The sequence below is a fragment of the Clostridium sp. L2-50 genome (genome assembly GCF_000154245.1).
Classification (GTDB): domain Bacteria; phylum Bacillota; class Clostridia; order Lachnospirales; family Lachnospiraceae; genus Coprococcus.
This window is the reverse complement of sequence record NZ_DS480313.1, coordinates 3,519-61,189: the sequence shown is the minus strand read 5'-3', so window position 1 is coordinate 61,189 and position 57,671 is coordinate 3,519. Positions and strand designations below refer to the sequence as shown.

Genomic DNA, 57,671 nt, shown 5'->3' with positions numbered 1-57,671 from the left:
CGAGTAAGATCCCCTTATCTCCGTGATCCTTGATCTCTTTTCTGTTTGAGCAATATTTGATGTCTTCATCATACATTTCTGCAATTGACATGGTAGTTGCTACTGAAAGCGGAATTCCCTTGTATGCAGGTCCAAACAATACATCAAAATCAAGACCAAACGCACTGTTGATTGCTTCCGCATAGAACTCACCCAGTCTCTTTAACTGTGCCCCTGTTCTGTAAAATCCGGTATTTACAAAGAAAGGTGTTTTTCTTCCACTCTTTGTTGTAAAATCTCCAAATTTTAATACATTACAATCGATCATAAATTCAATGAATTCCTGTTTGTACTGTTCCATTTTTCTTTCATTCCTCCTTGATTTCAGACCATTTATGTACCCTTTAGTTAGGCATTTCGAACTCATTCTAGCACAAATGGTTTCGAAACACAAATGGTTAATTTTTTCTGTTCCATTTTGTATCTAATTGTTGTACAATAGCCAAAGGTCTATATTTTTCGACATACCTTTAGAACAATTCCGTCCTATATTACCATATTTACGAAAAAATATATACATTAGAAAGGAAATTTTATCAATATGAAGAAAAAAACAGCACTTTTTCTCTGTCTGATCCTGCTTATTTCCACTATCGGAACAGGATGCAGCAGCAAAAAAGACGCCATCCGATTCGGCGCGGCGGATATCGGCGGTATCTATTATACCTTTGCAAATGCTTATGCCGGTCTGGTCAACAACGATGCCCCTGATTACAGCATTGAAGCAAAGAAGACTGCCGGATCTGCGGCAAATCTACGACTGCTTGCCGACGGTTACATTGATCTCTGTATTGCACAAAATGATATGATTGACGACGCAGTAAATGGAACAGGCACATTTGCGGGGAAATCGATCAGTGGATATTCCGCTATCGCCTCTCTGTATCCGGAAGCCTGCCAGATCATTGTAAAAAAAGATTCAAACATCAAGTCTCTCGATGACCTGACCGGAAAAACCATAAGCATCGGAGCATCCGATTCCGGTACGGAACGAAATGCAAAACAGATCCTTGAGGTTGCCGGTCTGAATAACGATCTGGTCAAAACCACAAACCTTGACTATATCGATGCTGCCGAAAGCCTGGTTTCCGGTGAAATTGATGCTTTCTTTGTTACAGCAGGCATTCAGACCACGGTCATTGAAGAGCTGACAAGAACCTGTGATATCCGTTTGATCGGACTTAACGCCAGTTGTAAAAATAAGCTATTGTCTGCTTATTCGTATTACTCCGATTTTACCATTCCCGCAAATACCTATTCCGGTCAGACCGAGGATGTATCAACGGTCTGTGTGCAGGCTGTCATGCTTGCAGATAACGACTTATCGAAGGATACTGTAGAAGATCTTACGAGGCTGCTGTTTGAACATGCAAATGATCTGCAATATTCACTTTCGATCGATATGCAGTTAAATGAACAGGCAGCAACAAAGGGCATCACGATCCCATTTCACAAAGGGGCTGCTGCTTACTACAAAGAAAAAGGGATTACCGTTGATGTACGATAATTTCTGAACATAAGAAAGGGTAATTATGAAAATTCAATTAGATATGTATCAGACACTTGCGATTGCCGTCCTTGTGTTGATGCTTGGAACATTTTTGAAAAAAAGAATCTTCTTTCTGGAAAAATTCTGTATACCTTCTCCTGTTATAGGCGGACTCTTATTTGCAATTTTCACCTGCATCTGTTACAGTACGGGATTGGCAGAATTTTCCTTTGATGATACCCTACGGGAAGTCTGTATGGTATTCTTCTTTACCTCTGTAGGTTTTCAGGCAAATCTGAAGGTCTTAAAGAGCGGTGGCAAATCACTGGCGGTCTTTCTGGGACTTGTTATTGCTCTGATCGTACTTCAAAACCTACTCGCTGTCGGCATGTCCAGGATCCTTGGACTTGACCCTCTGATCGGTATGTGTACCGGATCAATCCCAATGGTCGGCGGACACGGAACCGCAGGTGCCTTCGGTCCGGTTCTGGAAGACTTTGACATATCCGGTGCAACCACAATCTGTACTGCAGCTGCAACCTTTGGTTTGATCGCCGGAAGTCTGATCGGCGGTCCACTCGGAAAACGATTGATTGAGAAGAAGAATCTGTTAGAAACGGTTGTGCCTGAAGATGACAGCCTTTTGATCGAAGAAGAAAAGAAACATGAACGTCATACAAATATGTATGCAGCCGCTGTTTTTCAATTGATCCTTGCAATAGGACTCGGAACGATATTCTCATGGTTACTGACAAAAACCGGGTTAACTTTTCCAATCTACATCGGTGCTATGATCGCAGCCGCACTGATTCGAAATATCGGTGAATATTCCGGTAAGTTCACGATTCATATGGGTGAGATCAACGACCTTGGCGGTATTGCTCTCTCCCTGTTCCTCGGTATTGCAATGATTACATTAAAACTATGGCAGCTTGCATCTCTCGCTCTTCCATTATTTATCCTGCTGACCAGTCAGGTTATTCTGATCTGTCTGTTCACATACTTTGTTGAATTCAACATCATGGGACGTGACTACGATGCTGCTGTTCTGGTTGCCGGAACCTGTGGTTTTGGAATGGGGGCAACACCAAATGCCATGGCAAATATGCAGGCGATCTGTGATAAATATTCGCCATCCGTAAAAGCCTATCTCCTGATTCCGCTTGTTGGCAGTTTATTTGCAGACTTTATCAACAGCCTTGTTATTACATTCTTCATTAACCTGTTATAAAAGGAGGATATTCTCATGTTCGGACATAGAAAAGATAAGAAAAAAGATTATAATCTGACTTACGACAATCTCGCAATTCCTGAAATTCATACGCAGTCAGACTCGGATTCGAATGACGCTGACGCTTCGAATCCTGTACATACAAAATCTTTCGAGGAGGAAGCGAACATCTCCTATGATGTGGCCATCCCGGAAGTTCATATCAGGAAGAAAAAATAAAAAACTCCCTACAGACAGCATATATATTTTATGTAGCAGACCTATCTGAACGTCGGTTCTTAACGAATCACTGTAAAGTGATGAGTTTAGCACCGCTACGTGATAACTGAGACCTTACCGAGGCTTAGCCGGGGTTAGTTCGAAGTTATACAGAGTAAGATAGAACGAAAGTGTTCTGCGAAATAAAGATATATATGTCGTCTACAGGGAGTCTTTTATTTATTCTTCTCTTTTCATATAGACCTGCTCGAAGGATTCGATATTCACAGGCTTGCTGTACAGATAGCCCTGAATATGGTTGCATCCCATTTCCTTCAGGTATTCTGCCTGTTTCTTGGTCTCTACTCCTTCCGCAATACATTCCACTCCAAGATCTGTGCACATCTCAACCAGATGTCTTAAAATCGTTCTGCTAGCTATATTCTTGTCTATATTATAAACCATACTCCGATCCAGCTTGATCACATCAAACTTCATAGAAGAAAGAATCGATACATTGGAATATTTTGTTCCAAAGTCATCCATGGCAATCCTGAAGCCTGCAGTATGCAGTTTATTTGCAATTCTGGTAACCATCTCATGTTCCATCTCACCAACAGACTCTGTAATCTCGATCTCGATCATATCCTTTGGGACTCCATAAGATTCAACAATCGCATTGATACGCTCCGGCATATCTTCTTCCAACAGAGATATTCTGGAAAAATTACAGGAGATCGGGATCAGATTATACCCTTCTTTTTTCCAACGTATAAGCATTTTACATACATTTTCAAGCACAAAAAGATCCATATACTTTATATTTCTGCTTTTTTCCAGACGATCGATCACATTTGCGAGGTTATCCGGTTTGGCATATCTCACCAGTGCTTCCGCACCATAACAATGATCATTCGAATAGTCCACCTTCGGCTGTAAATACACAAAGAACATTCCGTCTTCAATGTCTTTTTTTACAAGCTCTCTCGTTAATGTACTCCATTTATAAGAATGTTCATCCTTCTGATCGTACCACTTCTGTTTCTCCATATAGAGCATATCATACGCATGGTTTTCCATCCGCTTGATATCTTTCTCATAATCATCCCATACATATCCGATACATGCCGTAAAATCGCCAATCTTAATCTGACCTTTCAATGCACGAACCTGATCCAGAAAATCACACTGTGAAATATTCTCACAAATTACAGCAAAATCATCATCTCCAATCCGATAAATACAGGATTTCGGAAATACCTTATCTAACAGTCGGTAATAATCGATCATCAGATTATCAACAAAGAACTGTCCAAATTCATCATATATGTTACGCACTTCATTGATATCAATAATCACTATACCCACTGATTCCAGATTCTGTCTGCGGTTTATGTAATCCATATAGCAGATACGATTATATGCTCCCGTTATACGATCATGCGTTACTTCATAATTTCGTTCTTCTGCAAGTGCCCGGCTGACAATATCATTTCCAATATACAAGGATAAAAGATTCATAAGCTTCAGGTCGCCACTGTGAAGCTGCGGATTAAAGATAATGATCCTTCCAATAATCTCAGACTTATTGTCTTTGATCGGGACAGAATACATTGACCATATCCTGTTTTCCAAAAAAAACGAATACAGATCCGAAGTTTTGTATGGGTAGTCCGGAATATGATTAATGATCAGTGCACCTTTTTTGCTCGATATACTCTGCAGTTCCCTCCGGACAGTTTCTTTATAAAAGATCTCCAGTTTTTTCCCAAACGAATTACTATTTGCTGATTTCCATTCATGATATTCACATAACTTATTGGAATCACATTCCACCAGGCAAGCATGTTTTGCGCCATAGTATTCTCCAAGTGTTTCTAACAGTTTGCTGTAATTTAAGGAATGCTCTCCTCCTGTAGAAATCTGTGTAATACTGGATACCAACGCATCCTCAATATCATAACGGTTAGAAAGAACCTGTGTTACTTTATCGGCATCAGAAATATCAACAGCCATCTCCATACGACACTTTCTTCCATGCCAGTTTACAATCCTGTCTTTTAAAACATATTCTTTTCCGTTATTGAGATTCTTATGATGCGAGATAAAACTCTTCTCCGTTGATAACAGCTTATTCGTACAGAAGCTGCACGGAAGATCCATACCCTGAAGCACCTTATAACAATGCTTGTCAATATAAGAAGTATCATCTTCAGCCAGACCGACACCAAGCTTGGCTGCCTTATTCATATATTGCAGCTTATAAGAATTCATCTCCGTTACATATACAACATCCGAGATATCATCCAACAGATAATCCTCTTCATCCGAATAACTGCTGAACTTGGAATTTAATACCGGTTTAGCTTCATCCATCTTCTCACAAAAAAGCATACAGCGGTCTTTGCCCTGCCGTTTGGAATAATATAACGCCTGATCCGCTTTATAATATAAAGAATCGAATTTCAACGACTTTGATATAGTATCAACTGCAATACCGATCGATGCCGAGTGCTCCGCCTTACATTTAATCGCACGAATTCCTTTATTAAGTGTCTTCGCAACCATGTATGCCGTATCTTCATCGACTACATCCGGAATAAACATAGAAAATTCATCTCCGCCGAGACGACCACTAAATCCACCATATGTATTTGCAACACTTTCCAGAACAACTGCTGTGTCACACAACAAATCATCCCCGGCATAATGTCCCAGTGCATCATTTACTAATTTAAAATCATCCAGATCGATCATATAGAGTGCACACAGCGTCTCATCAAATTCCGCAAGGAACCTGGATACTTTAGACACAAAGGTGCTATGATTATAAACCCCTGTAAGAGAATCTCGTTCCGCACGTAGAATCAATTCCTGACTCTGCAGCTTCTCTTCATGAATCGAATACAATTTACCTACAATCTTTTTTACCACACCATTTGTATCAGCAACGCTGACAAGCGTTGCACGATGCCAGAGATACATACCATTACCGATAAAATCGACCCTGATTTCAACGGTTTCGGTATCCTTAACAGCTGTCAATTCAGCCAATACATCTGATACCGTTTTTTTGTCTTCCGAATAGATCAACTGACACTGAGCAAGGTTTGCAGCAAAATCTTTATCATCAAAAACAGTTATGGTTCTGCCGTCCATATACTTAGATATAACCATGCTGTCATCTTCTACCGTATAGGAAAACAAGAGTTCATCACTTCCCTGCGCCACTAACTTCAGCATCTCGGTCTGTGCACTCTTTTCCAGTTCTTCTTTCTTTTTATCCGTAATATCTACACAGACAGCGCATATGGAAAAAACGCTTTTTCTTGCCGCAAGAAGCGACAGGCATACCTGCACCCAATAATATGATTCCGGATTATTTTTATTAATAAAGCGATATTCACCAATTGTCATCTTATTTGACAACAAGGTCTCCTTAATCTGTCGTTTCAGTTCTTTCCGATCTTCTTCAAATGCCAGATTGATATATTCATTTCCTTCTGTACCAAGCTGACCTTTTTTCAGGTCGAACATCTTATAAAAGCTCTCACTGATATATTCTACTGTGATCTTCTTATTTCCGATATCAAATACTCCGACACCGCCCGCCAGATTATTGAGAATAGACTCCAGCATACGGTTCTTATCCGCTAATTCCATATTTAGTTCAGAATTGATATCGGTCAGATTTTCAAGCTGCTTCGACAACTTCTTGGTATTTGTTATATCTGTAATAAGGATCTCCCCGCACATTTCTCCTTCTTCCGACTGAAATGCCCTCCCAAAACAAAATACATATATAATTTCACCATTTTTCTTTTTTAACCGATGTCCCAGATATGCTTCTCCCCGGCTCGACATCTTTGCATAGATGATCTTTGTATAATCCTCCCAATCTTCATCCAGCATAATATCCTTTACATAAAGCTGTAAGCGCTCTACATCTTCCGCGGAATAACCAAGGATCTGTTCAAATCCCTCATCTACCTTTAGAATCTTCATATCTCTGATACGTGCCTGATATCTGGAATATATAATTTCTTCAAATTGTTTTTCCATAACCAACTAACTGCCTCCCCAATACATCCTATAAAGCAGACAACCCAATATCTTTTATTTTACACACCCAATCAACTCATTTATATCATCAATCTGATTCTCGATCAGATACTTCTCAATTCCATCTGTAATCTCCACTGTTGCATATGGATTATTGAAGTTTGCTGTGCCAACTGCAATTGCCGATGCACCTGCCATGATCATTTCGAGAGCATCCTCAGTCGTAGCGATACCGCCCATGCCTATGATCGGAAGCTTGACAGCATTTGCGACCTGATACACCATCCGTACTGCGATCGGATGGATCGCGGGACCTGATACACCGGCAGTCTTATTCTTTACAGCAAATGTACGACGCTTAACATCAATCTTCATGCCTGTAAGTGTATTAATAAGTGACAGCGCATCTGCTCCGCCTGCTTCCGCAGCTCTTGCCATCTCTGTAATATCTGTAACATTCGGACTGAGCTTCATGATCACCGGCTGCTTTGCAACCTTCTTTACTGCCTGTGTTATATCATAAAGAGCTTCCGGCTTCTGACCAAATGCAATTCCTCCCTCTTTTACATTCGGGCAGGATACATTCATCTCAAGCATATCAATATCTGTATCTGCCAGCCGTTCTACGACATCTATATAATCTTCCTTTGACTTTCCGCATACATTTACGATCACTTTTGTATCATATTTTGCAAGGAACGGAAGATCCCTTTTTATAAAAGTATCAATACCCGGATTTTGAAGTCCGATGGCATTCATCATTCCGCCATATGTCTCTGCAATTCTGGGTGTCGGATTGCCCGGCCACGGAACATTTGCCACACCCTTTGTCGTAACTGCTCCCAGACGGTTCAGATCGACAAATTCCGAATACTCCATACCTGAACCAAATGTACCGGATGCAACTGTAATTGGATTCTTCCATTCTACTCCTGCGATGTTTACCGCCATATTTACTTTACTCATTACAGTTCCACCTCCTCAGCATAAAAGACAGGACCATCTGCACAGATCCTTGCATTGTGTACCTTTGAATGCTCGTCCACATTCTTTGTCTGACAGACACAGGCAAGACAGGCACCTACACCACATGCCATCTTTTCTTCCAATGAAATCTCACAACGGATATTCTGCTCTGCCGCATACTGTTTGATTCCACGAAGCATCGGAGTCGGGCCACAGGCATATATGATATCACCGGTTACCGCACATGCTTTGATCGCATCTATTACGTTTCCCTTTGTTCCATGCATTCCATCTTCGGAAGACAGATACACGGTACCATATGGTTCAAATTCTTCATTTAAGAAAAGCTCATCCCGGTATCCAAGTACGATGGACTTCTCACAGTCCAGCTCCTTTGCAAGCTGCAGCATCGGCGGAATACCGATTCCACCACCGATCAGAATTGCTTTTCCGGACTCCTTCATAAAGCCATTTCCAAGCGGACCAAGAATATCCACCATATCTCCTGCCTGTAATTTTGAGAACTCATTTGTTCCCTTTCCTGCGATACGATATACCAGACGAAGCGTACCTGCTTCTTTATCAATTCCACATAAACTGATCGGTCTTGGAAGCATACGGCTTCCATCCTTTGAATATACAGAAACAAACTGACCTGCAACCGCCTGCGATGCAATCTCTCCTGCTTTCAGGATCAGACTGTATATATCTGTTGCTATACAGGTCTGGCTCACAACCTCTGCTGTTATCTTTACTTTACCCATGTATCTATGTCCTCCCGTGATCTCTTCCATATGATCTGTACGCCTCCACTATCACCACACATCGTGTACTGCATACTGTTTTTCTGATAAATCCGATATTTATAATACGCTGTTGATATCTTCGATCATATCAACAACTGCCTGACGGGAAGCATCTGCATAATTTGCTTCGCCAAATGAAGCATATTTCTCCTGCTTGTATGCTGCAATGATTCCTCTGGATGAATTTACGATCGCACCAAGTCCGTCTTCATTGAAATAATGTACCAGATCAGCAGCCTTACCGCCCTGTGCTCCGTAGCCCGGAACAAGAATAAATGACTTCGGCATGATCTTACGAAGTACCTTACCCATCTCTGGATACGTTGCTCCTACAACAGCACCGACACTGCTGTAACCGCTCTCACCGATCGTATCTTTGCCCCATTCATTAACCATAGCGCCAACCAGCTCATATAACGGCTTGCCATCGATCAGACGATCCTGGAATTCACCGGATGAAGGATTTGATGTCTTGACCAGTACAAAGATTCCCTTCTTCTCTTCCTTACATACATCTACAAAAGGCTTGATTCCATCGGTACCAAGATATGGATTTACAGTTGCAAAATCTTCACCAAATACGGAATATGTCTTACTTCCGACCGCAACCTTTCCAAGATGTCCGACTGCATATGCTGCAGATGTTGATCCGATATCGCCTCTTTTAATATCTGCGATCACAACCAGATCCTTTGACTTACAATAATCAACCGTCTTCTGGAATACCTTTAAACCCTCGATACCAAACTGCTCATACATAGCAATCTGCGGCTTAACAGCAGGGATCAGATCATGAACTGCGTCCACAATACCCTTATTGTACTGCCAGATGGCTTCCGCTGCACCCTCTAAAGTCTCACCATATTCATCAAATGCTGTCTTCTTTATATATTCCGGCACATAGGAAAGCATCGGATCCAGTCCAACAACGATCGGTGCCTTTGTCTCTTTGATTTTTTTTACTAATTTGTCTATCATGTCTTTTCTCCCTTATATATAAAAATTTATTGTTCACAAAAATAGCTTCCAAGTATCTTAAATGTCTCTGTTTCATTTATCAACTGGAATACAAGTGCCTGGATCTCTTTCTGAAGCAGGTTGCCGTTTAACTCGATATAAAACCGATAATTCCATTCTCCTCCACGGAACGGCACCGAATGGATCTCGGTCAGATTCACGCCATAATCGGATATCATCGATAACACACTCGCCAGACTTCCGCTCTTATTCTTACAGACAAAGACGATCTTTAACCGGTTATGCTCCGGCAGAACTACCAGTTGTTTCCCGAATGTAACGACCTTCTTCCGGTGTCCCTCGTCCAATACCTCATCGCACCTGTAAATATAGAAATCATTCATGGTAAGTGCCTCATGCAGCGAATCCGACACACCATAGCTGATATCCTCAAATATACCCATTCCGGCATCTGCTTCATCCTTCCGGATCAGCTCCATGACCTGTTCATAATCACTGACTGTATTTACCAGATCTCTGGAATAGCCCTGACATATGTAAAGTTCATGCTTCAGCATGGCAAGCTTCTTTACCTTCGGTTCCTCCGTCACAAACGATACATCCAGACAATTACGAAGTTCTAATGTTCTCCCATACTGATACTTTCTGCTGACCTCCATAATACGCTTGATCAATGCCGTATATTCTTTCTTTATGCTGTCGTCTACATCCCCGGTCAGCTTCGTTATGATCGCTTCTTCCCGATCCGGCTTATATATAGCATCCTCTGATTCTGCCTTTACCCTTGCGACCTGATCTGCAAGTATCATTCGTTCCTTAAACAGCACCTTGATCTGCTTATCAACCACGTCGATCTGCTTTCTAACTTCCTCTAATGTCATTTCTCCGGCTCCTTTTGGCATAACATATATTCATTAATATATCATTTTTTCAGCATGAAGTAAACCGCTGCACACGGAAATGGTCGAAGTCCTGCGTCAGTTTTTCAAAACGGGACAAATAGCAGAGCGACAAATGCTGCAACTAACAGCACTCCCAAAAGTACTCCACAAATGATCTTCCATTTCGTATTCTTAGACAGAATCATACATATTAGAACAATCAACACTCCTGCCATATCGATCCCGACATCTATCATTTTTCCGCTCCTGCCCGGAACCAATAACTGATGCATCTCGTCCGAACATGCATATAATAACGAAATTAAGACAGCTATGCTTCTGTTATAAAATCTGCTCTGGCTCATGGATATCTTCACCGTTGCCAGATATGAAAGTAAGAACAGGATCGCATATTCTGTCATATGTGCAGCCTTTCTTATAACAAGCTCCAGAATATCCTGTAGATTCTGCATCTCCTGTGGTGAATCCTGCCGTACCTTTTCCAAGAGATCAGTTATAAACAAACTGATCTTCCCACTCTGTCCGGAGGATTCCTGTCCGGTCTTTCCTGACATATAGAATATAAATATCATCCATATGATAACCGGAATCAGATACAGGAAACGTTTTTTACTGTCTGCTGTATTGTGTTTTCTTTTTGCTGATGATGCCATGCTGTTTGCAGATCTGTCTGTATTTTTATTTGCTTTTCTATTTGTTGTTCTTGGTCCGCCTGAATTTTTATCTTTGTTTATATTTGTGGATTTTACTTTATTTGTTGAATAATTCTTCTGCATCTCTGTCCGAATCCTTTTCTGATCTGTTTATTTTACTCATTCTTTATTCTTTTACCTTACTGTTCTTTCATTTTGCCATTTCTTCTCCCGTGTTTTTCTGAAATAATTTACTCTGGTCAAATTATCCAAAAAATAATATTCAGACATCCCGCATACCTTTATAATAGCTGCTTTTTTTTCAGCAGATTTCACATTGTCGAAAACTGGCGGATTTGATAAAATTTCAAAAGAGCGTAACTTGTACTCTATTGTACTACAAAAAGAAGATTTTTGCTCACAAAAACAAAAATGGGAGGACATTACATGTTTAAAAACAATTCAAAAAGAAAGAGACTTTCAGATCTCCTTATTCCCGGCATTATATTCGCAGTCATTGGTACTGTATTTGCCTTTCAGGGGATTCGTGATTACAACAATCTGAACGGCGATCTTCTCAATCTAAATACTGCATCAGTAAGCGATCTGGCTGATGGCAAATATGTAGAGATCAATGTTGAATATGCCAATTATTCATTCTGTGAAAATGTCGAAACTACCAATTACGTATTCAAAAGAACTACAGAACAATATTATCTGATCAATGCACTTGAAAATAATGATTACTATCTCGGACTGAATGTCGCAGAATCGAAGAAAGATGATCTCGAAAAATTATCGGACTATACCTGGTATCATTCAGATACCAATCCGGGACCATTGCACTATACCGGAAAGCTATGCAAATCAAACAATGAAATCATGGGGTATATGAGAGATTTTGTCTATGATATGTATGCATCCTCTTATGACATCACCCTTACCTCTGAAGACAAAACACTATTGGATTCCTATATACAGCCATACTACATCAAGGTCATGACAAAAGAAGGATGCCGCACGTCTATTATCATAGGACTTGTATTCTTTGTCATTGGAATCCTGCTCGCCGTATTTGCTTTCATCAGACATAAAAATATGGTCTATACACCAGAAATTCCATCAGCACCTTATCCGGATGCATATGGTGATCCAAATACTCCTAATATGAATACCGGTATAAATTATACAGATTCCGGCGTACAAAATCCGGGTATGAACTATACTGGTTCCGTTGCACAGAATCCGGGTATGAATGATACATACAGCCCTTATAATGGAACAATGCAGTACGGTGATCAGGCATATGCAAATACAAATCCTGAAACATCTGAGCCAACCACTCCATTCTCAAACACAGATGGCACAAATACAGATACTGCAAGTGGCTTAGATCCTAACACCTTTAACGGCAATGGTAATTCATCTTTTAAATTAAAAGATGAATCAATATTATAAATATAATCTCTATATTTAAAAGAAAAATTCAATAGAAAATTAATATCGAACGAACTTCTAAAAGAGGTTGATTCCGTATAATAAAAAATCCGACTGTCAAAAAATTCTGACAACCGGATTTTTTATTAGAGTGTATTATATATTTACTTCATAATTATTTTGCCGTGCCATTTCTCATGCACGCTCATTCATAGAATGATTAACCGAAGTATCTCTTTAAGAGACCTTCAAATGCCTTTCCATGTCTTGCCTCATCTCTTGCCATCTCATGAACAGTGTCATGGATTGCATCCAGATTCAGTGCCTTTGCACGTTTTGCAAGATCTGTCTTACCGGCAGTTGCACCATGCTCTGCTTCTACTCTCATCTCAAGGTTCTTCTTTGTTGAATCTGTAACTACTTCACCAAGAAGCTCTGCAAACTTAGCTGCATGCTCTGCTTCTTCATAAGCTGCTTTCTCCCAGTAATTACCAATCTCAGGATAGCCTTCTCTGAATGCTACACGAGCCATTGCAAGGTACATACCAACTTCTGAACATTCGCCCTGGAAGTTTGCTCTTAAATCTTCCATAATATCTTCCGGTGCACCCTGTGCTACACCTACAACATGCTCAGATGCCCATGTCTTATCATCACTCTGTTTGATGAACTTCTCAGCAGGTGCCTTACATACAGGGCACTGTGCAGGAGCTTCTTCTCCTTCATATACATATCCACATACACTACATACAAACTTTGCCATAATTAAAATCTCCTTTGCTTTTTTCTATTATTTATTCTTATTGAGAAACGTTATCAATTTCTATAATTCTATTTTACACACTTTTTGATAAATGTCAATAGTTATTAGGAATGATTCTCAATTATTTTTTTAATCAACCTTTGTTCCGGCTATCCTTATTCTGTAAGATGCTGTTTATCTGTGTTCTCCAAGGAAGAACAATGCCAGTGTTCCCGGACCCGAATGTGCTCCGATCACTGGACCGACATAGGATATCGTGATCCTGTCATTGCCGAATCTCTCTTTAATAATAGAAGCAAGTTTCTCTGCATCTTCTATACAATCACCATGACTGATAAAAATATCCTGGTCTTCCGGATGTACCGCCAGCTTCTCCATCCGATTTACAAGTTCTGTGATTGCTGCTTTCCGTCCTCTGACCTTACTTACATTGATCAGATGTCCCTCGTCGTCCACATGCAGGATTGGCTTGATCGACAGCATCGTTCCAACCGTTGCTGTCACACCTGATATACGGCCTCCTCTTTTTAAAAAGAAAAGATCGTCTACTGTAAACCAATGGCATAGCTTTAACTTGATATCTTCTATATACTGTGCATTCTCCTCCAGACTTTTTCCTGCATCTTTTGCCTGACATGCTTTGTATACCAAAAGTCCCTGTCCCATAGATGCCGCAAGGGTATCAACACTGATCATCTTTCGTTCCGGATACTCCTCCATTAATTCCTGACCGGCCATATACACGGTCTGATAAGTAGAACTAAGTCCGGATGAAAAGCCCAGATATAAGATATCTTTCTTCTGATTAAATAAAGCTTCTATCGCCTCCGATGCCTGCGAGATATTCGCTGCAGAAGTCTTGATATTTGCCCCATTCCTTAATTTGCTATATACTTTCCCAATATCTGCCTGATCATTATGAAAGCTTCCCTCCCCCTCAACAATAAAATCAAGCTGTAAGATCTCCAGTTGATATTTCTTCACGATATCATCCGGCAGATCACAGGATGAATCTGTCAATATAACATAATCATTCATTTTAACATCCTCCATTACCTTTTTATGGCAAATATGGTTTTTAAAACCACATGATATATTTTACCAAATCGCTATGTAAAGTATACCACACCTTATAAACAGGTACAACAAAAAGGTGCTGACATATAATCTCTTCTGATATATATATCAACACCTTTTCATTAATTCTATATTTTAATTATCTGTATGTTACCATTAAAGACTCTGTAAGTCCTGTACTCTTCTGATACATAGTAACGAACACATCTGCATATTTCTTGTTCAATGTGATTTTCTTGGAAAAACTGGATTTATTTACATCGTAATGTTTACTCTTACCATTATATACACTTACTGATTTAATCGTCCAACCCTTTTTAGCCTTTATGTTCAGTGCCTTCTTTGATACTTTTTTTGAAATGTAGATATAATCATTTTTCGCAAATTTCGAAGTATATTTCTTGCTTCCAATCTTGATTGAACTTACAGGATTGGTATATTTCTTTACAGTAAAAGTTGTTTTAAGTTTAACACCTTTTACTGTACAGGTAATTGTTGCCTTACCGGCTTTCTTTCCGTATTCTACACGAATATATCCGTCTTTTGCCGATACCTTCATATCTTTGTTTGAACATTTTAACTTTTTGATCTGAGATGCCTTTGTACATCCCATGATACTGATAACACCGGATACCTGAGTTACACGTCCCGGCTTATAGGAAACGACTCTTTCACTATACGGGTTAATATACACAGTCTTACTGGTTGCAGCGCTTACATCCTTCATGCTTGTTGCAGGTACCGCTAATAATGTGAATACCATTGCAAGGGCTAAAAATGCAGCTAATAATCTCTTTGTTGCTTTTTTCATTTTTTTACTACCTCCATAAAATCATCTTTTATCCGGCGGCATTCTGACCTCTCATCTGTATGCCCCAAATTTAGTTTTATTTTATACTATTTCCCATTTTTTTACAATAGGAGCAACGCATTTTAATCCTAAATTAATGTACCTTATTCATCTTCTCCATACCATTTAAAGAAACGTTTTGCATACTTCTCTGCCTTGTTTCTTGAGAAGTTAAATCCACGGATCGCACCTTTTTCTTTATAGGTATCCCGAATTCCATTAAAATACCATTCCATTCTGTCATACGAGAAGCCCTTGATATCCTTATAATTATTATATTTGTTATAATAATCGTCATATTGGTAGTTATCGTACTCGTAGTAATCATCATCCTGTCCCGTCATATAGTTATCTACAATGAACTCATATACTTCTTCCGCTCCATCTGCACCAAGTGACGTCACATACCGGAAATCCACATCCTTTGGATCCTGATTTTCCAGATTATATCTGGCAACCAGATAAGCCGGTCGAAGGAATGATACGATGATATATACAGTAACGATCACAAACATCGAATAACGCACCAGTGGAAAACGGTCAGCATAGATTCTGACGATCATGCCTGCAAGCACCACAGCAAGAACAGCCAGTGCTGCAAATACCAGAATCCTCATATAAGTAAGATCATATGCTTTGATATACATTGTCATACGAAGTGCCGAAGATGCGATCATCACGTAGGTACAAGCCGACATAATAGTCAGTACGATATTAAGCACCGTACTTTTACTGAAAATTGCATGACAGATCAATACCAGTATCACATTCAGCACCGATACGAACATAAGCTGGAAGAATCCCTGTCTGGCATATTCCGCATAAGTCATATCATCCGGCAGTGACATATTATTTGTAAACAGATATAGGATCTGGATCACTGAAAACAACAGATACACCAGGGTAAGAAGCCCCATTGCCGTGATCGCAATGATAGGTTCATGTGTTCCTTCTTTTGTCTGTCTGTGATGTCTGCTTCCAAACGGTGCTGACACAATGATACCATATGTAAATAATAACGCCGCAAATGCAAATACAAGAAACCAGATTGCATCCCATGACAGGAAAATATTTCCAAGTAATGTTTCAACTGCATCTCCAAAGATCTGATCTGCACTGGAAAGCAGGCTAATCATTACGAACAGCAACGGAATCGCAACGACAACACCGATCAGAATATAGACAAATTTCGCACGTTTTCTTGCATTTTCATGTTCTCTGTTATATTGTCTGTAGTCTGAGAAAAAACGGTCAAAACAGGTAAACGGCTCTGCCATCTTCTCGATAACCGTAAGACCATATTCCACAAATCCCATGTTTTTAAGATCATCAAAATACCGGAGAAGCCCTGCACACACAAGGAATAAAATGCAAAGATGATCCAAAACTATCAAAAATGAATCATCGGTCCTGCAAACTGATACCCCAAGCAAAAGGATACCTGCATAATGCGGAATCAGCTTCGTCTGCTTTCCCAAAAGTTTCCCAAAAGATAACGATTCTCCGTCATTTACCGGCAGATTCTTCTCATGGCGCATGATACTGAAGCTCATAAACAAAACGGTCATAACCGCCATGAATACAGCACAGATACTTGCATAATTTCGATACATCAGCACACTGTAGATCATGGCATAACCAAACGCAAAACCGCCAAAAATCTCAAACCGTTCGGGCGATACCCCCGGTCTTGATCTTCTCAGCTTATAATCGTAATTTGACTGCCATCCAAAATTTGGCGGTGTGTTAAAATTCTGCTGTCCTCCAAAGTTTGGCGGCACGTTATTATAATTCTGTTGTTCACCGAAGTTTGGCGGCACGTTATTATAATTCTGCTGTCCTCCAAAGTTTGGCGGCACGTTATTATAATTCTGTTGTTCACCGAAGTTTGGCGGCACGTTATTATAATTCTGTTGTTCACCGAAGTTTGGCGGCACGTTATTATAATTTGGCTGTCCGTCATAATTCGGTGGTGTTCCATTTATATCCATATTAAGTTACCTCCCATTCCATCCTGTAACAAAAAATCCTACATCCATAGTTTCATGTTACCTGTTTTTTGTCAAGTGAATATTTCTTAACAACCGATTCTCTTTTTAATAACCAACTCTCTTCGCCAATCCTACTGTCTGAGATCTGTGTACATACCAAACAATAAAAAGATACAGATCATTAATCGATATAATAAAATATCCCCGAGTAATGAATCATATATCTTGAACGTATGTTTCATCACCCGGGGGTATATTATATTATTACGAGCATAACTCACATCTGTTATCTATACTTTTACAAATTGCAGATTTCCTTTACACTTGATACAAGAATATCCAGACCCTTTACCAACTGATCATCCGGAATCGTAAGTGCAGGCATTAATTTCACTACATCATTATCGCGACCTGCGCGTTCAATGATAAGTCCCTTCTCAAAGCATCTGTTAGCGATTGCAAGTGCCGTCTTTCCATCAGCAACCTGAATACCCCAGATAAGACCGATTCCGCGAATCTGAACCGCATCCCCCTGCAAATTATCATTAAAGTATGTTCTGACAATTTCCTCTTTACGTTTTACTTCTGCTTCTACATTATTTTCAAGCATATACTGAAGACCGTATCTGGCAGCAACCATAGAGAGCTGATTTCCACGGAAGGTTCCATTATGCTCGCCCGGTGCCCATATATCCAGTTCCGGTTTGAACATTGTAAGCGCAAATGGCATACCATATCCGCCGATTGATTTGGACATTACGACCATATCCGGTACGATTCCTGCACGTTCAAATGAGAAGAAAGTGCCGGTTCTTGCACAGCCAACCTGAATATCGTCAACGATCAGAAGGATACCATATTTATCACATAATTCTCTGACAGCCTTTAAGTATTCAACCGAGAATACCTGAACACCGCCCTCTGCCTGAACGGTCTCAATAAATAAAGCCGCCGGCTTCTCAACGCCTGAATGGTCATCTGTCAGTAACGTCTCCATATATTTGATCGTATCAAATTCAGGAAACATATATGGTGCAGGAATATGTGTAACATCGTTTAAACATACACCGCCTCCTTTTCTGCTTCCGGAATCACTGGTAAGAGCCAGAGCTCCGAGTGTCATTCCATGGAAACAACCCATAAGTGCCCATATCTGATTTGTCTTTTTAACTTTCCTTGCAAGTTTTAATGCTGCTTCAACTGCATTTGTTCCTGTTGGGCCGGGGAACATGATCTTATAATTCAAGCCTCGCTTCTGAAGAACTTCTTCCTCAAAATAACGGATAAATTCTTCCTTTGGCTCTGTCATCATATCAAGAGAATGGATAATGCCATCATTTGCAAGATAATCGATCAGCTTTCCTTTAATAAAATCATTGTTATGACCATAATTTACCGCTCCCGCTCCACAGAAGAAATCAATATAATCTGTACCATCCGTACTGGTAATGATCGATCCCTTTGCTTTTGTAAAGATTGCAGGAAAACTTCTGCAATATGATCTTACCTCTGATTCGTATGTTTCAAATACCTCTTTACCATTCATTGTCTTTGTGCCTCCTTAGCTGTTAAGACTCTTATTCGTATCTCAACTTTTCATCTTCAAATTCTGAAAGCCTCTGTCTGTACGCCTTCATAATGACTTCTTCATATGCAAGCTTTGGTTCCTTGATTCCAAGAAGTGTCATCAGATATTTAACAAATAACGGATTTAATACAAGAAACGGTCCTACCGTATAAGTACCGAAGAAATTGTTTCTCTTTAATCCTTCTGTCTGTACACCCGGATGAAGTCCATCACCACGGATCACATCATAAAAATAACTGTTTGAATTATCTCCATAGGAATGACTGAACTGTGCTTTAAATCCTACCAGTTTGATATCTTCATATTTTCCGAGGATCAATGAATTATAACGATGCATCATATCTCTCTTCGCATAAGTATCAAAGAAGCCCAGTCCGGTTATCTTACTTCCATCTTCATTCTCAATGTACATTTCCATAATTTCCATGGCATTACCCGTGAATAAAAATACTGTTCCTGCATCAATCTGTGCTGCAAGCTCTTCCTTATACGGCATTAATGCTTCTATCGCCAGCTCCTGCTGGTTCTCTGTCATGGAACCCATATATACAAAATCCGCTCCGCCATCCGCAAACGCCGGTTTGTCATGCAGTCCAGTGTAGATCACCTCTGCATCAGGAATGCATGATTTCAGATAATTAACATTCTGCAGCTCTCCGAAAAGATTGGCAAATTCACCATAAAGAACTTCGATCTTAATACCTGTTCCCATTTTTCTATGCCTCCTTTTCGTTTATATACTGCTTAACACTGTCTCTGAGTTTCATAGCCGTATCTGCTGCATATAACTCATGAAGTATATAGATACTGTCTGTATCATTTAATTCCAGAAGTTTATAAGCACCTTCTTCATCAGAAGTCTCTTTTAACTTCTCTTCAGGCACACCCGCCATCATCAGACGAAGTTTATAATCTGTCGTACGGACACCCGCAATAACAATATTTGTAATATTCGGCTGATTTAAGAATTCAAAATCGCAGTCAAAAATCCATGTCATGTTTTCGGATGAACCCCGTCTGTCAAAGATATCATCCAATAACAAGATGATCTCTTTCTTACCCGGTTCCTTTGCTACATACTCAAATACACAGGAGCATGCGATCGGATTCTGACCTTTCGCCATATGGGTAATTACATTAATGCCCTTTACAGATTCCTTTGAGTAACGAGACTCTACAATATTCAGATTGTCAAATGATTTCTGAACCTGTTCTTCTGTAAGTCCGGCTTCCCGAAGTGTCGTAATCGCTGTTAACTGGTTATACAGATTAAAGATGCTGTTGCTTACCATATGGTAATTTTCTGTCTTATCTCCATGTGCAACAGCCATAACATTTTTATCAAAATCAAGCTCTGCCTTATAATCTCCAACCGGTGATGCATAGCCACAAAATTCACACTTTGCATTTCCGATGTGGTGATATCTGACGTAGTTATATTTCAATTTGTGATGACATTTTGGACAGATTCTCATATCATTGATCAGATTAATGCTCTCTTCCCTGTCCGAAGGCAGTCTGTTAATTGAAAAATATGTTTTTTTATTTTTCTCTCCAAGGTTACAACTGATCAGATCATCTGCATTTAATATCAAATGAGATTCTTCCGGCAGACTGCTGTTTATAATATTGAATATAAATTCCGGATTAGCATTTCTGTGAATGGAATCACGGAACAGATTCGTACATACTGCAAATGTCGGCTTTATATATGGATATATCAGTTTTGAGCTTCTCTCATCGATTTCAAATACTGCGATCTTTTTCCTTGTTTTTCCTGAAAGCTTGCTTTCAGCGATCAGGGCACTTGCAACTCCGGCATTAATATTTGATCCGGCACGATTACTTAAGACATCGTAACCATTTTTTTCCAGTGCATCAATGATCATATTACATACTGTAGTCTTACCATTTGTACCTGTAACACTGATGATCGTCTCCGGCTTTTCTATTCTTCCAAGGAAATCAGGACAAAGCTTGATCGCCAGCTTTCCCGGAAAATAACTTGCGTTCATCTTCAACATTCTCTGCATGGTTCTTGCCAGCTTACTCATGAACAAAGCAAAGAAGAACCTTACATTCTTTTTATACATCTAGCTACCTCGTTTCGTATCTGTAAATTATCATTAGTATGTCCATTTAAGCCACATATAATATAACCACTTATTCAAAAATATGTCAATCAATTTGAACTATTTATTCGGTTTATTTCTCCAACACCCTCTTTTACTTAAAAATGGCATCTGCCGGATCAGGCAGATGCCAACTTGTTTTTTTCAATATCGAGGGTTTCTTTTATTCTTCCTCATTTACCTGAGAAAGCTTGGCTGCCTGATCTGCTGCGATCAGACTGTCGATAATCTCATTCAGATCACCGTTTAAGATCTGTTCCAGCTTATACAAGGTGAGTTTGATTCTGTGATCGGTTACACGGCCTTCCGGGAAGTTATAAGTACGAATCTTCTCTGAACGATCTCCGGTTCCGATCTGGCTCTTACGGTCTGCAGCTTCTGCATCATGCTGTTTCTGAAGCTCCATATCATACAGCTTGGAACGGAGCAGCGCAAATGCCTTCGCCTTATTCTGAAGCTGGGACTTCTCGGTCTGGCTGTAAATTACGATACCGGTTGGTATATGTGTCAGACGAACGGCTGAATCTGTTGTATTGACACACTGACCACCGTTACCGGATGCTCGCATGACATCGATACGGATATCATTTTCATTGATCTCTACATCAACTTCCTCTGCTTCTGGCATAACTGCAACTGTTACAGTTGAGGTATGGATTCTTCCGCCAGACTCTGTCTTCGGGATTCTCTGTACACGGTGAACTCCACTCTCATATTTCATCTTGGAATATGCACCATCACCTGTAATCATAAATACCGCTTCCTTGAAACCACCGATTCCATTCTCATTTACACTCATCAGTTCTACTTTCCATTTGAACTGATCAACGTATTTCTGATACATTCTGTAGATCTCATATGCAAATAATGCGGCTTCATCTCCGCCTGCACCTGCACGGATCTCGACGATAACATTCTTGGAATCGTTCGGATCTTTTGGAAGAAGCAGAATCTTTAATTCATTTTCCGTCTTTTCTACTGTTGCCTTTGCTTCATTTAATTCTTCCTTCGCCATTTCACGAAGCTCTTCATCATTTTCTTCTTCAAGCATAAGCAGACTGTCTTCGATCGTCTGTTTTGCATCTTTATATTCTTTGTACTTTTCTACGATAGGAGTCAGTTCACTCTGCTCCTTCATTAATTTGCGGAATTTGTTCTGATCGGATACGATATCCGGATCTGTCAACTGGTTATTTAATGTATCAAGTCTGTCTACTAAATCTTCTAATTTATCAAACATAATAATCCTCCTGCAGCACATGCTCATTTCCTGTTCATGTGTCTGTTAATATATCCAGCCTTTTTTCAGGCTTTTCTTCCAATTACAACCCTGTCATTTTCTGCGAGGTCTTTCACCACGCGTACATCTTCGAAATGCTTATCTACAAGGAGCTGCTGCACATCATGTGCCTGATGATTACCAATTTCAAATAAAATATATCCTTTTTCATTTAAATAACTCTCCGCATTCTCTATAATTGCTCTGTAAAACTTCAATCCGTCCGCATCGCCGTCCAATGCCAGCCTCGGCTCATAATCCCGAACCTCCGGCATTAATCCGTCAATCACTTTGCTCTCTATATATGGTGGGTTGGACAGGATCATATCATATCTTTTATCTATCTTATCAAATAAATCTGATTTTATAACAGTATAATCAGATACCTCTAATCGTTTCGCATTTTTTGTCGTAAGTGCGATCGCGGAATCTGAGATATCACACAGATCTATATGAATATCCTGATTCATAAGTGCTACCGACAATCCGATGCACCCGGAACCACAGCACATATCCAGCACAGACATCTTATCAGAATGTATGTCCTGAATCAAGCGGTTTGCCTGTTCCACCAGAACTTCTGTGTCAAATCTTGGAATCAGTACATCCGGTGCAGTCTCAAAATCATACCCCATAAAGCACTGTATGCCTGTTATATATTGTAACGGAATACGTTTTGACCTTTTATCGATCAACGCTTCATAGGAAGAACGGATCGTTTCGGTAACATCTTCCTGCCGGTTCATAATATATGCCATCTTATCCTGCTTTGATACAAAGAGCCATAATAACTCTGCATCGATATCTGCATCCGGCACATTATGTTCGTTCAGTTTTTCTTTTCCTGCTGTTACAAGCTGATACTGAGTCATACGTCTATTTCCCTTTACATTCACTGGCATCATTTCAACTTCTTAATCTTCGATCTCTCCACGCTTCATAGCGTCCTGATAAGCACGCCAGTCGATCACCGCTTCTACCGAACGAATTGCCACCTCACACATCTCAAGATCCGGTTCCTTCGTCGTGAGACGCTGTACCCACATACCGGGTACACTTAATATATTCGCAAGCTTTGAGTCACTTCTGCCTGCAAACATGATAAATTCATACGAGATTCCCGCAATAATCGGAACCAGAAGTACACGCGACAGCAATCGCAGCCACATAGACTTCACATTTATAAACATAAATACAATAATGCTTATGATCATAACGACTACCAAAAAACTGGTTCCACAGCGTTTATGGTATCTGGAATGTTTCTTTACATTTTCCGGAGTCAGCGGATCGCCTGCTTCAAAACAGTTGATCGTCTTATGCTCTGCACCATGATACATAAATACACGTTTGATATCCTTCATCAATGATATTAATACTACATATGCAAGAAAGATCACCAGGCGAAGCACACCTTCCGCTACCGCTATCAATGCACTGCTTTTTGTCACATGCTCAAGCAGTCCTGCAATAAATGCCGGAAGCAGCATGAATAATGCGATCGCAATGGCAAGTGATACAATAACGGTCCCGATCATCATCAGATCATCTCCTGTACTGCTTTCTTTTTTATTGTTTTTACTGTCGTTCTCACCTGAACCGCTTCCATTATTACTTTCTGTATCTGACAACCTGGAATCATCTTTATTTTCACTCTTTCCAGCCGGTTCTTCCTCTTCATAAAAATCGGCTGAATATGTCAGCGTTTTAACTCCAATTACCAGCGACTCAAAGAAATTAACCACTCCACGAAGGATCGGCAATTTCAGAATTTTATATTTTTCACCTATCGGTGTATAGCTTTCAACTTTAACTTCAATTTCCTGATCCGGCTTTCTGACTGCTACTGCGTACTGATCCTCGTATTTCATCATTACGCCTTCGATCACCGCCTGACCACCTATTCTGGCTCTTTTCAAATTCTATACCTCGTTAAATTGTTTCCTAAAACAAAAATAGGCTGAGATTAAAAGCTTTAACCTCAACCTATCATCCTTTTTATTAGTTTGACTGTGAAACACCGTACTTACGGTTGAACATATCAATTCTACCACGAGCCTTAGCTGCCTTCTGCTGGCCTGTATAGAATGAATGACACTTTGAGCAAATTTCTACATGAATTTCTTCTTTTGTAGAACCTGTAACAAATTCGTTTCCGCAGTTACATACAACCTTTGCCTGATAATAATTTGGATGTATTCCTTCTCTCATTTAATCTCACCTCTTTATTATATTATTGATATATGAGAATAGGCCATCAGCCTCACTTCTTCATAAAACACAGCTTTTGTATTCTAACACAAACCGACATAGAAATGCAAGTGTTTTTTTATTTTCTTAACAATGATTTTTTAACATAATAGATAAACTCTTTATTATTCTTGGTTCGGACGAATAATTTCAGTACATCCTCCAGCATATCCTCTGCCTTATTGCCGGATAAGATCTTATGAAGTGCATATACAACTTCCTGTTCTTCCGGTGATAATAACAGATCATCCCGTCTGGTACTGGATTTTGCAATGTCGATTGCAGGGAAGATTCTCTTTTCTGCGAGCTTCCGGTCAAGCACCAGTTCCATATTACCGGTTCCTTTGAATTCCTCGAATACAACATCATCCATCTTGCTTCCTGTCTCAACCAGCGCTGTCGCAAGGATCGTAAGACTTCCACCCTCACGCATATTACGGGCAGCACCAAAGAATTTCTTCGGCATATGTAACGCCGCAGGATCAAGACCACCGGATAAGGTTCTTCCACTTGGTGGAACTGTAAGGTTGTACGCTCTTGCAAGTCTTGTAATACTGTCTAATAAGATCACGACATCTTTCTTCTGCTCTACCAGTCGTTTTGCACGTTCGATCACCATTTCCGATACACGCTTATGATGCTCCGGCAGCTCATCAAATGTCGAATAAATAACTTCTACATTTGGTCCCTCTATGGATTCCCTGATATCCGTTACTTCCTCCGGTCTTTCATCGATCAGAAGTACAAGCAGATGGATCTCACTATATCTGGTACTGATGCATTTTGCAATCTGTTTGAGTAATGTCGTCTTACCTGTCTTTGGTGGGGAAACAATCATTCCACGCTGTCCTTTACCGATCGGTGATAACAGATCGATCATACGGATCGGAATCGGACTGTCTTCTCCATCCATATTGATGCGTTCATTTGGAAAGATTGGTGTCAGATCTTCAAATGCTTTTCTTCCTGCTATACTTGCAGGGCTTTCTCCATTTACAGAAGCCACATATAATAATGCACCAAACTTCTCTCCCTGCGTCTTTACACGGATATTTCCGGTTATGATATCTCCGGTCTTAAGTCCAAATCTACGGATCTGCGCCGGTGACACATAGATATCCTGATCTCCCGGCAGATAATTTGCACTTCTTATAAAACCATAGCCTTCCTGCATTACCTCCAGAATTCCATGTGCCATCTTGCCACTGTCAAGCTCCGGTCCGTTTGATTCCTGCTGAGAAAGCGAGTTCTCCTGTCTGTTCTCAGATTTTATCTCCGTTCTTACCTCTGTATCAAAGCCCGGATTTCTTTCTTCCATAACCGGCTTTTCATAAGTCTCTTTCTTATCCGTTATTGCAGTTTTTTCATAAGCTGTCTTCTTGTCTGCCATCACAGATTTTTCAACAGCCGTCTTTTCCGTATTAACTTCCTGCTTTGTCTGTTCAGCTACAACCTGCTTGTTCTCCTGATCAGTGTCTTTTCTTGCGTTATTCGTATTTGATATATTACTTGCACGATTCAAATTATTATTTCTGTTATTATTTCCCTGTGACCGATGATCACGTTCCTGCCTTTTACCGTTCCGATTGGTCTGTCGTCCGGCATTATTTCTGTGCTGTCTTCTACCGGCTTCTCCGGATTTCTGACTATTCTCAGATTTGTTTCTGTCTGATTTTTTTACTACATCTGCCTCTGATTTTTCCTGCTGTTCTGTCGCTTCCGCATTCTTTACCTGCACAGTTTGGTCCGGGCTTGCGGATTTATCCGTATGCTCTGTTTTCCCTTTTTTCTGTGTTTTTCCCGGCCTTCTTTTCTTTTCTGCATCGGCTTTTTGTGGTTTAGCTTCGTTTATTTCTGCTGTATGATCTGTTTCACCATTATAATTCTTCTCAAGGAATTCGATCAGGGCAGATTTGCGGAGTGCTGATACACCCTTTATCTTATGTTCCTTTACGAATTGCTTCAATTCATCTAATGATGCATTTTTAAAATCCATCTTCTACTCCTTCCGATTTTATCCATTCTATTCAATTCAAATATTATTTGGGAATATTGTTATCGTAATGAATTCTCTTCGAAACAGGCATATCAAATACTATATATGATTACCTGTGCATCCTGTCATGTCGATATCCGGATGCCATGTGATCGTTTAAATTGATAGACTTAGTATAGCATAAAAAACAATTTTGTAAATCTTTTTCTTTTACAGGAATATTACTACATTTCTTTTGTAGAATATTCTTATATAGAAATATTACTTCATTGATTTTATGCTTTTCTTGTGGTACATTTATTCTTACAAAATATACAAAGGATATTATATGAATACAGATTCTATCGTCTTATACAAATTAATTATATTATACATGCTGGATCGGGTGGATTTCACTCTGACTAATTCTCAGATTTCAGATTTTGTTCTGACAAAAGGATATACGAACTACTTCACACTTCAGGAAGCCATCAACGGGCTGATCGAGTGTGATTTTGTCTGTGTATCCATGATACGGTCATCTTCCCACTACAAGATTACAGATAAAGGGGAAGAAGCCTTAAGTATGTTCGAAAATCGTATCCCGTATGCGATCAAGCAGGACATTCTCGACTATTTTGATAATCAGAAGATCAATCTGAAAAACGAATCCGAAATCTATGCAGATTACTCTCTGAATGACTATGGCGAATATTCCGTTAAATGCATTATAAAAGATCGCAAGGAAACCCTTGTCGACCTGAAATTCAACGTACCGACAAAAACGCACGCCATAGCTATCTGCGATAACTGGCGTGCGAAAAGTGCCGAAGTATATGACTATCTCATCAATACTCTCTGGCTGTATTCTGATAATAAGGATGAAAAACAATCCTGATCATTTATATGTATTTCTGTAATACATATAAATGATTTTTTATTTCTCTGATCATATATTATTCAAATTCAGGTTCTGATTCTGCGATCCGGTCTTCGATCAACTGCAGAATCTCTTCTTTCCCCTGCTTGGTCTGTGCCGAAAACGGAATTATAATTGTTCCCTCTACAGGCTGGATCTTCTGTCTGATGATCTTTAAATTCTTCTGAATCTGGCTTCTCTTGATCTTATCAAGCTTTGTCGCAATAATTACCGGTTCGTATCCATTTTTTACGATCCAGTCATACATGATACAATCATTTTCCGATGGCTCATGTCGAATATCGATCAACAGAAAAACCAGTCTCAGTTGCTTTGAGGTATGCAGATACCGTTCTACCATCTTACCCCATTTTGCACGGATCTCTACGGATACCTGTGCATAGCCATATCCGGGAAGATCGACAAAATACAGATCATGATTAATATTATAATAATTGATCGTCTGTGTCTTACCGGGCTGTGACGATGTTCTGGCAAGTGACTTACGATTTAATAAACCGTTGATCAGTGAGGATTTCCCTACATTGGACTTACCGGCAAATGCAATCTCCGGCATCTCTGTCTCCGGAAGTGTACTTGTAATTCCACATACTGTTTCAAGTTCAGCACTCTTAATTATCATTTCTTTTCTCCTTTTGCAAGTGCGAGGTTCAGCACCTGTTCCATTGTTTTCACACAGGTAATATCCAGTCCGTCTGTGATCTCTGTACTGATATCGTTAAGATCTCTGCGGTTCATCTCAGGGATCAGCACCTTCTTAATACCGATCGTTTTTGCTGCCAAAAGCTTTTCTTTTAAACCACCGATCGGAAGTACGCTTCCTCTCAGGGTGATCTCTCCTGTCATCGCAAGATCTCCCCTTACCGGCTTATTAAATATCGCAGAATAAATGGCGGTTGCCATCGTGATTCCCGCCGAAGGGCCATCCTTTGGAACTGCTCCTTCCGGAATATGAATGTGAATATCATGCTTTTCAAAATAATCTTCACCAAGTGTCTCTGATTCCTTCATCGTACGGATATACGATAAACCTGTAACAGCCGACTCTTTCATAACATCACCTAATTTACCGGTAAGCTGTATACTGCCATTTCCGGGCATAATATTTACTTCTATATTAAGTGTTACACCACCTACAGCTGTCCATGCAAGACCTCGCACAGAGCCTACCTTATTGGTCAAATCGTAGCTGTCATCCATATACTTCTCGGTTCCGAGAAGCTGCGGTATCATGTCCTTTGTTACCTTTACAGTCTCCACCTGTTCTGTAAGGATCATTCTGCAGGCTTTTCTGCATATCTTGTCGATATTCCGCTCCAGATCACGCACACCTGCTTCTCTGGTGTAATGACGGATGATGTATTTGATCGCTGATCCATTGATCTTGAACTGCTTCTTGGTCAGTCCGTTTCTCTCGATCGCCTTATTGACCAGATACAGCTTCGCAATGTTGAACTTCTCATTTTCCGTGTATCCGCTGATCTCGATCATCTCCATACGATCGGCTAACGGTCCGGGGATCAGGGATGCATCATTTGCTGTTGCGATAAATAATACCTTGCTCAGATCGATCGGTACTTCAAAATAATGATCGTAAAATTTATTATTCTGTTCACTGTCCAGAACTTCTAACAGGGCAGATGATACATCTCCCTTGTAGTCGCTGCTCACCTTATCTACCTCATCAAGCAACACCAAAGGATTCTCTGTCTTTGTTTTTGCGATCGACTGTGCGATCCTGCCCGGCATAGCACCGATATAAGTTCTTCTGTGCCCACGGATCTCTGCTTCATCCCGAACGCCGCCAAGTGACATACGTATATATTCTTTTCCAGTCGCGGTAGCAATCGATCTTGCGATCGAAGTCTTACCGGTTCCCGGTGGTCCAACCAGACACAGAATCGGCATATTCCCTTTTTCATTTAAAATATGAACCGCCAGATAATCTATGATCCGTTCCTTGACTTCTTCCAATCCATAATGATCCCGTTCCAGAATCTTAATTGCCTCTTCGAGATTATTGTTCTCCTTTGAGGATTTACCCCATGGATAGTCGAGCAAAGTCTCGATATAATTTATAAGAATGCCTGATTCCGCAGCCATCGGTGGTAATGCACGAAGTCTGGATATCTCTTTCGTAAGCTTCTCTTTGACCTCATCCGGAGCCGTCAGTTCCTGCAAACGCTCCATGTATTCATCTGCCGCTTTTTCTGTATTATCATCCTCACCAAGCTCTTTCTTTATAACCTTCATCTGTTCCCTGAGAACATATTCTCTCTGGTGCTTATTTACACAATCCTGTAATTTCTCCTGAATCTCCTGGCGGATAGCTAAGATCTCCATCTCCTCATCCATCGTCTGAAGAATCTTCATTACACGTTCTTTTACATCGAGGGTTTCCAGTATCTCCTGCTTCTTCGTATATGGCGCAGGAATGAATTCTGTCACTCCATCGGCAAATTTTGCAAGATCATCGATCGTAAGCAGTCTTTTATATAACAGCTTATTTGTTCCCATGCCATTTGCAAATGCCTGTCTGAGCTTATCCGTGAGCATACGGCTCAATGTTTCTTCCTCTGCAGCATCCAGATGGTTTGTTTCTTCTGTATCTATATATTCAAAATCCGCATTATATGCTCCGTCTTCCTTGTAAAATGATACGATCCTGGCACGTTTTTCTGCCTCGATAAGAATTCGGACTGTTTTGTTCGGCATCTTCAGATATTGCTTGATCTTTGCTGTAACACCGATCGGATACAGATCAGGAGCTTTGGCATTCTCCTTCACTTCCTTCGCTGTAACCAACAGGATACTGCAATCACCCTTCATCGCATTAGCAACTGCTTCACAGGACTCCTTACTGATCACATCCAGATGTGAGGAAGTATCCGGCATAATAACAATATTGTTCAAAACGATCATCGGTCTGTTCCAGACGATATTATCCATACTTTTATCTCCTTTATATCAAAAAACCGGGATGTATAACATCCCGGCTCCCTGCTTAAGCTATTTCATCACTGTTTTTTACTGAACGCTTCTTCTTTATCTGCTTTTTCTCAGCCGGATTATCAGAATAAGTGATTTCTGGTTGTGCTCCATCCGTTATAACCTCTTTTGTGATCACGCACTTTGCAACTTTGTCATCCGACGGAATCTCATACATAAGATCAAGCGTTGCTTTCTCTATGATGGAACGAAGTCCTCTGGCTCCGGTCTTTCTCTCCATCGCCTCTTCTGCTATAGCGTAGAGCGCATCTTTATCAAATTCCAATTCCACGCCATCTAATTCAAATAACTTTTTATACTGCTTGCAGATCGCACTCTTTGTATCTGTCAGGATTCTTACAAGTGCATCCTTATTCAACAGATCCAGCGTAACCGTGATTGGCAGACGTCCGACAAATTCAGGTATCAATCCATATTTTACAAAGTCTTGAGGAGTTACCTGCTTTAAAAGTTCTCCGATATCCTGCTCTGTCTTATCTACAACCTCAGCATTGAAGCCGATAGCTTTCTTACCGATTCTGTTATCAATGATCTTTTCCAGACCATCAAATGCTCCACCGCATATAAATAAAATATTCGATGTATCAATCTGTATAAATTCCTGATGTGGATGTTTTCTGCCGCCCTGAGGTGGTACTGATGCAACCGTACCCTCCACGATCTTTAACAAAGCCTGCTGTACCCCTTCACCGGACACATCTCTGGTAATAGATACATTCTCACTCTTCTTCGTGATCTTATCGATCTCATCAATATAAATAATTCCATGCTCTGCACGTTCTACATCATAATCGGCCGCCTGGATCAGCTTCAGAAGAATATTTTCTACATCTTCACCAACATATCCGGCCTCTGTCAATGCAGTTGCATCGGCAATGGCAAACGGAACATTCAGGATCTTTGCAAGCGTCTGTGCCAGATATGTCTTACCGGAACCGGTTGGTCCGACCATGAGAATATTACTCTTTTGAAGCTCTACGTCAAAATCTTTATCTGCCATGATACGTTTGTAATGATTGTATACCGCAACAGATAAGACCTTCTTTGCTTCTTCCTGACCGATTACATACTGATCCAGAAATTCACGGATCTCCTTTGGTTTCAGTAAATTAATGGAATCTTCAGCACCTGTTTCTTCCAGTTCTTCATCAACGATCTCTGCGCATATCTGTACACATTCATCACAAATATAAGCGTTTGGTCCTGCTATAAGTTTTCTGACCTGATCCTGCGTCTTATTGCAGAAGGAACATCTAAGTAGTTTTCTATCTTCACTACGATTTGCCATTCCAATACCTCTTTATACTATCTTTTTGCGATCACACTGTCGATCAGACCATATGCACATGCTTCTTCTGCTGACATCCAGTTATCTCTCTCTGTATCAGCAGCAATTGTCTCATATGGTTTTCCGGTATTCTCGCTTAACATTCTATTTAATTTCTCTTTTGTCTTTAAAATATGCTTTGCAGCAATTTCAATCTCTGTAGCTTGACCCTGTGATCCGCCGGATGGCTGATGGATCATGATCTCGGCATTTGGAAGTGCAAATCTCTTACCTTTTGCACCACCTGCAAGCAGGAATGCACCCATACTTGCTGCCATTCCACAGCAGATTGTAGATACATCACATTTGATGTACTGCATTGTATCATAGATTCCAAGTCCTGCTGTTACAGAACCTCCCGGACTGTTGATATACAATGAAATATCCTTGGATGGATCTTCGGACTCCAGAAACAGGAGCTGTGCGATCACTATACTTGCTGATGTATCATTTACTTCTTCTCCCAGAAAGATAATTCTGTCTTTCAGAAGTCTTGAATAAATATCATATGAACGTTCACCGCGGCTGGTCTGTTCAATGACATAAGGTACTAAACTCATATTTACACCTCCAAAATATCGCAATCAGAAATTATGGATTAAACTTCCTTTGCGTTATCTACAACAACCTTAACTGCCTTTTTAACAGCAAGATCCTTTTTAATGCTATCCTTTTCTGCATCACCCATGAAGCCTTCGATATCTTCTACATTCATCTGATACTGTTTTGCCATAGCTTCCAGTTCTTCGTGTACTTCATCGTCTGATACCTCAATGTTTTCAGCAGCAGCAATTGCTTCCAGAACAAGACGGGATTTGATTCTCTTCTCTGCGTCCGGTTTGATTCTCTCCATTAATGCTTCCTCTGTGATATTGCAGATCTGCATATACTGCTCAAGGTTGATTCCCTGATACTGAAGATTCTGAGCGAACTCATCTTTGATTCTTTCCTGTACATCTGCAACCTGTGCATCTGCAACGTCCATCTTTGCATTCTCGATTACTTTCTCGATCAGCTTGTTTTCTTTCTCGTTCTCAGCATCCTTCTGCTTCTTCTCAGCAGCCTTACTCTTGATATCTTCTTTGTATTCATCTAATGTCTCAAAATCTGAAACTTCACTTGCAAATTCATCATCTAACTCTGGTAATTCTACAGCCTTGATCTCTTTGATCTTGCATTTGAATACTGCCGGCTTACCTGCTAAATCTTCTGCCTGATAATCTTCCGGGAATGTAACATTTACTTCTACATCCTCATCGATGTTCTTACCAACAAGCTGATCTTCGAATGTATCAATGAATGAATGAGAACCAAGAACGAGCTTGTAGTTCTCAGCCTTACCGCCTTCGAAAGGAACACCATCAACAGATCCTTCGAAGTCAAGTGTAACTTCATCATCCATCTGTGCAGCTCTGTCTGTTACAGGGTTATATCTTGAGTTCTCTTTCTGAACTTTTAAAAGCTCTGCCATAACTTCATCATCTGTTACTTCTACGTCAGCCTTTTCTACTTCGAGTCCCTTATAATCTCCAAGTTCAACTTCAGGCTTAACAGCTACTTCTGCTGTAAAGATGAAATCCTTGCCCTTTTCGATCTGAGTTACATCGATAACCGGTCTTGATACAACATCAACATCTGATGCGCTTACTTCCTTTGGATAATACTCATTAATTAATGAATTAGCTGCCTCTTCATAAAATACTGCAGGTCCATACATCTTCTCAATAAATGCCTGTGGTACATGACCCTTTCTGAAACCAGGTACATTGAATTTACCTTTCTGCTTATTGTAGGCAGTTGTCATTGCCTTACCAAACTCCTCTGCCGGTACTGTGATTGTAAGTTTTGCCATACTGTGTTCCAGATTTTCTACTGCTAAACTCATTTTTTATTTCCTCCTTAAAATTATGCAAATGATGCCTTATGCCATCATCTTTTAATAATATATAAGGCATTATTTAGCATCCATTTATCATTTCGTTTTTATTGTGGGCATAAAAATACCCGCATCAATCATCCGATTATACCATATATACCGGATATATGTCCAGTCCATTTTCTATAATAACGCAGAAAAAGGTTATTGTCTTTTCGACAATAACCCCTTCCTGCTAAGCAAAAGCTATAAGATTTCTCTTATTTTACTGCTTATCTGCCTGACATCTGTTCTTCCTGTCTCTTGATCATCTGACGAACCATCTCGCCACCGATTGATCCGCTCTGAGCAGATGTTAAGTCACCATTGTAACCATCCTTGAGGTTTACACCAATTTCCTTAGCAACCTCCATTTTGAACTTGTTCATAGCGTCCTTAGCTTCCGGAACACTCATCTTGCTTGTTCCTGTTGAATTTGAACTTGCCATAATACATTTCCTCCAATACATTTATTTAAGACTTTGTTGTCTTGATTCTATTATGTGTATTATAAGAAAAACTATTATGCCAATTTTTGTATTTTTACAGTTCACAGGCAAAATGTCAATCAAGCATCAAATTAATATGTCATCGGCTCTTCTTCGCCATTCATAACTCTTAATGCGCCCTGTGCAAGTGCAAGAAGTTCATCCTCACCAGGATATACTGTAAACGGAGCGATAAATCCGGCTCTCTTTTCCAGTTCCGCACATGTATGCTTGGAATATGCGATACCACCTGTTAAAATGATCTGATCTACTTTGCCGCAAAGTACGGTTGACATAGCACCGATATCCTTTGCTACCTGCTGATGGAATGCGTCCTGAACAAGCTTTGCATGCTCATCACCTTCCTGAACGAGCTTCTCGAGATCTCTTGCATCATTGCTGCCGATATATGCATTAAATCCGCCGTTACCGACAAGCTTCTTTGTAACTTCCTGCTGTGTATATTTTCCTGAAAAGCACATCTTAACAAGATCACCTGATGGAACTCCACCTGCTCTCTCCGGTGAAAATGCACCTTCACCATCCAATGCATTGTTAACATCAACGATACGTCCGTTTAAGTGAGCACCGACAGATACACCACCACCCATGTGTACAACTATCAGATTCAGATCTTCATATTTCTTACCATGCTCTTTTGCATATCTCTTTGCAACTGCCTTCTGGTTTAATGCATGGAATACACTTCTTCTTGGAAGCTCAGGTACACCGGATAAACGGGAGGATGGCATCAGCTCATCTACAACAACCGGGTCTACAATGTAAGATGGAATTCCCAACTCATCGCCGATCTCTCTTGCAAGGATACCACCAAGGTTGGATGCATGCTGTCCCTGCTTACCGATCTTTAAGTCCTCTAACAATTCATCACTTACAGGATATGTACCGCCCGGAATCGGCTTTAACATACCACCACGGCCTACACATACATCTAACGTCTTGATGTCAAAGTTCTTCTCTGCAAGAATGTCAAGGATAACTTTCTTTCTGAAGTCCTTCTGCTCAACGATAAGGTTAAAGCCTGCAAGTTCCTCTGTTGTATGTCTTAATGTTTCTTCAAATAATAAATTCTCGTCTTCAAATACACCTATCTTTGTAGATGTTGAACCCGGATTGATGATCAAAATTTTGTATGACATGTTCTTCCTCCAAAATTCTTATATATTTATTCCGTAACCATAACGGTCTGATTACTGCTCGTTCTTGATTGCCTCTGCAACAACTGCTGCAAGAGCGATAGAATTCATCTTTACTTCAAAGCTGTCTGATCTGGATGTCAGGATAACAGGAGCCTTTGTTCCTGTCAGGATACAACCGTTCTTACTTGCTGTTGTATGTGTCAGACACTTATATACGAGGTTTCCTGCATGGATATCCGGGAATAAGAGGATATCTGCATCACCAACGATCTTACGGTCTTCTGCTCCTTTATGCTTAGCTGCTTCCGGATCGATTGCAAGGTCAAGTGATAATGGTCCGTCAACGATACAGCCTGTTATCTCGCCATTCTCGTTCATCTTTGTAAGCTCTGCTGCATCTACAGTTACAGGCATCTTAGGATTTACAACTTCAACTGCCGCAAGCGGAGCAACCTTGGGACATGGAATACCACAAGCATGAACAACTTTTACTGTATTTTCAATAATTGCTTTTTTATCCTCAAGAGATGGATATGTCATGAATGCTACGTCTGAAAGATATAATAATCTGTCAACACCCGGAACCTCAAAAACTGCTACATGTGATAAAGGCTTACCGGTTCTTAAACCTACTTCCTTATCCAGAACGCTCTTTAAGAAGTTTTTTGTATCAATGATACCCTTCATATACATATCTGCTTTATTATTATGTACCAGCTCAACAGCCTTATGTGCAGCCTGAATACTGTCCGGTTCGTTTATGATCTTATACTCATCCAGATTCATATCAAGTTCAGCAGCGATCTTTCTGATCTCAGCTTCATCACCGACGAGGATCGCATCTGCAATACCCTTTTCCTTTGCTGCCTTAACGGCTTCCAGAACAGGCTTGTCCTGAGCACATGCTACTGAAACTGTCTTCTTGCTGCATTTTGCAACCTTGGCTAATAAATCTTCAAAACTCTTACTCATTCGTTTACACCTCTCGCGATTTTTATTCTTTTTCCCATAACTCATGAACTTATTATGGGTTGCCGCTCTCTTCCGGCAATCTTTATCTGTTATCGTATCACTTTGAAAAAAAAAAGGTCAACCCTCCGGATAGTTCAGGCGATCTTCGCCTATATTATAAAGAACCTCTTTTAAGAACTTCTCTGCAAGGTAATTTGCCATGTTCAGATTCATGTCCTGATAATTTCCACATTCTCTCGGATTTGCACCCGGAATCGGATCATGATAATGACGTATAAATTCAAACATTGAAATCATCAAATCTACGATATCCTCTGACTTATAATCACCTGCAAGTATCAAATAAAATCCGGTTCTGCATCCCATCGGTCCAAAATAAATTACTTTGTCCTTATAATCCTCATGATTTCTGAGATAAGTAGCTGCGAGATGCTCGATCGTATGAATCTCCGCCGTATTCATGACCGGTTCAAAGTTTGGCTTTGTCATTCGGATATCAAATGTGGTAATAACAGAATCCCCTGCCTTATCCTTTCTGGATACATAAATTCCGGGATTTAATAATAAATGATTAATCTGAAAACTTTTAATCTTTTCCATGGTTTCTTCAGTCTCCTCCTGTTTTATATGATAATTCATCACTTATTTATTTTTACTTCAAGCTTTCTGCTGTCGGTTTTAGCATAATTTTATAAATTCGGTCATAAGCGCTACGCTATTATCGATTGCCATAGCCGCAAAAGACGGATAATCCATTTCCGCACTGTCGTCTGCTTTATCTGAGATCGCACGAATAACCAGATATGGAACCTTATTCATGGTTGCGACATGTCCGATTGATGCTCCCTCCATCTCCGTACAGGTTCCGTCAAATGTATCAACTAACCATTTTTTCTTATCTTTACTTGATATGAACTGATCTCCGCTTACAACGCGTCCAGTAAAGATATTGACGGAAAGCTCTGCCTGCTTTGCTGCGGCAAGAGCAATCTCCAGCATTTTGACATCTGTCTTGAAGATATTCTCATCTTCTTTTAAATCCGGATTGATTCCCGGTCCATATCCCAGCGCCGAGACATCCATATCATGCTCTAACGCATCCTTTGCTAATACAATATCGCCGATATTGATCTCTGCATTTAATGAACCGGCGATTCCGGTATTTACAATTCCATCTACCGGAAACAGATCGATCATTGCCTGTGTACACATCGCCGCATGAACCTTACCGACACCACATTTTACTATAACTACTTCGCGATCACACAAGGATCCTCTGTAAAACTGCATACCGGCTTTCTCAACAATATGCACCTGTTCCATTTTTTCTTTTAACTTTGCAACTTCTTCATCCATTGCCCCTATAATTCCAAGCATGTCTTAATTCCTTTCTTACTGCTTTTGATCTTTTTATCCTGCTTATTCTTCACCGATCAGCTCGATCTGACACATCTTCATCGTTTCGAATGCCGCCGCCTTTGATTCAGGCGTAACTCCTGCCGTACATCTGACATCGACTGCCACGCGAATCTCCGGATATAACGCCTTTATGATAAGAGCATTTGAAACTACACAGATATCGGTACAAAGCCCGATCAGACAGACATCTTCAAATTCATACCGATCCCAACCTGTATATCCAAAGGATGGCTTATCTATGATCTCGCAGCCGGCTGCATATATTCCATCTGCGATCTCCCATCCGTTTGTTCCTTTTATACAGTGTTCCACCGGCAGATGTTTCCCCTCATTCGTCTGCAGATAATCTGCCCCATGGGTATCTCTGGTATAAAGCACCTCATCTCCCCTGTTTTTATATTCCTGTATCAACTTCTTGACCGGTTCTACGATTACTTTTGCTTCTTTTGTCCCAAGTGAACCATCAATAAAATCATTCTGCATATCAATTACGATCAGGGTTCGTCTCATTCTTTTCACCATATGACCAGTTCAGGTCACCTTTCCATACATATTTCCATGCGATTACTTTTCGCCAGTCCGTTATAAAAGTCTGATCTGAAAATTTGATCACAAACTGTCGTTTCTTTGATATATATTCTCCGATCTGCCATTGATATATCCCGTTTTTTGTTTTCCAGATATAGATGCATCTGGTACCATTATCCGGGTAACCGAACTTATTTACAAAATTAAAATCCGAAAAATCCAACTGAAAATCGATTGGATCATCTTTTCTGTTATCATCTGTCTGATTTTTAGATTCATCATCTTCCTGCTTATGAAACACATAACGAAATGCTCGTGCTACCCGTGACCAGAATCCCATTTTCCCTGTTTCATTCTTTTTCTGTTCCAACATCGCTTCCCGTTCATGCACCCGATGCATGCTCCACGAATATGTTTCAATATTTTCGATAGCATATTTAATCTTTGTATTAGAAGTAAATTCGCTCTGGATATGAAAACCTTTTTCAAATTCCCTGTGTTCATCCACTATGTGATAATTATTATGCAGAAGTCTGACATTTCCCGGACTGTCTAAATATACGATCTTCCATGTATCTTCTTTGTGATGGATTGTAAGCGTATCCCCATTTATCCTTGTCTTCATATCACAATCAATATACATATGCCGGATCATCTCTACAGACATCATCATAAGTCGGAATAACGCATCATATTCTGCCAATTTGTCATAATCCTCTGCCCCATATCTGAGATACGCTTCTATCGCACACTTTGGGCACTGTTTCATCCACTTCGGATAATTTACCAGATACTTCAGATCATTGTCTTTAATATTCCTTGTAAGAATACAGCTTTTATCATGGATCACATCTTCATTTCTGGAACAGATAAACTTCACATTATCATCCGCCATAATCTTACGTCTGAGCTTCGAATCATTCATCTGTCTGCCGGAATTTCCCTGCTGTCTCTTATCATAATACATTTTCTGCCTCAAGTTCTGTTGTCTGTTATTTCCATTTCGGTAATTTTTCTTTTTTTCATAAGTATTTCGTTCCCCATATACAGATTTGTTCTCTCTCTGGCGGTAATTATTCCTATACTCTGCCAAGTTTCTCTCTCACCACCTTCCCTATCGTTTTTACTTTATAGGACAAATGTACCGTAAAGTAAAAATCGAGCTTATTGTAACATTTTATTCAAACATCTACAATAAATCTAAAAAACTCTTATTCGCCAAATACTGCCTTATAATCTGCCTGAAATTTTGCAATACCCTGATCTGTTAATGGGTGCTTTGTCATCTGCTCGATTACTTTGTATGGTACAGTTGCGATATGTGCGCCTGCCAGAGCACAGTCTGTAACGTGGATTGGATTTCTTACAGAAGCTGCAATAATCTCTGTGTCTAAATCATAATTATCAAATATTGTTACGATATCTTCGATCAGGTTGATACCTGTTGTGCTGATATCATCCAGTCTTCCAAGGAATGGAGATACATAAGATGCGCCTGCTCTTGCTGCAAGAAGTGCCTGATTTGCTGTAAAGATCAGAGTTACATTTGTCTTGATTCCTTCTGCTGATAATACTTTAACTGCCTTTAAGCCTTCTACTGTCATAGGGATCTTAACAACCATGTTTGGATGGATCGCTGCGATCTCTCTGCCTTCTTTGATCATGCCTTCTGCATCTACAGTTGTTGCCTTAACTTCTCCACTGATAGGGCCATCTACGATCGTTGTGATCTCTTTGATAACTTCATTAAAATCTCTGCCTTCTTTTGCGATCAGGGATGGGTTGGTTGTTACACCACAGATAACTCCCATGTCGTTTGCTTTTCTGATGTCATCTACATTTGCAGTATCAATAAAAAATTTCATATTTCTTTACCTCTCTTTGTTTTCCTTTTCATCCACTGTATCTTTCTGCTGATATTACCGTCTCTGCTTATTCTCTCTCAGTTTTTGTCTGTTTTATATAACCTTTTCTAGTTTTCTTTATTTGTGACATTTTTCTTGGTTATCTTTAATAGCGACAGGATTGTCTGGCTGACAACTTTTCGGCTGGCTTCGTCCATCTTCTTGATTGAAGTCAGGATTCTTCCGATATCCTTATACCAGTTATTTTGCAGATCATCCGTGGTCTTCGCATCGCATTCATCTAACAGGTCGAACAGAGAATTTACAAACTGTCTGCGCTGGTCGTAGTCCATATTGTCGATCCATTCTTTTAAAGAAGCATTTAATACACGGCATTCATCTGTGATTCCATCCTCATGGATCAGGGATGGTCCAAGAACCTCCCAACTATATACATCATGCTGCATCAAGCCCTCCTGCATACTTCGGATCACAACATATTTCTCTCTGTGCTCAAGCAGCATTCCCACTACGGAATTCTGTGGTATGTATGTGATCATCCGTGATAGCATTCGGTTGTAACCGGCAAGCTCTAACACATTTGGTTCAAATCCCGGGCCATCCATACTGCATACCTTCAGAATCCTATCCTGCAGAGTACGTTCACAGGTTGCTGCTGCATAGATCGCAAGATTTCCGCCTTTGGAATGTCCGCACAGCAGGAATGTTCCGGGTATCTGTTCTGCTGCCTGCCGCAGATACTCGACTGCTGCCCGCTGAGACGGAACCGGTGAAAGAAATGCCATATTACAATCCTCCCGCCAACCGACAACTGTTTTATCGGTTCCTCGATATACCACGCAGCTTACATCGTCAAATAATTTTACTGTGACTGCTGAAAACTGCTTCTGTATCTCTTCATCCAACTGATTCTCATAACCGCATAAGAGCAGATCACCAAATCGTCTGCTCGCTCCCATTGCAGCAAGCAGCTTCAGATCATCTTCATAAATCACCTGTGTCATGCGTTCCGTATCCCCTAAGAAACGCTCTGCAGCCTCCGCTACCGTGACCGTATGACTAAAATCATCCGGCACGATCCCCTCAAACGGTATATATGAAAATCTTGAAAATACAACTGCATCCACCTCATTAAAAGCCGATGCCTCAAACGGCAGATCACCCCGCCATTCCAGATAGTCTAATATATTTGCCATATTCACACCCCCGGCTTTATCTAAAAACCTTCTTTACGTCTCTGTCCTCTGAGTTCTCTCCGTTTCTCTCCTGCCAGCCATTCTGCTTGTTCACTTTCGTTCTCAAGTGTCAGTCCCGGAACCGGTCTTGGTTTGTCATTTTCATCGACAGCCACCAATGTCAGATACGCCCGATTGATTGAACGCCGGATTCCTCTGTGATCCTCGATATAAGTATCCACACGGACATCCATCGAGGTATGTCCGACATAGGTAATACGGCCTACTAATACGATCAGATCCTTCAGATAAGCACCTCGCATAAATTTCAGATTATCAACCGAAGCTGTGATCACATCTCCATTTGAATGACGGATCCCTACAAGCCCTGCAACCTCATCGATCCATGCCATTAACTGTCCGCCAAATAATCGTCCGGCACCATTTAAATGTTCCGGCCGTACCTGAAAGACCTGCTCTACCATTGAATCACTGACTTTTTTCGTATTTCGCTCCATACACACCGTTCCCTTTCTGTATTTTCATCCTGTTTATAATTGGAGTATTCATCCGTTATTATTCCTGTTCCGCCCATTTTACCATAACAGACGCAAATACACAATCAGCAGTCAGTCTGTCCGACAATACTCTTTTATTCCGTCTATCCTGCAATGCTCTCTTGTCCGATCTGTTTAACAACAGGTTTTCTTCTGTCGCGTACATCCATACTTATACACAGTATAAAGCATATAAATCCCGATATCGTGATAATAATTCCCGGTATAAACAAAGGATATACAAAGGAAATCTCTGTGTGCTTCTCATGCACAACAAGAAGATTCATCTGCTCGGAAATCTCCTGATCAGATGTAAATATATCCTGTGCCGCAATCGACGTATTGACGCCTGTTTCCTGATCAAAATCCGCATCAACATCGATCGATAGTCCATCTTCTGTGTATGATATCGTGATCGGTACAAGTTCTCTGTCCGGAAGCTGTTCATTTGATATCCCGAGCACATCATTTAAGATATCGGTCAGTGCCGCATCCTTCCTATTAACAGCTTCATACATCAGATTCAGTCCGAGGAAATATACATTTGGCAGATCATCTTTCATACCTAAAAACGTCAGCTTCTGTTCACCCATCTGAAACGTTCCGATATCGATATCGGTTCCGGTTATATAAGCTGTACTAAAATCCCTGTCTTTCTCCGCAAAGTCATCACTTCGGATCTCGCTGTTCTGATAAGAAAGGACCGGATATCGTTCATCAAAATGGATCTGCTGTGCAAATACTCCGAGAAACATTTCCTGCTTATTGCTCTTATTAGCCGGAACATGAGTACTGTCGATCACAACTCTGGTACCTGCTGCCGCCACGTCCGTAAGTATCGCTTCTGCCTTACTCTGATTCCTATATTCAAATCCGGTTAAGAACAAAGTATCATACCTGCTCAGTTCTTCCACTGAATAATCCTCGATCACATCCGAGCTTCCTGCCACAAAGGCCGGATAAAGCAGGGTCATTTCATTTGCATATTTTCCGATTGCAAGCCCATAGTATCCGGTGACCGTTCCAAAGTTCTCCGGTGTCTCCCGTTTATAAATATACGCTGTCGTCGTTTCCAGCACCATAGAATAACCGCTAGCTGCAGCATCCTGCTCAATATCAGAGATTGTAATGTCCTGTTTCTCAAGATCAATCTTCCGTATCAGAACCGTATCAGCTCCAAGCTCTACTGCCCGATCAAACAGAAAACGATAGTATTTTCGGTCAAGTGCTTCATTTAACAGAACAATATTATCTCCTGTCTCAGCACCCTGCCATGCCCAGCCATACGTGTACATCGTATGACTGCTGCCACTGATTCCATAGGATGGATAAGAACCGTAAGAGCTCTTATCAATGACAGCCGTCCGCTGGTCTGTCAGTTCCGCGAGCTGATGCATCTCCATTTTCGTTTCATCTGATGTAGCAACGCTGTAAAAATCCAGATTCATACATGATATGCTGTCTACACACAAAAGCGCAGCCAGAAGCACACAATATTTTTTCTTCAGACGAACCCATTCCAGACATGCACTGAAGAAAAAACCATAGGTCATCGGCGCAAACCGGGTCATCCAGAACAACTGGCTGAACGGAAGCTTTACCAATATCTTATATGCAGCAGGCGTTGTACAGGCAAGCATAACCAGTAAAAATACAAAACCGGCTTTCTTTCCGCCTGTTGCAAGCAGGATCCCGGCTATCGCGATCAGTACTGCTGCCAGTCCGAAATAAAAGCTGTCATTTCCTGCACTCAGACGTTTAAATGGATTTAATGAAGTCGCAAGGGGATAGATCAAGGTTGACATAACACTTCCATCTCCACTCTCCGACGTCACAAGCCCGCCTTTTAAAGAAGGAATCACCCATATACCCGCTGCCAGGATTCCACAGATCATATAGATAAGAGCAAATATTTTTCTTCTAGTATCCTTATTCCATATCTGATCGATCAGCAAATATAAAAATGCAGATACACCCATGATCGCAGTAACCATTAGATGCGTAAAACTCATCAATGTCATACAGACAAACAATCCGACAGCTGCACGATTGTTCTTTTTTCTTACATAGAGCCATAAGAACCAGATCACATATGGTACAAGCATCGTCGTCACCATCTGTGGCAGATTTCCCGCTGTAAAATAAATCCTGATATGCTCCGGCATAAAGAACCAGAGCAGTCCGAAGAAGGTTCCAATCACTCTGCGGTTCTCATGGATCCCCCAGAAAATCCACGGAAGTCCACCGACTACGAATATAACAAAGGCAAGCAGCCTGTAAGCCAGAAGAAGATCGCCCCCTGTAAGAAACATCAGTCCCGCCATAATATAATAAGAGAGCGGTCCCCAATATCTGAAAAGCTGGATTCCGTTATACCAGTATGGGGAGAACAACGGAAAGACGTTTCCTTTTTTCAGGCTCTCATACATTTCCTGCGACTTATAGAGATGTCCCCAGATATCACCACCGGACGGCTCATATCCTGACAGCACAAGATACAGTGCAAGCCCTGCACCTGCAAGTAACAGGATGCTTATACATATGCAGTTTTTCCGGATTCTCTTATGACTGTCTGTCATATCTCTTACTCTCCAATATGTTTTATCTCATCTAAAATCAGGTCTGTAAGCGTCTGCACCGTCTGATTCTGCTCCATCTCCTGCTCATCCAGCATACTGATCACATATGTTCTTCCCGGTGTCTCACTCATCTCGATCATCAGGAAAATCCATCCCATTGCATTTAATATCTCCTGCAATTTTTCTTTAAAATAAAGGCATACGTTTTCGATCGTTGGATTTAATATATCAAACGGCTTTATATCATTCAGATAATTATTCTGAAAAGGTTCCAGAAATTTCTCAACTGCCTTTTCAAGTACATGAAATGGTTCAAAGTTCTCCTTTCCCTTTACCACATGCAGAACGATCTCCCAGGTATGCGGATGTACTTCGCCTAATTTTCCACCGATATAGATAGCATGTCTGGCATCCATATAGAATTTGAATTTATACTGTTGATATCTCATTCCGCTACGCCTCCTCCTGCTTTCTGGTATAAGCATCGTACACATCCAACGGCTTTTTCACTCCAACATCAATTAAGTCATATCGTATCGAGCGATATGCATTCTCGGACTTTCTGATACAGTACCGGTAAATCTCATCCGCCCTGTCTTTTGCCTGCTGTTCATCCAGCCTGTAAATCAGAATAACAAAAAAGCCTTTCTTCACCTCACCCATGATCTCATTTTGATAAAGTCCGGAACGAATCTTTCTCATAAAATGAAAGATCTCCTGTCTGCTGTAATAACGATCCAGCATATCCAGATGAATAAACATATAATGGATCGGTTTTAACGCTTCATCATCCGATTTCTGAAGCAGAATACGAAGAAAATTATTATCATAGAATTCATGCGAACTGTTATATTGATTCTGCACATAGATATTCTTTGCTACCTCGTCATCTGAAGTCTTTTCAAACCCCATATTTCCGGCATTACTCGTCACCTTTTCAAGCTTCCTGTTACGTTTGTCCAGTTCTTTTTTCGTACCCTTCAGATTTTTCTCTGCCTTGTTCCATGATTCCAACAATGCAATCAATAGACCGAGCAGAACGACACTTACAAGTCCTGTTGCAATTACAATATAATATCCATGCTTTATTGTAGATGTCCGTTCCAGAATACTATCCATATCAGACACCACACTGATCGTACATTCTTCCTGTCCGACCGTCCATCTGACTGTATTCACTACAACATCCTGTTCTTGTATCATCTTCCAGAATTCTGTGATCTCTGAATATTTACCTAATGCATTCGTTGTATTCTCATTCTTGGCCCACAGCACTTCCGAACCTCTTGTATATACAAAGAACCGTTCTCCTGCGGAAACTGTCTTCTCTTGTAAAAAAGCAAGAACCTCTGTATCTTTTCCTGACTTCTGAACTGACTGAATGTTGTAGGCTAATAACTGTAGATAGTCCTCCTGATCATCCTCATATGCCTGTATCACTGCTTCCCGGTTCTGTAATAACTCATAACAGATACATCCCATAAATATCATAATAAACAGGATCACGGTTGCGGATATCGAAAAAATCCTATGATTCGGTGATGTATATAATTTTTTTATCCATGATTGTTTTTTCTCTTTATTCACTGGTATTTACCTCATCTCTGATCTTCTCCAGAACCCGGTGTGCTCCTGCAAAATCATGCATCACGACCTGTTTAAAGTCATTCCATTCTTCATGCAGGTCTCTTGTCCGCCATGTTCTTGTTTTTCTGGTTGAATTAATAATTCCTGCAAACCGGAACCAGAATACAATAAAATTAAACAGCGGAAGTAAAAAGATCAGATACCATTTCCTTGCATAATATTTTCTCAAATATGGAAAATCCTTTAAAAACAGAATAATACAGATATACAACAGGGAGTTGGCCATACTGTATAAAAAGAATAAGAATACGAGTGATGTCACAATAAGCTTCATCGGATAATTGATAAATGCCAGACAGATAATCGCAAAATACCAGATCATTCGAGGAAACGCAAACGTATGATCATACACAAGGATCCGCATGACGAAATCTTTAAAGAAACTCCTGCCAATGTTCATCTTGTCCTTTCGGAACATATGAAGCACTTCCAGTTCACCGCTCTGCCACCGCTGTCTTTGAACATATAGTTTATTTAAGCTCTCGATTGGATCTACAAAAAAGATCGCATTCGGACAAAGCGCCACACGCTTCTTCATCTGAAACCGTACCTGAAAAGTTACATGAGTATCCTCGCACAGGGTATCCGTATTATATAACTGCGTCTTCATGATCGCAGATTTACGGAACGCCGAAAAAGCACCCGACAGAGTAAAGATACTGTTCAGCTCCGACTGGAAATTACGGCCGGATAGAAATGCCTGACAATATTCTCCAAACTCCATCTTCTGCAGTAACCGTAAAGCGCACCGATTCGTCTGATCGATCAACTCCGGATTCGTCAGTACTGTTCCGGTCAGGCTGTGAACTTCCGGTTCATTCTCAAACATTGTAACAATATTTCTGATAGCATCCGGTTCTAACATTCCATCACTGTCAATATGGATAATATATTTACCCTGGCAGTTAAACAATGCCAGATTAAGGGCTTTGGATTTTCCCTGCTTCGAATTCATCCAATTGATCGAGAGATTCGGGAAATCCTTCTGACATTTGCTGTATATCTCAAAGCTGTTATCCTGACTCATATTATTGACAAGCAGAACAAATATCTTATCCTTCGGGTAATTCGATTGATAGATTGACTGCACACAGGCATACAGGGTTTCTGCCGAATTGTAGACCGGAACGATCAAAGATACCTCCGGATAATGAGATAACGGCTTATATTTCTTCTTCATGATCCTGCGTTTTAACAGGATGATAAAATTCCCGACCGTCGGAATCACTTCCATGATCAACGGAATGACGATCCATGCCACCCAGAAGATCACGGAAGACATAAGCATATTTTTAATTGCTGTCATAACGGAATGCACCTACCTTCTGTCTGACAATCTGTGGTTTCGTGAATACATAGAAATACAGGAATACTGTACATCCATAGAACAGGATTCTGGCAAATATCGTATGTGCAAAGAAATACATATCGATGCCCCATATATGAACTAGCAGGCAGATAAAGAAGATCCGAAGCACATTTGCAAGGAAGATCGCCATCACTCCGATCATACTTACAACCACTCTCTCATATTTGTCATAGACCGGGAAGAACCAGAGCAGCGCAAGAAACGCCAGCATCTCGATCACACCGGAACACTCAAAATCAATATATAAGGACAGACTGGTTCCGCCATTCTGGATAAACAGAATTCCCTGCTGAAAATAAGAATCATAGAGATGCGTCAGCCCACCGATCACACCGGCAACAGCAGAGACAGCCTTTTGAAGCGGAACTACGACATACGGTTCTATCAGTATCAGACTGAAAATAAACAATCCCACACTTCCGCAGATATAATACCAGAAATTCAATTTTGCCCGATATAATACTGTTAATATATAGATCCAACCAAGAAGACAGACAAATACCAGCCAGTTCATCTTCTACCTTTTACCCTTTCTTTTCTTTGCAACATAGCCTGCTGCCAGTAACAGAGCGATCAACACACCTACGACCGGTCCTGTAGAAGATCCGGCAATCGACACACCCTGACCTCCGATATTCGGATTCTGGATCGTGATAGTTCCCATCTCATCCGCAGGAATACCTGTTAATTCTGCCAGACGTTTCAGACTGAGCGAGAATTCCACCTCATCTCCCGGCGTATTATCCTTATGTTCTGCATCATACACTGTATATGCTACTTTACTGTCACATTCATTATTATTTCCATATCCGATAAAAGCTTTCAAGTTGGTATGGATTCCTTCTGATCTCGGAACCTGCGTACTCCAGTCGATATTTCCGTTCTTTTCCGGCTGGATCTGCATGGCAAATGTCTTGCCGTTGATCGTCAGATACCAGATCTGAAGCTGCATACCGGAGGTATATAATTCATTCATCTTAAAATGGCCATATAAAGTATCCCCGTCTAATGCAAGCTGACCATAATGATTACACTGTTTGTTATTACTGGAATATGTAATCTCCGTCTTCGGTCTTCCTTCCCAATCATCATAATATCCATCGATCTGGATATTGCCGCCTACATGGATTCCGCCTGTTGTTTCTGTTGTTGCCTCGTCCGTCATTTCTCCGGTAGTGCTTGCATTATTGTTATCCTCCGATGTAGTCTCAGAAATTGTTGCACTGCTGTCTTCTGATTCCGTACCGGATATCTCTGTTGTATCATTTTTTTCAGTTTCAGTTGTATCTTCGGTCGTCAGAATTTCTTCCGTTGAGTCCTTCTCTGTAGCAGATGTAATTTCTTCCGTATTTTCTGTAGAAGCTTCTTCCGTAGTATTCTTTGTACCAATCGTAACTTCCGTGCTCTGCCCTTTATATGTTACCTTCAGCGTATCAAGATTAAAAGCCTCATAAGTATCAAGTGGGACCTGAATCTTCCATGTCATAAATTCATATCCGTAATATTGTTTTTTCCCGGTATTTGTAACTGTTCCGGAAGCCCCACTGATTTCCGAACTCCATGCATCCTTTACTGAAAATGAACTTCCGTCTCCATTATTTTCATTATTCAATATGATCGCATTCAATCGATCCAGTGACACTCCGTCTGCCGACAGGTCAAAGTGCTCATTCAGATATCCTGACCAGCTTCCATTATAACGGATACACAAATAATTATTATCCGTATATATATCCACTGTATTTCCATTATCCTCAAACGTTGCTGCCTGACTCCTCATTCCTGTCATTGGCATACAGGAAACAGCAATCAATAATACCACTATCCCTACAGTTATTAGTTTTTTACAGATTTTCTTATGTCTCATCATACATGCCTTCTTTCTGTCTGTTTTATGACATTCCACACAAAAAAGACCCATCTTATCCGAATGAGTCCCTATCTATTTTTTCTGGTCAGGCATCTGTTTCTTATAGAACAAGATTGCCTCCAGATTTTCTCTGCTCCGTTTCTCATTAACCGTCGGTAACAAAATGCGATCACACACCTGATACACCCCAAGCGGTGTATCCCCTATATCAAGCTGCATCAGCTCCGCATTCAATTCCGATAATTTTATCTTTAATTGTTCGTAAAAATAATCTCCGATTGCCTCTATACTTGCATTCCCTGCAAAACAGGGAAGTTCATTCAGATACATGCCCTCATATCTGCCGAGAAAAATCTCAATCATTCTGTCAAGCCGTTTAAAATCCATATCTCGGCCGGAATAATTACGAATATACAGTATCATCGTAAATGTATGACTGTGTGCCTGTTCTTTATTTCCATCAAAGCTATGACTGGCGTTAAAATGATACTGACACTTATAATAATCAATCACATTATCACCTCAATCTTCTAGCCGTTTGGGCATTATGCTACCTTTTCGACTGCCATTTTAGTATAGAAAACAAGCAAATTCAAGGAAGTACAACGTTTTTTCACATTTTGGAATAACGAATTTTTTCATCTGTTTCAGTCATTTTGCACAATTTACATGTAAAATCCATATTCTTATATTTCATCTATCAAAAATCTCTGATTATTTCTGAAAAGGTTCAACATTTTGCCTAAAACAAAGCCATTATACAAGAGGTTTTTATTCGATCATTCAAAATTCAAAAAAATCACATTTTTTCCTTGTCTAATCGGCACAATAATATTAAGATAGAGATAATTTGTAAATAAAATAAAAATGCAGGAGTTTATTATGAAGAAAGTTGTTAAATTTGGTGGAAGTTCCCTTGCAAGTGCAGAGCAGTTCAAGAAAGTCGGTAAAATCATCCATGCAGATGATAGCCGTGTATATGTTGTCCCTTCTGCTCCGGGAAAAAGATTTGATGGAGATACTAAGGTAACCGATATGTTACTTCATGCATATCAGACCGCCAGCGAAGGCAATGATGTTGACGAAGAATTAAAGGCGATCAAAGCAAGATACGATGAGATCATCACAGGTCTTGAGCTGAAGGATTTCAGTCTGGATGACGATTTTGCGGAGATCAAAAAGAACCTCGCCGAGAATCCTCAGAGCGATTATGCTGCATCCAGAGGTGAATACTTAAACGGTAAAGTCATGGCAGCTTACCTTGGTATTCCATTTATCGATTCGGCAGAAGTCATCTTCTTCAACGAAGAAGGAAATCTGAATGATTATAAGACATACAAGCGTCTGACCGAGCGTCTCGCTCAAAATGAACGCGCCGTTATCCCCGGCTTCTACGGAATGGGTAAAGATGGAAATGTTAAGACCTTCTCTCGTGGTGGTTCCGATGTAACAGGTTCTATCGTTGCAAGAGCCAGCCGCGCAGATGTATATGAGAACTGGACAGATGTATCCGGTTTCCTTGTAGCTGACCCAAGAATCGTTCCGGATCCAAAGCCGATAAAATATATCACATACCGCGAGCTTCGTGAGTTATCCTACATGGGTGCTTCCGTTCTCCACGAAGATGCAATCTTCCCTGTAAGAAGCTGTGGTATTCCTATCAATATCAAGAATACAAATGCACCGGAAGATGCAGGAACATGGATCGTTGAAAGTACCTGCCAGAAGCAGGATTATGTCGTAACCGGTATTGCCGGAAAGAAAGATTTCTGTACAATCTTCATTACAAAAGCAATGATGAATTCAGAGATCGGCTTCGGTCGTAAAGTTCTTCAGGCATTTGAGGAAAACAACATCTCCTTTGAGCATATGCCATCCGGTATTGATACTATGACCATCGTTGTTCATGCAGACGAATTCATCGATAAGGAACAGAGCGTTGTATCTGCTATCCATCGTCTGGCAGAACCGGATTCTGTTGAGATTGAATCCGGTCTTGCACTGATCGCAGTTGTAGGTCGTGGTATGAAGTCAGCCAGCGGTACAGCAGGCAAGCTTTTCACTGCTCTCGCAAACAAGGGCATCAATATCAAGATGATCGATCAGGGTTCTTCTGAGCTTAACATCATCATCGGTGTTGAAAACCGTGACTTCGAGACAGCCATCAAAGCAATCTACAGCACCTTTATTACAAAATAATATTTATATCGTGGGCAATTATCAGAGCACATTGTATAAATACAGACTTTAGCTTATTGTCCTCGCACAGGTAATACAAACGCCTGTCATTGGTTCTTATTCAATCCAATGACAGGCGTTTGTATTCATATTAAATATATTCCCACTTTACCAGACATCATTATAATTCTGATATGTAATTTTTTTAAACTTTCCTAATGATTTTACTTTTTTCTGATAAGCTTTTTTTGTTGTTCTCTTACCATTTACATAATACTCGTTTATTGTTTTATACGTTACCGGATCCATCCGTGTGCTATATTTCGCGACCTCTGTTCCACCCGATTTGGTCTTTTTAAAATATGTTTTTACATATAAACCCATATGTCCACCAAATTCATCTACAAATGCTTTATCAGACATTTTTGTTATACGTGTATATATACCATGTTGGTCACTCTTTGTACTTTTGCTTCTAAGCTTTCCTTTATAATAATATTTAAACTTTAAAGGTTTCCCATTTGTCTTATATGCTGCCCTCCACTGCCAGGAAGCTCCTGCTGCACTGTAAACCAAAAGTTCTTTTTTCCCATCATTATTAATATCCGCAAATGCTATCTCCGTATGTTCCTTTGTATCATTTACATACGAAGTCCACCAAGATGGCCAATTTGTCTTATAAAAATATTTATCCAAACACTTCTTGTATGTTGCCTTTTGCTTTTTAGTAAGCTTAGATGCTGCCTCGCTTCCACTACATGGCAGTATGAGTGCAACGATCAATAATGCACATAATAATATAATACTTCTTTTTCTTTTTTTCATTTGTAAATGTCTCCCTCCAAATACTTGATATATAAATAATAATATATATTATTTATAATTTCAACCAACTCATTTTCATTTAGCATTTACACAATAAAACATTTGCCCACGACTTCAATAACAGTTATAAAAATTTTATCTCTTACTGTACATCCGGCTGGCACATCTTGATCCGTTCTGCTGTATCCTTAGTAATCGCAAGGCATCGTCCGTGTACCCGGACGATCACATTTCCGAAAAATGATGATACCACCTGAACTTCGTCCCCTGTATCAAGCTGACAATCTCCAAATAATGCTTTATCTGCACAGTTCCATGCGATCGTTGAACAAAATCCATCCGCTGCATTTGATAATGACATCATAACAACCACCCTTTCTTCTAACAAATATGTGTCAATCATCTGCTAAAATATGCTCAGTATATCCCCGCTTATATAAATTATACTTCCGTACTCCCTGTGCAAGTCAATGCTAATTATTGTTCAACAATCTAATCTTTCTTATCAGAAACTAACTATCTGGTCAACCATGCTTTAGAAACCTTTTTGTTCACAAGTTCTCCTATTTATATTTTGTGTGAATAGTTCTCAAGTCGATGGAAAAAAACTTCAATTATCATGATACATCGCTATTCGCTTCATGGTATTTTCGTAATTCTCCATACTCATAATAACCATATTACCATATCCATTTTTTGTAACATAAATTGGTTCTTCAGACTTGTGACACATATCCGATATCTCTGCTGTATTCTTTAATTGGTATGATCTGTGGCATAATACCCACCTCCTGCTTTATAATGGTATTATTCCATAATTGTATTCTTTACAAAAGTAAATAACCGTAAAATAAACTAAATTCTCTCTTGTTCCTCCTTCTTCAAAAATCACCTTAAATTCAAATCGTTTTCTTTTCACATGACTTTTGACTCCTCCTTTGCTTAGTTTCCCTTATATACAATGAAAAGAGTCAGTTACTTTTACATAACTGACTCTCATAAAGGTTTATATTATTTAGTTGTTGACTTATTTATTTTTCTGTATTGCACCACAAGTAGTACACTCTGAATATAAGTACTCGTCCCATGCAGGTTTATCTGTTACTGTTTGATCTTCATAAACGGCGTCATGATGTACTGTTTTGGTTACTAGAACATCATCACCATAATATGAACTACCACCCTGACAAGATCTAGAATGTATGATAATATAATCATCAGATGAGGAGTAACCTGCTGCAGTATAATCCATACCACATCCTGCACAAAAAATATGACCTTCTGTAGTAGTTACCTTCTCATCCCAAGCATCCTTAATCTTAACACTCTCCTTATGAGTTACAGCATCATGATGCTTAGTAACATCTTTCCATGTATGTTTCGCACATTTTATTTTCACATTACATACATATGTTTTTCCATTTGTTCCCTGAACTTTTATCTTTACATTTCCAGACTTAACTGCTTTTACTGTAACAGCATTCTTGCCATTCTTTTTCACAGTTGCAATACTTTTATTTGTAGAAGAACATTTCTTTACATTTGTTCCATGCAATACCAGTTTATATGTTGAACCAGCTTTCACAGTCTTTTTCGTTGCAGATAAATATGGTTTCTTAACTGTTACTTTGCATTTATATTTTTTACCGGATACCTTTGCTGTGATAACTACTGTTCCGGCTTTCTTAGGTGTTACTTTTCCCTTTGCCGATACTATAGCAATCTTCTTATTGCTTGATTTCCATGTTACTTTCTTGGTTGTACCAGTGACTTTTAATGTCTTTGGAGTACCAACATACATAGTTGTCTTTGTCTTATTAATCTTTACCTTGCTCGCTGCCTGTACATTTACAGATGATAAGGATATCATCATAACAAGCACCATCATACATGCAAGTAACTGACACAACCCTTTTTTTCTTTTGTTCATTTGATTACCCTCCTAAGTAATAAATATCATTTTGTTATATTTTACGATAAAGAATTACACAAGTCAAACGTGTACGGTTAATGTTTGGTGACAATATTTTGTATACTTATGTTATTAGGAGATATAAGTATACGACATATTCCAGCGTGATTATTTACAGAATAACTTACCTGTGTAAACAACAGAATATCACAGTCAATAAATTAGCCACGCTTTCTGGTATTACCCAAAGCACATTGAATAATTTAATGCAGGGGAACACAAAAAATCCTAAATTAAAAACTCTGCACAAAATAGCTACAGGCTTTGGCATGACATTATCCCAGTTCTTAGATTTTCCTGAAATGAATGAAACAGTTTTTGAAGATGAATAAACCCACATATACCACCTCTGGTATATGTGGGTCATTTTTCAATCCCAGCAATTTTCCACTTGTTATATTATTCTAAATTATAAACCATACTTTTCTCTCGTTTCTTGGAGTGAAATTCTTGCATCCCCTACCTGACCATTTCTTATCTGCTGTTCCGAAATTTTTATATCATGATACATTGCCACTCGATTTAAGTTTTTTTCGTAACTCTCCATACTCTTTATAACCTTATCGCCATACTCATTTTTTGTAATACAAATTGGTTCTTTAGATTTGTTACACATATCAGATATCTCTGCTGTGTTTTTTAATTCTTTAATTGGTATAATCTGTGGCATAATACCCACCTCCTTTATAATGATATTATTATGCCATAATTACACTCTATGTAAAAGTAACTAACTGTAAAATGCATTCTCTTGTTATACACAACTTTAATATACATGTCTACACAAGTTTTACACAAGTTTACTCATGAAAAATGTTGATTAAAAGTGAAAATAGGTCGTTTAATCTAATTTATTTTATCTGATTTTAAACAAAGAAAAACGCTAGAACCGTTGATTTTACTAGCTCTAGCGTCATTAATTGTTAGCAGGGGATGAGAGAATCGAACTCCCACCAAAGGTTTTGGAGACCCCTATCATACCATTTGACCAATCCCCTATACTGCTTAAGTGTCCTAAATTGGGACACTTCACAGGTAGATGAAATATTTACTTTTCATGTACCTTCAGAATTTCATACAGAAAGTCTTACGACCTCATTCTCTCCAATCTCTTCCGCTTATCTTTCGAACCTCTCAGGATAAGTCTTCGACCTATTAGTATCTGTCAGCTGAATGCGTTACCGCACTTACACCTCAGACCTATCAACCTCGTAGTCTTCAAGGGGTCTTATTTCTTTAAAGAATGGGATATCTAATCTTGAGGGGGGCTTCACGCTTAGATGCCTTCAGCGTTTATCCCTGCCGGACTTGGCTACTCTGCCATGCTGTTGGTCAACAACAGATACACCAGCGGTCCGTCCATCCCGGTCCTCTCGTACTAAGGACAGCTCCTCTCAAATATCCTACGCCCACGCCGGATAGGGACCGAACTGTCTCACGACGTTCTGAACCCAGCTCGCGTACCGCTTTAATGGGCGAACAGCCCAACCCTTGGAACCTGCTACAGCTCCAGGATGCGATGAGCCGACATCGAGGTGCCAAACCACTCCGTCGATGTGAACTCTTGGGAGTGATAAGCCTGTTATCCCCAGGGTAGCTTTTATCCGTTGAGCGATGGCAATCCCACGTTATACCACCGGATCACTAAGTCCTACTTTCGTACCTGCTCCACCCGTCGGTGTCGCAGTCAAGCTCCCTTCTGCCTTTGCACTCTTCGAATGGTTTCCGACCATTCTGAGGGAACCTTTGAGCGCCTCCGATACCCTTTCGGAGGCGACCGCCCCAGTCAAACTCCCCGTCAGACATTGTCCCCCAGCCGGGTCACGGCTGCAGGTTAGAAACCCAGTACTGTAAGGGTGGTATCCCAAGGTCAGCTCCATGACAACTGGCGTCATCATTTCCTAGCTTCCCACCTATCCTGTACAGACAGTACCGAATCCCAGTATCAAACTGGAGTAAAGCTCCATGGGGTCTTTCCGTCCTGGCGCAGGTAACCAGCATCTTCACTGGTATTTCAATTTCACCGGGTGTGTTGTCGAGACAGTGCCCAAATCATTACGCCTTTCGTGCGGGTCGGAACTTACCCGACAAGGAATTTCGCTACCTTAGGACCGTTATAGTTACGGCCGCCGTTTACTGGGGGCTTAAATTCAAACCTTCGCTTGCGCTAAGCTCTCCTCTTAACCTTCCAGCACCGGGCAGGCGTCAGCCCATATACCTCACCTTTCGGTTTTGCATAGACCTGTGTTTTTGCTAAACAGTTGCTTGGGCCATTTCTCTGCGGCCATATCTCTATGGCACTCCTTCTCCCGAAGTTACGGAGTCATTTTGCCGAGTTCCTTAACAACACTTCTCCCGCCGGCCTTAGGATTCTCTCCTCATCCACCTGTGTCGGTTTACGGTACGGGCACATACAAAACAATAGCGGCTTTTCTTGGCAGCTAGCTCACCAGCTTCGTTACTTATAGTTCACTCCGCATTACGTCTTCTCCTTGCAAGGGGGTTTTGCCTCCCTTACGGATACCTCGCTTGCACCGGCTTTTCCATTTCCGGCTCTGGCTTTCTCTCTGCGTCCCCACAGTTCTGTTTGTATGTGGTACAGGAATTTCTACCTGTTATCCATCGACTACGACTTTCGTCCTCGCCTTAGGCCCCGACTTACCCAGGGAAGATCAGCTTTACCCTGGAAACCTTAGATATTCGGCCTTTAAGATTCTCACTTAAATCTCGCTACTCATTCCGGCATTCTCTCTTCTTAACACTCCACTGCTCCTTCCGGTACAGCTTCGTCACGTTAAGAATGCTCCTCTACCAATGTGTTCACATTCCATAGCTTCGGTGGTGTGTTTTAGCCCCGGACATTTTCGGCGCAGGACCTCTCGACTAGTGAGCTATTACGCACTCTTTGAATGTATGGCTGCTTCTGAGCCAACATCCTAGTTGTCTTCGAAATCCCACATCCTTTACCACTTAACACACACTTTGGGACCTTAGCTGATGGTCTGGGCTCTTTCCCTTTTGACTACCCAACTTATCTCGTGCAGTCTGACTCCCGTACATCATCTCTGCGGCATTCGGAGTTTGATAATCTTCGGTAAGCTTTGACGCCCCCTAGGATATTCAGTGCTCTACCTCCGCTAGACTAATACGAGGCTAGCCCTAAAGCTATTTCGAGGAGAACCAGCTATCTCCGGGTTCGATTGGAATTTCTCCCCTACCCACACCTCATCG

Annotated in this window: 54 protein-coding genes, 1 tRNA gene and 1 rRNA gene (2 of these 56 cut by a window edge); 7 read left to right on the top strand and 49 right to left on the bottom strand. The window is 40.3% G+C overall.

All coding sequences use genetic code 11. From position 1 onward, the window contains the following. Positions 1 to 340, bottom strand: the 5' portion of a protein-coding gene (gene pyrE / locus CLOL250_RS03185; RefSeq protein WP_044944879.1) for an orotate phosphoribosyltransferase. The gene continues 335 nt to the left of window position 1, outside the view; 340 of the gene's 675 nt are visible here — the first part of the coding sequence; the start codon lies at positions 338 to 340; its stop codon lies off the left edge, out of view. A gap of 240 nt (positions 341 to 580) precedes the next feature. On the opposite strand from pyrE, the gene CLOL250_RS03180 reads away from it, so the two are divergent. Genes CLOL250_RS03180 through CLOL250_RS03170 form a run of 3 tightly spaced genes read left to right on the top strand, consistent with a single transcriptional unit; the run spans position 581 to position 2,978 of the window. Next, positions 581 to 1,546, top strand: coding sequence for a TAXI family TRAP transporter solute-binding subunit (locus tag CLOL250_RS03180; RefSeq protein WP_008400637.1), 966 nt, complete (start codon positions 581 to 583; stop codon positions 1,544 to 1,546). 25 nt (positions 1,547 to 1,571) lie between these two features. Next, positions 1,572 to 2,759: a sodium/glutamate symporter gene (gene gltS, locus CLOL250_RS03175; protein WP_008400636.1), complete on the top strand. Its 1,188-nt coding sequence runs from the start codon at positions 1,572 to 1,574 to the stop codon at positions 2,757 to 2,759. 15 nt (positions 2,760 to 2,774) lie between these two features. Then, on the top strand, positions 2,775 to 2,978 hold the full coding sequence (locus CLOL250_RS03170; protein WP_008400634.1) for a hypothetical protein: 204 nt from the start codon (positions 2,775 to 2,777) through the stop codon (positions 2,976 to 2,978). A gap of 219 nt (positions 2,979 to 3,197) precedes the next feature. On the opposite strand, the gene CLOL250_RS03165 is transcribed toward CLOL250_RS03170, so the two are convergent. From CLOL250_RS03165 to CLOL250_RS03140, 6 genes are all read right to left on the bottom strand, one after another. Then, positions 3,198 to 7,019 carry a bifunctional diguanylate cyclase/phosphodiesterase gene (locus tag CLOL250_RS03165; protein ID WP_008400632.1) on the bottom strand — a complete coding sequence of 1,274 codons (3,822 nt, stop codon included), beginning with the start codon at positions 7,017 to 7,019 and terminating at the stop codon, positions 3,198 to 3,200. Between the two features lie 54 nt (positions 7,020 to 7,073). Beyond that, positions 7,074 to 7,985, bottom strand: a complete 912-nt coding sequence (locus CLOL250_RS03160; protein WP_008400631.1) for a dihydroorotate dehydrogenase — start codon at positions 7,983 to 7,985, stop codon at positions 7,074 to 7,076. Further along, complete coding sequence (locus CLOL250_RS03155) at positions 7,985 to 8,749, bottom strand: dihydroorotate dehydrogenase electron transfer subunit (protein WP_044944900.1); 765 nt, start codon at positions 8,747 to 8,749, stop codon at positions 7,985 to 7,987. Before CLOL250_RS03155 ends, CLOL250_RS03160 begins: the two co-directional genes overlap by 1 nt. Before the next feature lie 99 nt (positions 8,750 to 8,848). Continuing rightward, positions 8,849 to 9,769, bottom strand: a complete 921-nt coding sequence (pyrF, locus tag CLOL250_RS03150; protein WP_008400628.1) for an orotidine-5'-phosphate decarboxylase — start codon at positions 9,767 to 9,769, stop codon at positions 8,849 to 8,851. Positions 9,770 to 9,795: 26 nt separating this feature from the next. Further along, positions 9,796 to 10,671 (bottom strand): chorismate mutase, encoded by an 876-nt coding sequence (locus tag CLOL250_RS03145; RefSeq protein ID WP_008400627.1) that lies wholly within the window; start codon positions 10,669 to 10,671, stop codon positions 9,796 to 9,798. A gap of 83 nt (positions 10,672 to 10,754) precedes the next feature. After that, on the bottom strand, positions 10,755 to 11,447 hold the full coding sequence (locus CLOL250_RS03140; protein WP_008400626.1) for a VanZ family protein: 693 nt from the start codon (positions 11,445 to 11,447) through the stop codon (positions 10,755 to 10,757). 303 nt (positions 11,448 to 11,750) lie between these two features. Here CLOL250_RS03140 and CLOL250_RS03135 point away from each other — a divergent pair, with 303 nt between their 5' ends. Then, the gene (locus CLOL250_RS03135; RefSeq protein WP_044944875.1) at positions 11,751 to 12,761 is read left to right on the top strand and encodes a DUF6709 family protein; all 1,011 of its coding nucleotides are present in this window, start codon (positions 11,751 to 11,753) and stop codon (positions 12,759 to 12,761) included. A gap of 199 nt (positions 12,762 to 12,960) precedes the next feature. Here the strand turns inward: CLOL250_RS03135 and CLOL250_RS03130 are convergent, their stop codons facing one another. From CLOL250_RS03130 to rho, 12 genes are all read right to left on the bottom strand, one after another. Next, positions 12,961 to 13,503 (bottom strand): NADH peroxidase, encoded by a 543-nt coding sequence (locus CLOL250_RS03130; protein WP_008400622.1) that lies wholly within the window; start codon positions 13,501 to 13,503, stop codon positions 12,961 to 12,963. A 174-nt stretch (positions 13,504 to 13,677) separates the two neighbouring features. Further along, complete coding sequence (locus tag CLOL250_RS03125; RefSeq protein ID WP_044944873.1) at positions 13,678 to 14,541, bottom strand: DegV family protein; 864 nt, start codon at positions 14,539 to 14,541, stop codon at positions 13,678 to 13,680. 178 nt (positions 14,542 to 14,719) lie between these two features. After that, positions 14,720 to 15,391 carry a hypothetical protein gene (locus CLOL250_RS03120; protein WP_008400620.1) on the bottom strand — a complete coding sequence of 224 codons (672 nt, stop codon included), beginning with the start codon at positions 15,389 to 15,391 and terminating at the stop codon, positions 14,720 to 14,722. Between the two features lie 143 nt (positions 15,392 to 15,534). After that, positions 15,535 to 17,421, bottom strand: coding sequence for a DUF4153 domain-containing protein (locus CLOL250_RS03115; RefSeq protein ID WP_008400618.1), 1,887 nt, complete (start codon positions 17,419 to 17,421; stop codon positions 15,535 to 15,537). Between the two features lie 298 nt (positions 17,422 to 17,719). Next, positions 17,720 to 18,967: a diaminobutyrate--2-oxoglutarate transaminase gene (ectB, locus tag CLOL250_RS03110; protein ID WP_008400615.1), complete on the bottom strand. Its 1,248-nt coding sequence runs from the start codon at positions 18,965 to 18,967 to the stop codon at positions 17,720 to 17,722. 31 nt (positions 18,968 to 18,998) lie between these two features. Further along, positions 18,999 to 19,721 (bottom strand): hypothetical protein, encoded by a 723-nt coding sequence (locus tag CLOL250_RS03105; RefSeq protein WP_008400614.1) that lies wholly within the window; start codon positions 19,719 to 19,721, stop codon positions 18,999 to 19,001. Between the two features lie 4 nt (positions 19,722 to 19,725). Then, a complete protein-coding gene (locus tag CLOL250_RS03100; protein WP_008400613.1) occupies positions 19,726 to 21,102 on the bottom strand; it encodes a Mur ligase family protein in 1,377 nt (458 codons plus the stop codon). A 202-nt stretch (positions 21,103 to 21,304) separates the two neighbouring features. Then, positions 21,305 to 22,381 carry a peptide chain release factor 1 gene (gene prfA, locus CLOL250_RS03095; protein WP_008400612.1) on the bottom strand — a complete coding sequence of 359 codons (1,077 nt, stop codon included), beginning with the start codon at positions 22,379 to 22,381 and terminating at the stop codon, positions 21,305 to 21,307. Positions 22,382 to 22,446: 65 nt separating this feature from the next. After that, complete coding sequence (gene prmC, locus CLOL250_RS03090; RefSeq protein ID WP_008400611.1) at positions 22,447 to 23,325, bottom strand: peptide chain release factor N(5)-glutamine methyltransferase; 879 nt, start codon at positions 23,323 to 23,325, stop codon at positions 22,447 to 22,449. Between the two features lie 9 nt (positions 23,326 to 23,334). Next, positions 23,335 to 24,339, bottom strand: a complete 1,005-nt coding sequence (locus CLOL250_RS03085) for a DUF1385 domain-containing protein (RefSeq protein WP_008400610.1) — start codon at positions 24,337 to 24,339, stop codon at positions 23,335 to 23,337. A gap of 82 nt (positions 24,340 to 24,421) precedes the next feature. After that, complete coding sequence (gene rpmE, locus CLOL250_RS03080; RefSeq protein WP_008400609.1) at positions 24,422 to 24,631, bottom strand: 50S ribosomal protein L31; 210 nt, start codon at positions 24,629 to 24,631, stop codon at positions 24,422 to 24,424. Between the two features lie 118 nt (positions 24,632 to 24,749). Beyond that, positions 24,750 to 26,666: a transcription termination factor Rho gene (rho, locus tag CLOL250_RS03075; protein ID WP_008400607.1), complete on the bottom strand. Its 1,917-nt coding sequence runs from the start codon at positions 26,664 to 26,666 to the stop codon at positions 24,750 to 24,752. A 328-nt stretch (positions 26,667 to 26,994) separates the two neighbouring features. Between rho and CLOL250_RS03070 the strand changes: the two genes are divergently transcribed. Further along, positions 26,995 to 27,543, top strand: coding sequence for a DUF4364 family protein (locus tag CLOL250_RS03070; RefSeq protein WP_044944871.1), 549 nt, complete (start codon positions 26,995 to 26,997; stop codon positions 27,541 to 27,543). A gap of 58 nt (positions 27,544 to 27,601) precedes the next feature. Here CLOL250_RS03070 and yihA read toward each other — a convergent pair whose 3' ends face one another. The 22 genes from yihA to CLOL250_RS02960 form a co-directional block, all read right to left on the bottom strand. Beyond that, positions 27,602 to 28,207, bottom strand: coding sequence for a ribosome biogenesis GTP-binding protein YihA/YsxC (yihA, locus tag CLOL250_RS03065; RefSeq protein WP_008400603.1), 606 nt, complete (start codon positions 28,205 to 28,207; stop codon positions 27,602 to 27,604). Continuing rightward, positions 28,204 to 30,534 carry an endopeptidase La gene (gene lon / locus CLOL250_RS03060; RefSeq protein ID WP_008400602.1) on the bottom strand — a complete coding sequence of 777 codons (2,331 nt, stop codon included), beginning with the start codon at positions 30,532 to 30,534 and terminating at the stop codon, positions 28,204 to 28,206. Before lon ends, yihA begins: the two co-directional genes overlap by 4 nt. 55 nt (positions 30,535 to 30,589) lie before the next feature. Next, complete coding sequence (gene clpX, locus CLOL250_RS03055) at positions 30,590 to 31,882, bottom strand: ATP-dependent Clp protease ATP-binding subunit ClpX (protein ID WP_008400600.1); 1,293 nt, start codon at positions 31,880 to 31,882, stop codon at positions 30,590 to 30,592. Positions 31,883 to 31,899: 17 nt separating this feature from the next. Next, on the bottom strand, positions 31,900 to 32,481 hold the full coding sequence (gene clpP / locus CLOL250_RS03050; protein WP_008400599.1) for an ATP-dependent Clp endopeptidase proteolytic subunit ClpP: 582 nt from the start codon (positions 32,479 to 32,481) through the stop codon (positions 31,900 to 31,902). A gap of 38 nt (positions 32,482 to 32,519) precedes the next feature. Continuing rightward, on the bottom strand, positions 32,520 to 33,806 hold the full coding sequence (tig, locus tag CLOL250_RS03045) for a trigger factor (RefSeq protein ID WP_008400597.1): 1,287 nt from the start codon (positions 33,804 to 33,806) through the stop codon (positions 32,520 to 32,522). 263 nt (positions 33,807 to 34,069) lie between these two features. Beyond that, entirely contained in the window at positions 34,070 to 34,285 is a 216-nt protein-coding gene (locus CLOL250_RS03040) for an alpha/beta-type small acid-soluble spore protein (RefSeq protein ID WP_021944153.1), read from the bottom strand. A 131-nt stretch (positions 34,286 to 34,416) separates the two neighbouring features. Beyond that, positions 34,417 to 35,484, bottom strand: a complete 1,068-nt coding sequence (buk, locus tag CLOL250_RS03035) for a butyrate kinase (RefSeq protein ID WP_008400594.1) — start codon at positions 35,482 to 35,484, stop codon at positions 34,417 to 34,419. A gap of 51 nt (positions 35,485 to 35,535) precedes the next feature. Beyond that, a complete protein-coding gene (gene ptb, locus CLOL250_RS03030; RefSeq protein ID WP_044944867.1) occupies positions 35,536 to 36,456 on the bottom strand; it encodes a phosphate butyryltransferase in 921 nt (306 codons plus the stop codon). Between the two features lie 117 nt (positions 36,457 to 36,573). Further along, complete coding sequence (locus tag CLOL250_RS03025; protein ID WP_044944886.1) at positions 36,574 to 37,056, bottom strand: S-ribosylhomocysteine lyase; 483 nt, start codon at positions 37,054 to 37,056, stop codon at positions 36,574 to 36,576. A 78-nt stretch (positions 37,057 to 37,134) separates the two neighbouring features. Further along, positions 37,135 to 37,833: a 5'-methylthioadenosine/adenosylhomocysteine nucleosidase gene (locus tag CLOL250_RS03020; RefSeq protein WP_008400590.1), complete on the bottom strand. Its 699-nt coding sequence runs from the start codon at positions 37,831 to 37,833 to the stop codon at positions 37,135 to 37,137. Positions 37,834 to 37,875: 42 nt separating this feature from the next. Further along, complete coding sequence (locus tag CLOL250_RS03015) at positions 37,876 to 38,385, bottom strand: cysteine hydrolase family protein (RefSeq protein WP_044944863.1); 510 nt, start codon at positions 38,383 to 38,385, stop codon at positions 37,876 to 37,878. Next, positions 38,360 to 39,370, bottom strand: a complete 1,011-nt coding sequence (locus CLOL250_RS03010; protein ID WP_274922229.1) for a hypothetical protein — start codon at positions 39,368 to 39,370, stop codon at positions 38,360 to 38,362. The genes CLOL250_RS03015 and CLOL250_RS03010 overlap by 26 nt, the downstream gene beginning before the upstream one ends. 244 nt (positions 39,371 to 39,614) lie before the next feature. After that, positions 39,615 to 40,268 carry a fructose-6-phosphate aldolase gene (gene fsa, locus CLOL250_RS03005; protein WP_008400586.1) on the bottom strand — a complete coding sequence of 218 codons (654 nt, stop codon included), beginning with the start codon at positions 40,266 to 40,268 and terminating at the stop codon, positions 39,615 to 39,617. 107 nt (positions 40,269 to 40,375) lie between these two features. Beyond that, on the bottom strand, positions 40,376 to 41,464 hold the full coding sequence (locus tag CLOL250_RS03000) for a DUF2974 domain-containing protein (protein ID WP_008400585.1): 1,089 nt from the start codon (positions 41,462 to 41,464) through the stop codon (positions 40,376 to 40,378). A gap of 20 nt (positions 41,465 to 41,484) precedes the next feature. Continuing rightward, positions 41,485 to 41,961 (bottom strand): acyl-CoA thioesterase, encoded by a 477-nt coding sequence (locus tag CLOL250_RS02995; protein ID WP_008400583.1) that lies wholly within the window; start codon positions 41,959 to 41,961, stop codon positions 41,485 to 41,487. Between the two features lie 143 nt (positions 41,962 to 42,104). Further along, positions 42,105 to 44,579, bottom strand: a complete 2,475-nt coding sequence (locus CLOL250_RS02990; RefSeq protein WP_008400581.1) for a 6-pyruvoyl-tetrahydropterin synthase-related protein — start codon at positions 44,577 to 44,579, stop codon at positions 42,105 to 42,107. Between the two features lie 5 nt (positions 44,580 to 44,584). Then, positions 44,585 to 45,028, bottom strand: coding sequence for a 6-carboxytetrahydropterin synthase (locus CLOL250_RS02985; protein ID WP_008400580.1), 444 nt, complete (start codon positions 45,026 to 45,028; stop codon positions 44,585 to 44,587). A gap of 4 nt (positions 45,029 to 45,032) precedes the next feature. Continuing rightward, positions 45,033 to 46,166 (bottom strand): hypothetical protein, encoded by a 1,134-nt coding sequence (locus CLOL250_RS02980; RefSeq protein ID WP_008400579.1) that lies wholly within the window; start codon positions 46,164 to 46,166, stop codon positions 45,033 to 45,035. Then, positions 46,159 to 47,532 carry a TIGR03111 family XrtG-associated glycosyltransferase gene (locus CLOL250_RS02975; protein WP_008400578.1) on the bottom strand — a complete coding sequence of 458 codons (1,374 nt, stop codon included), beginning with the start codon at positions 47,530 to 47,532 and terminating at the stop codon, positions 46,159 to 46,161. The genes CLOL250_RS02980 and CLOL250_RS02975 overlap by 8 nt, the downstream gene beginning before the upstream one ends. After that, the gene (gene xrtG, locus CLOL250_RS02970) at positions 47,519 to 48,109 is read right to left on the bottom strand and encodes an exosortase family protein XrtG (RefSeq protein WP_008400576.1); all 591 of its coding nucleotides are present in this window, start codon (positions 48,107 to 48,109) and stop codon (positions 47,519 to 47,521) included. Before xrtG ends, CLOL250_RS02975 begins: the two co-directional genes overlap by 14 nt. Positions 48,110 to 48,112: 3 nt before the next feature. Then, positions 48,113 to 49,465: a Firmicu-CTERM sorting domain-containing protein gene (locus CLOL250_RS02965; RefSeq protein WP_274922228.1), complete on the bottom strand. Its 1,353-nt coding sequence runs from the start codon at positions 49,463 to 49,465 to the stop codon at positions 48,113 to 48,115. 72 nt (positions 49,466 to 49,537) lie between these two features. Further along, positions 49,538 to 49,978, bottom strand: coding sequence for a 6-carboxytetrahydropterin synthase (locus tag CLOL250_RS02960; RefSeq protein WP_008400573.1), 441 nt, complete (start codon positions 49,976 to 49,978; stop codon positions 49,538 to 49,540). Positions 49,979 to 50,347: 369 nt separating this feature from the next. On the opposite strand from CLOL250_RS02960, the gene CLOL250_RS02955 reads away from it, so the two are divergent. Further along, positions 50,348 to 51,664, top strand: coding sequence for an aspartate kinase (locus CLOL250_RS02955; RefSeq protein ID WP_044944857.1), 1,317 nt, complete (start codon positions 50,348 to 50,350; stop codon positions 51,662 to 51,664). 147 nt (positions 51,665 to 51,811) lie between these two features. Here CLOL250_RS02955 and CLOL250_RS02950 read toward each other — a convergent pair whose 3' ends face one another. The 5 genes from CLOL250_RS02950 to CLOL250_RS13230 form a co-directional block, all read right to left on the bottom strand. After that, positions 51,812 to 52,468 carry a hypothetical protein gene (locus CLOL250_RS02950; RefSeq protein WP_008400570.1) on the bottom strand — a complete coding sequence of 219 codons (657 nt, stop codon included), beginning with the start codon at positions 52,466 to 52,468 and terminating at the stop codon, positions 51,812 to 51,814. 142 nt (positions 52,469 to 52,610) lie between these two features. After that, positions 52,611 to 52,832: a FeoA domain-containing protein gene (locus CLOL250_RS02945; RefSeq protein ID WP_147554314.1), complete on the bottom strand. Its 222-nt coding sequence runs from the start codon at positions 52,830 to 52,832 to the stop codon at positions 52,611 to 52,613. Between the two features lie 246 nt (positions 52,833 to 53,078). After that, positions 53,079 to 53,201, bottom strand: coding sequence for a type II toxin-antitoxin system prevent-host-death family antitoxin (locus CLOL250_RS14370; RefSeq protein WP_008400567.1), 123 nt, complete (start codon positions 53,199 to 53,201; stop codon positions 53,079 to 53,081). A 63-nt stretch (positions 53,202 to 53,264) separates the two neighbouring features. After that, entirely contained in the window at positions 53,265 to 53,387 is a 123-nt protein-coding gene (locus tag CLOL250_RS14090; RefSeq protein ID WP_008400565.1) for a hypothetical protein, read from the bottom strand. 108 nt (positions 53,388 to 53,495) lie between these two features. Next, the gene (locus CLOL250_RS13230; RefSeq protein ID WP_008400564.1) at positions 53,496 to 54,398 is read right to left on the bottom strand and encodes an Ig-like domain-containing protein; all 903 of its coding nucleotides are present in this window, start codon (positions 54,396 to 54,398) and stop codon (positions 53,496 to 53,498) included. Between the two features lie 80 nt (positions 54,399 to 54,478). Between CLOL250_RS13230 and CLOL250_RS02930 the strand changes: the two genes are divergently transcribed. Beyond that, positions 54,479 to 54,772, top strand: a complete 294-nt coding sequence (locus CLOL250_RS02930; RefSeq protein ID WP_008400562.1) for a helix-turn-helix domain-containing protein — start codon at positions 54,479 to 54,481, stop codon at positions 54,770 to 54,772. A 77-nt stretch (positions 54,773 to 54,849) separates the two neighbouring features. Here CLOL250_RS02930 and CLOL250_RS02925 read toward each other — a convergent pair whose 3' ends face one another. The 3 genes from CLOL250_RS02925 to CLOL250_RS14085 all read right to left on the bottom strand — a co-directional run. Then, the gene (locus CLOL250_RS02925) at positions 54,850 to 55,110 is read right to left on the bottom strand and encodes a type II toxin-antitoxin system Phd/YefM family antitoxin (protein WP_008400561.1); all 261 of its coding nucleotides are present in this window, start codon (positions 55,108 to 55,110) and stop codon (positions 54,850 to 54,852) included. Positions 55,111 to 55,367: 257 nt separating this feature from the next. Further along, positions 55,368 to 55,438: transfer RNA gene (locus tag CLOL250_RS02920), tRNA-Trp, on the bottom strand. Positions 55,439 to 55,575: 137 nt separating this feature from the next. Beyond that, positions 55,576 to 57,671: ribosomal RNA gene (locus CLOL250_RS14085) — 23S ribosomal RNA — on the bottom strand; it runs 1,132 nt beyond the window's last position.

Excerpts from the sequence above, each read along its gene's own strand:
- CLOL250_RS03180 (WP_008400637.1), top strand. The coding sequence starts at position 581 with ATGAAGAAAAAAACAGCACTTTTTCTCTGTCTGATCCTGCTTATTTCC.
- gltS (WP_008400636.1), top strand. The coding sequence starts at position 1,572 with ATGAAAATTCAATTAGATATGTATCAGACACTTGCGATTGCCGTCCTT.
- CLOL250_RS03170 (WP_008400634.1), top strand. The coding sequence starts at position 2,775 with ATGTTCGGACATAGAAAAGATAAGAAAAAAGATTATAATCTGACTTAC.
- CLOL250_RS03165 (WP_008400632.1), bottom strand. The coding sequence starts at position 7,019 with ATGGAAAAACAATTTGAAGAAATTATATATTCCAGATATCAGGCACGT.
- CLOL250_RS03160 (WP_008400631.1), bottom strand. The coding sequence starts at position 7,985 with ATGAGTAAAGTAAATATGGCGGTAAACATCGCAGGAGTAGAATGGAAG.
- CLOL250_RS03155 (WP_044944900.1), bottom strand. The coding sequence starts at position 8,749 with ATGGGTAAAGTAAAGATAACAGCAGAGGTTGTGAGCCAGACCTGTATA.
- pyrF (WP_008400628.1), bottom strand. The coding sequence starts at position 9,769 with ATGATAGACAAATTAGTAAAAAAAATCAAAGAGACAAAGGCACCGATC.
- CLOL250_RS03145 (WP_008400627.1), bottom strand. The coding sequence starts at position 10,671 with ATGCCAAAAGGAGCCGGAGAAATGACATTAGAGGAAGTTAGAAAGCAG.
- CLOL250_RS03140 (WP_008400626.1), bottom strand. The coding sequence starts at position 11,447 with ATGCAGAAGAATTATTCAACAAATAAAGTAAAATCCACAAATATAAAC.
- CLOL250_RS03135 (WP_044944875.1), top strand. The coding sequence starts at position 11,751 with ATGTTTAAAAACAATTCAAAAAGAAAGAGACTTTCAGATCTCCTTATT.
- CLOL250_RS03130 (WP_008400622.1), bottom strand. The coding sequence starts at position 13,503 with ATGGCAAAGTTTGTATGTAGTGTATGTGGATATGTATATGAAGGAGAA.
- CLOL250_RS03125 (WP_044944873.1), bottom strand. The coding sequence starts at position 14,541 with ATGAATGATTATGTTATATTGACAGATTCATCCTGTGATCTGCCGGAT.
- CLOL250_RS03120 (WP_008400620.1), bottom strand. The coding sequence starts at position 15,391 with ATGAAAAAAGCAACAAAGAGATTATTAGCTGCATTTTTAGCCCTTGCA.
- CLOL250_RS03115 (WP_008400618.1), bottom strand. The coding sequence starts at position 17,421 with ATGGATATAAATGGAACACCACCGAATTATGACGGACAGCCAAATTAT.
- ectB (WP_008400615.1), bottom strand. The coding sequence starts at position 18,967 with ATGAATGGTAAAGAGGTATTTGAAACATACGAATCAGAGGTAAGATCA.
- CLOL250_RS03105 (WP_008400614.1), bottom strand. The coding sequence starts at position 19,721 with ATGGGAACAGGTATTAAGATCGAAGTTCTTTATGGTGAATTTGCCAAT.
- CLOL250_RS03100 (WP_008400613.1), bottom strand. The coding sequence starts at position 21,102 with ATGTATAAAAAGAATGTAAGGTTCTTCTTTGCTTTGTTCATGAGTAAG.
- prfA (WP_008400612.1), bottom strand. The coding sequence starts at position 22,381 with ATGTTTGATAAATTAGAAGATTTAGTAGACAGACTTGATACATTAAAT.
- prmC (WP_008400611.1), bottom strand. The coding sequence starts at position 23,325 with ATGATGCCAGTGAATGTAAAGGGAAATAGACGTATGACTCAGTATCAG.
- rpmE (WP_008400609.1), bottom strand. The coding sequence starts at position 24,631 with ATGAGAGAAGGAATACATCCAAATTATTATCAGGCAAAGGTTGTATGT.
- rho (WP_008400607.1), bottom strand. The coding sequence starts at position 26,666 with ATGGATTTTAAAAATGCATCATTAGATGAATTGAAGCAATTCGTAAAG.
- CLOL250_RS03070 (WP_044944871.1), top strand. The coding sequence starts at position 26,995 with ATGAATACAGATTCTATCGTCTTATACAAATTAATTATATTATACATG.
- yihA (WP_008400603.1), bottom strand. The coding sequence starts at position 28,207 with ATGATAATTAAGAGTGCTGAACTTGAAACAGTATGTGGAATTACAAGT.
- lon (WP_008400602.1), bottom strand. The coding sequence starts at position 30,534 with ATGGATAATATCGTCTGGAACAGACCGATGATCGTTTTGAACAATATT.
- clpX (WP_008400600.1), bottom strand. The coding sequence starts at position 31,882 with ATGGCAAATCGTAGTGAAGATAGAAAACTACTTAGATGTTCCTTCTGC.
- clpP (WP_008400599.1), bottom strand. The coding sequence starts at position 32,481 with ATGAGTTTAGTACCTTATGTCATTGAACAGACCAGCCGCGGTGAACGT.
- tig (WP_008400597.1), bottom strand. The coding sequence starts at position 33,806 with ATGAGTTTAGCAGTAGAAAATCTGGAACACAGTATGGCAAAACTTACA.
- CLOL250_RS03040 (WP_021944153.1), bottom strand. The coding sequence starts at position 34,285 with ATGGCAAGTTCAAATTCAACAGGAACAAGCAAGATGAGTGTTCCGGAA.
- buk (WP_008400594.1), bottom strand. The coding sequence starts at position 35,484 with ATGTCATACAAAATTTTGATCATCAATCCGGGTTCAACATCTACAAAG.
- ptb (WP_044944867.1), bottom strand. The coding sequence starts at position 36,456 with ATGAGTAAGAGTTTTGAAGATTTATTAGCCAAGGTTGCAAAATGCAGC.
- CLOL250_RS03025 (WP_044944886.1), bottom strand. The coding sequence starts at position 37,056 with ATGGAAAAGATTAAAAGTTTTCAGATTAATCATTTATTATTAAATCCC.
- CLOL250_RS03020 (WP_008400590.1), bottom strand. The coding sequence starts at position 37,833 with ATGCTTGGAATTATAGGGGCAATGGATGAAGAAGTTGCAAAGTTAAAA.
- CLOL250_RS03015 (WP_044944863.1), bottom strand. The coding sequence starts at position 38,385 with ATGAGACGAACCCTGATCGTAATTGATATGCAGAATGATTTTATTGAT.
- CLOL250_RS03010 (WP_274922229.1), bottom strand. The coding sequence starts at position 39,370 with ATGTATTATGATAAGAGACAGCAGGGAAATTCCGGCAGACAGATGAAT.
- fsa (WP_008400586.1), bottom strand. The coding sequence starts at position 40,268 with ATGAAATTTTTTATTGATACTGCAAATGTAGATGACATCAGAAAAGCA.
- CLOL250_RS03000 (WP_008400585.1), bottom strand. The coding sequence starts at position 41,464 with ATGGCAAATATATTAGACTATCTGGAATGGCGGGGTGATCTGCCGTTT.
- CLOL250_RS02995 (WP_008400583.1), bottom strand. The coding sequence starts at position 41,961 with ATGGAGCGAAATACGAAAAAAGTCAGTGATTCAATGGTAGAGCAGGTC.
- CLOL250_RS02990 (WP_008400581.1), bottom strand. The coding sequence starts at position 44,579 with ATGACAGACAGTCATAAGAGAATCCGGAAAAACTGCATATGTATAAGC.
- CLOL250_RS02985 (WP_008400580.1), bottom strand. The coding sequence starts at position 45,028 with ATGAGATATCAACAGTATAAATTCAAATTCTATATGGATGCCAGACAT.
- CLOL250_RS02975 (WP_008400578.1), bottom strand. The coding sequence starts at position 47,532 with ATGACAGCAATTAAAAATATGCTTATGTCTTCCGTGATCTTCTGGGTG.
- xrtG (WP_008400576.1), bottom strand. The coding sequence starts at position 48,109 with ATGAACTGGCTGGTATTTGTCTGTCTTCTTGGTTGGATCTATATATTA.
- CLOL250_RS02965 (WP_274922228.1), bottom strand. The coding sequence starts at position 49,465 with ATGATGAGACATAAGAAAATCTGTAAAAAACTAATAACTGTAGGGATA.
- CLOL250_RS02955 (WP_044944857.1), top strand. The coding sequence starts at position 50,348 with ATGAAGAAAGTTGTTAAATTTGGTGGAAGTTCCCTTGCAAGTGCAGAG.
- CLOL250_RS02950 (WP_008400570.1), bottom strand. The coding sequence starts at position 52,468 with ATGAAAAAAAGAAAAAGAAGTATTATATTATTATGTGCATTATTGATC.
- CLOL250_RS02945 (WP_147554314.1), bottom strand. The coding sequence starts at position 52,832 with ATGATGTCATTATCAAATGCAGCGGATGGATTTTGTTCAACGATCGCA.
- CLOL250_RS14370 (WP_008400567.1), bottom strand. The coding sequence starts at position 53,201 with ATGTGTCACAAGTCTGAAGAACCAATTTATGTTACAAAAAATGGATAT.
- CLOL250_RS13230 (WP_008400564.1), bottom strand. The coding sequence starts at position 54,398 with ATGAACAAAAGAAAAAAAGGGTTGTGTCAGTTACTTGCATGTATGATG.
- CLOL250_RS02930 (WP_008400562.1), top strand. The coding sequence starts at position 54,479 with ATGTTTGGTGACAATATTTTGTATACTTATGTTATTAGGAGATATAAG.
- CLOL250_RS02925 (WP_008400561.1), bottom strand. The coding sequence starts at position 55,110 with ATGCCACAGATTATACCAATTAAAGAATTAAAAAACACAGCAGAGATA.